Source organism: Pseudomonas sp. CGJS7, from assembly GCF_036961695.1.
This window is the reverse complement of sequence record NZ_JBAMDI010000004.1, coordinates 111311-168981: the sequence shown is the minus strand read 5'-3', so window position 1 is coordinate 168981 and position 57671 is coordinate 111311. Positions and strand designations below refer to the sequence as shown.

Annotated in this window: 49 protein-coding genes (2 of these 49 running past the window's edge); 20 read left to right on the top strand and 29 right to left on the bottom strand. The window is 62.6% G+C overall.

What is annotated here, in order from left to right; translation table 11 throughout:
- Positions 1 to 1172, top strand: the 3' portion of a protein-coding gene (locus tag V7787_RS04830; protein ID WP_104887882.1) for an autotransporter assembly complex protein TamA. 571 nt of this gene lie to the left of the window's left edge; the window shows 1172 of its 1743 coding nt (coding positions 572-1743); its start codon lies off the left edge, out of view; the stop codon is at positions 1170 to 1172.
- The gene (locus tag V7787_RS04825; protein WP_336086075.1) at positions 1169 to 4843 is read left to right on the top strand and encodes a translocation/assembly module TamB domain-containing protein; all 3675 of its coding nucleotides are present in this window, start codon (positions 1169 to 1171) and stop codon (positions 4841 to 4843) included. Before V7787_RS04830 ends, V7787_RS04825 begins: the two co-directional genes overlap by 4 nt.
- Before the next feature lie 19 nt (positions 4844 to 4862).
- Here the strand turns inward: V7787_RS04825 and V7787_RS04820 are convergent, their stop codons facing one another.
- The 4 genes from V7787_RS04820 to V7787_RS04805 all read right to left on the bottom strand — a co-directional run bounded on the left by V7787_RS04820 (position 4863) and on the right by V7787_RS04805 (position 7293).
- Positions 4863 to 5417, bottom strand: a complete 555-nt coding sequence (locus V7787_RS04820; RefSeq protein WP_010953797.1) for a DUF2589 domain-containing protein — start codon at positions 5415 to 5417, stop codon at positions 4863 to 4865.
- Positions 5418 to 5492: 75 nt separating this feature from the next.
- Entirely contained in the window at positions 5493 to 6137 is a 645-nt protein-coding gene (locus V7787_RS04815) for a DUF2589 domain-containing protein (protein WP_064490732.1), read from the bottom strand.
- A 65-nt stretch (positions 6138 to 6202) separates the two neighbouring features.
- Positions 6203 to 6583 (bottom strand): Mor transcription activator family protein, encoded by a 381-nt coding sequence (locus tag V7787_RS04810; RefSeq protein WP_010953799.1) that lies wholly within the window; start codon positions 6581 to 6583, stop codon positions 6203 to 6205.
- Between the two features lie 251 nt (positions 6584 to 6834).
- Positions 6835 to 7293 carry a hypothetical protein gene (locus V7787_RS04805; RefSeq protein ID WP_336086070.1) on the bottom strand — a complete coding sequence of 153 codons (459 nt, stop codon included), beginning with the start codon at positions 7291 to 7293 and terminating at the stop codon, positions 6835 to 6837.
- A 151-nt stretch (positions 7294 to 7444) separates the two neighbouring features.
- Here V7787_RS04805 and V7787_RS04800 point away from each other — a divergent pair, with 151 nt between their 5' ends.
- Entirely contained in the window at positions 7445 to 7633 is a 189-nt protein-coding gene (locus V7787_RS04800; protein ID WP_003248064.1) for a hypothetical protein, read from the top strand.
- Between the two features lie 36 nt (positions 7634 to 7669).
- On the opposite strand, the gene V7787_RS04795 is transcribed toward V7787_RS04800, so the two are convergent.
- Positions 7670 to 8044, bottom strand: a complete 375-nt coding sequence (locus tag V7787_RS04795) for a hypothetical protein (protein ID WP_010953802.1) — start codon at positions 8042 to 8044, stop codon at positions 7670 to 7672.
- Between the two features lie 196 nt (positions 8045 to 8240).
- Between V7787_RS04795 and pvdQ the strand changes: the two genes are divergently transcribed.
- On the top strand, positions 8241 to 10553 hold the full coding sequence (gene pvdQ, locus V7787_RS04790) for a bifunctional acylase PvdQ (protein WP_104887520.1): 2313 nt from the start codon (positions 8241 to 8243) through the stop codon (positions 10551 to 10553).
- A gap of 81 nt (positions 10554 to 10634) precedes the next feature.
- Here pvdQ and V7787_RS04785 read toward each other — a convergent pair whose 3' ends face one another.
- Together V7787_RS04785 and V7787_RS04780 are read right to left on the bottom strand one after the other, a co-directional pair.
- Complete coding sequence (locus tag V7787_RS04785; protein WP_104887521.1) at positions 10635 to 11357, bottom strand: UDP-2,3-diacylglucosamine diphosphatase; 723 nt, start codon at positions 11355 to 11357, stop codon at positions 10635 to 10637.
- Positions 11354 to 11854, bottom strand: coding sequence for a peptidylprolyl isomerase (locus V7787_RS04780; protein WP_010953805.1), 501 nt, complete (start codon positions 11852 to 11854; stop codon positions 11354 to 11356). The genes V7787_RS04785 and V7787_RS04780 overlap by 4 nt, the downstream gene beginning before the upstream one ends.
- A gap of 248 nt (positions 11855 to 12102) precedes the next feature.
- Between V7787_RS04780 and V7787_RS04775 the strand changes: the two genes are divergently transcribed.
- Together V7787_RS04775 and cysS are read left to right on the top strand one after the other, a co-directional pair.
- On the top strand, positions 12103 to 13806 hold the full coding sequence (locus V7787_RS04775) for a glutamine--tRNA ligase/YqeY domain fusion protein (protein ID WP_010953806.1): 1704 nt from the start codon (positions 12103 to 12105) through the stop codon (positions 13804 to 13806).
- A gap of 9 nt (positions 13807 to 13815) precedes the next feature.
- Positions 13816 to 15198, top strand: a complete 1383-nt coding sequence (gene cysS / locus V7787_RS04770) for a cysteine--tRNA ligase (protein WP_104887522.1) — start codon at positions 13816 to 13818, stop codon at positions 15196 to 15198.
- Between the two features lie 314 nt (positions 15199 to 15512).
- Here the strand turns inward: cysS and V7787_RS04765 are convergent, their stop codons facing one another.
- The 3 genes from V7787_RS04765 to csiR all read right to left on the bottom strand — a co-directional run bounded on the left by V7787_RS04765 (position 15513) and on the right by csiR (position 18332).
- The gene (locus tag V7787_RS04765) at positions 15513 to 16904 is read right to left on the bottom strand and encodes a sensor histidine kinase (RefSeq protein WP_104887523.1); all 1392 of its coding nucleotides are present in this window, start codon (positions 16902 to 16904) and stop codon (positions 15513 to 15515) included.
- Positions 16882 to 17562: a response regulator transcription factor gene (locus tag V7787_RS04760; RefSeq protein ID WP_064490702.1), complete on the bottom strand. Its 681-nt coding sequence runs from the start codon at positions 17560 to 17562 to the stop codon at positions 16882 to 16884. Before V7787_RS04760 ends, V7787_RS04765 begins: the two co-directional genes overlap by 23 nt.
- Positions 17563 to 17636: 74 nt before the next feature.
- A complete protein-coding gene (gene csiR, locus V7787_RS04755) occupies positions 17637 to 18332 on the bottom strand; it encodes a DNA-binding transcriptional regulator CsiR (protein WP_010953810.1) in 696 nt (231 codons plus the stop codon).
- A 195-nt stretch (positions 18333 to 18527) separates the two neighbouring features.
- On the opposite strand from csiR, the gene glaH reads away from it, so the two are divergent.
- The 6 genes from glaH to proP all read left to right on the top strand — a co-directional run bounded on the left by glaH (position 18528) and on the right by proP (position 26190).
- Positions 18528 to 19505, top strand: coding sequence for a glutarate dioxygenase GlaH (glaH, locus tag V7787_RS04750; protein WP_010953811.1), 978 nt, complete (start codon positions 18528 to 18530; stop codon positions 19503 to 19505).
- 114 nt (positions 19506 to 19619) lie between these two features.
- Entirely contained in the window at positions 19620 to 20870 is a 1251-nt protein-coding gene (gene lhgO / locus V7787_RS04745; RefSeq protein WP_064490701.1) for an L-2-hydroxyglutarate oxidase, read from the top strand.
- 150 nt (positions 20871 to 21020) lie between these two features.
- Entirely contained in the window at positions 21021 to 22412 is a 1392-nt protein-coding gene (gene gabP / locus V7787_RS04740; RefSeq protein WP_064490700.1) for a GABA permease, read from the top strand.
- 87 nt (positions 22413 to 22499) lie between these two features.
- Positions 22500 to 23393 carry a PA4780 family RIO1-like protein kinase gene (locus V7787_RS04735; RefSeq protein ID WP_064490699.1) on the top strand — a complete coding sequence of 298 codons (894 nt, stop codon included), beginning with the start codon at positions 22500 to 22502 and terminating at the stop codon, positions 23391 to 23393.
- 161 nt (positions 23394 to 23554) lie between these two features.
- Entirely contained in the window at positions 23555 to 24529 is a 975-nt protein-coding gene (hemB, locus tag V7787_RS04730; protein ID WP_336086040.1) for a porphobilinogen synthase, read from the top strand.
- 158 nt (positions 24530 to 24687) lie between these two features.
- Positions 24688 to 26190 (top strand): glycine betaine/L-proline transporter ProP, encoded by a 1503-nt coding sequence (gene proP, locus V7787_RS04725; RefSeq protein WP_064490698.1) that lies wholly within the window; start codon positions 24688 to 24690, stop codon positions 26188 to 26190.
- Here the strand turns inward: proP and V7787_RS04720 are convergent, their stop codons facing one another.
- The 4 genes from V7787_RS04720 to V7787_RS04705 all read right to left on the bottom strand — a co-directional run bounded on the left by V7787_RS04720 (position 26191) and on the right by V7787_RS04705 (position 30879).
- Complete coding sequence (locus tag V7787_RS04720; protein WP_064490697.1) at positions 26191 to 26892, bottom strand: YoaK family protein; 702 nt, start codon at positions 26890 to 26892, stop codon at positions 26191 to 26193.
- A gap of 9 nt (positions 26893 to 26901) precedes the next feature.
- The gene (locus tag V7787_RS04715; protein ID WP_064490696.1) at positions 26902 to 27531 is read right to left on the bottom strand and encodes a riboflavin synthase; all 630 of its coding nucleotides are present in this window, start codon (positions 27529 to 27531) and stop codon (positions 26902 to 26904) included.
- 172 nt (positions 27532 to 27703) lie between these two features.
- A complete protein-coding gene (gene treS, locus V7787_RS04710; protein ID WP_012052528.1) occupies positions 27704 to 29770 on the bottom strand; it encodes a maltose alpha-D-glucosyltransferase in 2067 nt (688 codons plus the stop codon).
- A 191-nt stretch (positions 29771 to 29961) separates the two neighbouring features.
- Positions 29962 to 30879, bottom strand: coding sequence for a LysR family transcriptional regulator (locus V7787_RS04705; protein WP_010953821.1), 918 nt, complete (start codon positions 30877 to 30879; stop codon positions 29962 to 29964).
- Positions 30880 to 30999: 120 nt separating this feature from the next.
- Here V7787_RS04705 and V7787_RS04700 point away from each other — a divergent pair, with 120 nt between their 5' ends.
- The 3 genes from V7787_RS04700 (at position 31000) to V7787_RS04690 (ending at position 33706) form a co-directional block, all read left to right on the top strand.
- Positions 31000 to 31758, top strand: coding sequence for a 5-oxoprolinase subunit PxpA (locus tag V7787_RS04700; protein WP_064490695.1), 759 nt, complete (start codon positions 31000 to 31002; stop codon positions 31756 to 31758).
- A gap of 92 nt (positions 31759 to 31850) precedes the next feature.
- A complete protein-coding gene (locus tag V7787_RS04695; RefSeq protein WP_049586156.1) occupies positions 31851 to 32738 on the top strand; it encodes a 5-oxoprolinase subunit B family protein in 888 nt (295 codons plus the stop codon).
- On the top strand, positions 32735 to 33706 hold the full coding sequence (locus V7787_RS04690; RefSeq protein ID WP_014861077.1) for a biotin-dependent carboxyltransferase family protein: 972 nt from the start codon (positions 32735 to 32737) through the stop codon (positions 33704 to 33706). The genes V7787_RS04695 and V7787_RS04690 overlap by 4 nt, the downstream gene beginning before the upstream one ends.
- A gap of 62 nt (positions 33707 to 33768) precedes the next feature.
- Here V7787_RS04690 and V7787_RS04685 read toward each other — a convergent pair whose 3' ends face one another.
- Both V7787_RS04685 and V7787_RS04680 read right to left on the bottom strand, forming a co-directional pair.
- Positions 33769 to 34617 (bottom strand): TIGR03915 family putative DNA repair protein, encoded by an 849-nt coding sequence (locus tag V7787_RS04685; protein WP_064490694.1) that lies wholly within the window; start codon positions 34615 to 34617, stop codon positions 33769 to 33771.
- Positions 34608 to 35828, bottom strand: coding sequence for a putative DNA modification/repair radical SAM protein (locus V7787_RS04680; RefSeq protein WP_064490693.1), 1221 nt, complete (start codon positions 35826 to 35828; stop codon positions 34608 to 34610). The genes V7787_RS04685 and V7787_RS04680 overlap by 10 nt, the downstream gene beginning before the upstream one ends.
- A gap of 142 nt (positions 35829 to 35970) precedes the next feature.
- Here V7787_RS04680 and mqo point away from each other — a divergent pair, with 142 nt between their 5' ends.
- The gene (gene mqo, locus V7787_RS04675) at positions 35971 to 37590 is read left to right on the top strand and encodes a malate dehydrogenase (quinone) (protein ID WP_198747066.1); all 1620 of its coding nucleotides are present in this window, start codon (positions 35971 to 35973) and stop codon (positions 37588 to 37590) included.
- 9 nt (positions 37591 to 37599) lie between these two features.
- Here the strand turns inward: mqo and V7787_RS04670 are convergent, their stop codons facing one another.
- Positions 37600 to 38928 (bottom strand): UDP-glucose dehydrogenase family protein, encoded by a 1329-nt coding sequence (locus V7787_RS04670; RefSeq protein WP_020191326.1) that lies wholly within the window; start codon positions 38926 to 38928, stop codon positions 37600 to 37602.
- 244 nt (positions 38929 to 39172) lie between these two features.
- Here V7787_RS04670 and V7787_RS04665 point away from each other — a divergent pair, with 244 nt between their 5' ends.
- Positions 39173 to 40219 carry a class I SAM-dependent methyltransferase gene (locus V7787_RS04665; protein ID WP_198747065.1) on the top strand — a complete coding sequence of 349 codons (1047 nt, stop codon included), beginning with the start codon at positions 39173 to 39175 and terminating at the stop codon, positions 40217 to 40219.
- Positions 40220 to 40349: 130 nt separating this feature from the next.
- On the opposite strand, the gene V7787_RS04660 is transcribed toward V7787_RS04665, so the two are convergent.
- The 6 genes from V7787_RS04660 to yghU form a co-directional block, all read right to left on the bottom strand.
- Complete coding sequence (locus V7787_RS04660; RefSeq protein WP_003248123.1) at positions 40350 to 41594, bottom strand: saccharopine dehydrogenase family protein; 1245 nt, start codon at positions 41592 to 41594, stop codon at positions 40350 to 40352.
- A gap of 32 nt (positions 41595 to 41626) precedes the next feature.
- Positions 41627 to 42724, bottom strand: coding sequence for a carboxynorspermidine decarboxylase (gene nspC / locus V7787_RS04655; RefSeq protein WP_003248125.1), 1098 nt, complete (start codon positions 42722 to 42724; stop codon positions 41627 to 41629).
- A 184-nt stretch (positions 42725 to 42908) separates the two neighbouring features.
- Entirely contained in the window at positions 42909 to 43826 is a 918-nt protein-coding gene (locus V7787_RS04650) for a pyridoxal-phosphate dependent enzyme (RefSeq protein ID WP_198747064.1), read from the bottom strand.
- Positions 43823 to 44497: a helix-turn-helix transcriptional regulator gene (locus V7787_RS04645; protein ID WP_104887529.1), complete on the bottom strand. Its 675-nt coding sequence runs from the start codon at positions 44495 to 44497 to the stop codon at positions 43823 to 43825. The genes V7787_RS04650 and V7787_RS04645 overlap by 4 nt, the downstream gene beginning before the upstream one ends.
- 82 nt (positions 44498 to 44579) lie before the next feature.
- Entirely contained in the window at positions 44580 to 46283 is a 1704-nt protein-coding gene (locus tag V7787_RS04640; protein ID WP_198747063.1) for an amidase, read from the bottom strand.
- A gap of 192 nt (positions 46284 to 46475) precedes the next feature.
- The gene (gene yghU, locus V7787_RS04635) at positions 46476 to 47318 is read right to left on the bottom strand and encodes a glutathione-dependent disulfide-bond oxidoreductase (protein ID WP_121783602.1); all 843 of its coding nucleotides are present in this window, start codon (positions 47316 to 47318) and stop codon (positions 46476 to 46478) included.
- 201 nt (positions 47319 to 47519) lie between these two features.
- Between yghU and V7787_RS04630 the strand changes: the two genes are divergently transcribed.
- Complete coding sequence (locus V7787_RS04630) at positions 47520 to 48566, top strand: alpha/beta hydrolase family protein (protein ID WP_064490685.1); 1047 nt, start codon at positions 47520 to 47522, stop codon at positions 48564 to 48566.
- Here the strand turns inward: V7787_RS04630 and V7787_RS04625 are convergent.
- The 4 genes from V7787_RS04625 to V7787_RS04610 all read right to left on the bottom strand — a co-directional run bounded on the left by V7787_RS04625 (position 48528) and on the right by V7787_RS04610 (position 52652).
- A complete protein-coding gene (locus V7787_RS04625) occupies positions 48528 to 49721 on the bottom strand; it encodes an MFS transporter (protein WP_076402995.1) in 1194 nt (397 codons plus the stop codon). The two genes, V7787_RS04630 and V7787_RS04625, sit on opposite strands and share 39 nt — an antisense overlap.
- A 243-nt stretch (positions 49722 to 49964) precedes the next feature.
- Positions 49965 to 51551: an ABC-F family ATPase gene (locus V7787_RS04620; protein WP_010953836.1), complete on the bottom strand. Its 1587-nt coding sequence runs from the start codon at positions 51549 to 51551 to the stop codon at positions 49965 to 49967.
- Positions 51552 to 51583: 32 nt separating this feature from the next.
- Positions 51584 to 52003: a hypothetical protein gene (locus V7787_RS04615; protein ID WP_064490633.1), complete on the bottom strand. Its 420-nt coding sequence runs from the start codon at positions 52001 to 52003 to the stop codon at positions 51584 to 51586.
- Between the two features lie 175 nt (positions 52004 to 52178).
- On the bottom strand, positions 52179 to 52652 hold the full coding sequence (locus tag V7787_RS04610; protein ID WP_017147656.1) for an OsmC family protein: 474 nt from the start codon (positions 52650 to 52652) through the stop codon (positions 52179 to 52181).
- Positions 52653 to 53905: 1253 nt separating this feature from the next.
- Between V7787_RS04610 and V7787_RS04600 the strand changes: the two genes are divergently transcribed.
- Positions 53906 to 54163, top strand: a complete 258-nt coding sequence (locus V7787_RS04600; protein WP_020189883.1) for a hypothetical protein — start codon at positions 53906 to 53908, stop codon at positions 54161 to 54163.
- A gap of 271 nt (positions 54164 to 54434) precedes the next feature.
- Here V7787_RS04600 and V7787_RS04595 read toward each other — a convergent pair whose 3' ends face one another.
- Together V7787_RS04595 and V7787_RS04590 are read right to left on the bottom strand one after the other, a co-directional pair.
- Positions 54435 to 55100, bottom strand: coding sequence for an SOS response-associated peptidase (locus V7787_RS04595; RefSeq protein WP_064490631.1), 666 nt, complete (start codon positions 55098 to 55100; stop codon positions 54435 to 54437).
- Between the two features lie 119 nt (positions 55101 to 55219).
- Positions 55220 to 56590: an HD domain-containing phosphohydrolase gene (locus V7787_RS04590; protein ID WP_198747055.1), complete on the bottom strand. Its 1371-nt coding sequence runs from the start codon at positions 56588 to 56590 to the stop codon at positions 55220 to 55222.
- Positions 56591 to 56788: 198 nt separating this feature from the next.
- Here V7787_RS04590 and V7787_RS04585 point away from each other — a divergent pair, with 198 nt between their 5' ends.
- On the top strand, positions 56789 to 57671 hold the 5' portion of the coding sequence (locus V7787_RS04585) for a cytochrome-c peroxidase (protein WP_064490630.1). Its footprint extends 116 nt past the window's final position; the window shows 883 of its 999 coding nt (coding positions 1-883); the start codon lies at positions 56789 to 56791; its stop codon lies off the right edge, out of view.

Genomic DNA, 57671 nt, shown 5'->3' with positions numbered 1-57671 from the left:
GTTATCGCCTGGGCGCCGTCACCTTCGGTGGCGACACACCGCTGGACGAGGACCTGCTGCAGCGCATGGTGTCGTTCAAGCCGGGTACCCCTTACGACTCGGAACTGGTCGCAGAGCTGAACAACGACCTGCAATCGAGCGGCTATTTCGAAGGCGTGCGCGTGGATGCGGCGCCCACTGCTGCTGTGGGCGAAGAAGTCCCGGTGGATGTTCATCTGGAAACCCGTAAACCACGCACCATGGGCCTTGGCCTGGGCTTCTCGACCGACGTCGGGCCGCGCGGCAAGGCCAACTGGACCCGCCACTGGGTCAACCCACAAGGCCACAGCTATGGCTGGGAAACCGAACTGTCGGCCCCGCGCCAGAACGTCGGCCTGTGGTATGACATTCCCCTCGACCCGCCGCTGACCGACAAGCTGCGCTTTGCCGGCGGCTACCAGAACGAGGAGCTTGCCGGCACCGACACGCTCAGCAAGCTGTTGACGGTCGGCCCCGAGTGGCACAGCAAGCTGCCCAGTGGCTGGCAGCGGGTGATTTCGCTCAAGTACCAACGCGAAGAATATCGCCTGGGTGACGACTCCGGTTTGAGCAACCTGCTGATGCCGGGCGTCAGCTTTTCCTTCCTGCGCAGTGACAACCGTATCGATCCGCACAACGGCTATCGCCTGCAGTTCGATGTTCAAGGCGCCAAGGAAGGGCTGGTGTCCGACACCAACCTGCTGCACGGCAACGTATTGCTCAAAGGCCTGACCACACTCGGCCACAACCACCGCTTTCTCGGGCGCGTACAGTTTGGTGGCAGTGCGACCAATGGCTTCAAGAACAACATTCCGCCGTCGCTGCGTTTCTTCGCGGGTGGCGACCAGAGTGTGCGCGGTTACGACTACCAGACCCTGTCGCCGAAGAACAGCGACGGTGACCGTATTGGCGGGCGCTACCTGGTGGCAGGCAGTGTCGAGTACCAGTATTCGCTGACCGAAAAATGGCGGGTCGCGACGTTCGTCGACCAAGGCAACTCGTTCAACGACCTGGAGCTGCCCAGCCTCAAGACCGGTGTCGGCTTTGGTGTGCGCTGGGTATCGCCGGTCGGGCCGCTGCGCCTGGACCTGGCCAAGGCGCTGGATGACGAAGGGGGCATTCGCCTGCACTTTTCCATGGGGCCCGAGCTGTGAAACGCGTAATCAAATTTACTTCACTGGGCCTGTTGGGGGGCGTCGCGAGCGTGGGCCTGGTGCTCGGCTTGCTGCTGGGTACCCAGGCCGGCAGCCGCTGGGTACTGGGCAAGGTGCCCGGGCTTGAAGTGGCCGACTTCCAGGGTCGCCTGGCGGGCAGTTGGCAGGCCAGCCGGCTGACTTGGGCCGACGGCGGCAGCACGGTAGAGATGCAGGCGCCGTTGCTGGCCTGGTCACCTGCCTGCTTGCTGCGCGCGACCTTGTGCATTGACCGGTTGCAGGCAGACCGCATTGACATGGCCTTTGCGCCAAGCACCGAACCCACTGAGAGCGCCCCGCTGCAATTGCCGACCCTGCGCTTGCCGCTGGCCATCGAACTGGGCGAGGTCAAGGTCGGGCAGCTGCGCCTGGATGGCAGCGATCTGCTTGGCGATTTGCAACTGGCTGCGCACTGGACCAACAGCGGGATACGCATCGACAGCCTGCGGCTGCTGCGCGACGACCTGCAATTGAGCCTACAGGGCGACCTGCAACCCGAAGGCGACTGGCCGGTAAAACTACAGGCGCAATTGCAGTTGCCTGCGGTAGACGAAAAACCCTGGCAACTGGCACTGACGGCCAATGGCCAATTGCAGAAGACGTTGGAACTCGCCGGCACCAGCAGTGGTTACCTCGATGCCACATTGAGCGGGCAGTTGCAGGCACTGGCCGAGCACCTGCCGGCGACCTTGCACATCCGCTCCGAGGCGTTCAAGCCGGCTGGTGCGTTGCCTGACACCCTGCAATTGAACGCGCTCGAGCTCGATGCCAAGGGCGATCTGCTCGATGGCTATAAACTGTCCGGCAAGGCCAGCCTGCCGGCCGAGCAGTCACCGATCGCCTTGGTCCTGTCCGGTCTGGTCGACAGCAAAGGCGCCAGGCTCGATGCCCTGGACCTTACCGCCAGCGACAGCCAACGGGTCAAGCTGCAAGCCATGGCTGACTGGCAGCAAGGCCTGAGCGCCGATGCGCAGCTGGACTGGCAGGACTTCCCGTGGTTGCGCCTGTACCCGATGGAGACCCCGCCCGAAGTCACCCTCAAGCGCTTCAATACCCAGGTGCATTATCGCGATGGCAATTACCAGGGGACTTTCACCGGGGACCTGGACGGCCCGGCGGGAGCGTTCAGCATCGCCAGCCCGTTCGAAGGTGACCTCACCCAGGTGAAACTGCCGCAGTTGGCGCTGACCGCCGGCCAGGGCAAGGCAGCCGGCAGTGTCGCCGTACGTTTTGCCGACACCCTGGCCTGGGATGTCGACCTGCAGCTCTCCGCGCTCGACCCGGCCTATTGGCTGGCCGAACTGCCGGGTACCCTGGCGGGGCCACTGCGCAGTAAAGGCGAACTGAAAGGCGATGCGCTTACCCTGGATGCCCAGCTTGACCTCAAGGGCCGCCTGCGTGGCCAGCCAGCCATGCTCAAGGCCGAGGCCCAGGGGGCGGGGCAAAACTGGACCCTGGGCACACTGGCCATCCAGCTGGGTGACAACCGCATCAACGGCAGTGGCAGCTTGCAACAGCGCCTGGCTGGGCGAATCGACCTTGACTTGCCGCGCCTGGGCCAGCTGTGGCCGAGGCTACAAGGCCGGGTCAAGGGCCGGCTGGATGTCGCCGGCACCTTGCAGGCCCCGCAAGGTACGCTCACCCTACAGGGCCAGCGCTTGGCCCAGGCCGAAAACCGCCTGCAGCAGCTGGACCTGGATGCCCGCCTGGACAACGCCCAACGCGGTGTAGTGGAGCTCAAGGCAACCGGTATCCAATTGGGTGAAACAGCCTTGGGCACGTTGCAGGCCAACGGCAAAGGCGACATTCGCCAACAGGCCTTGACCCTGGCGCTGGACGGCCCGCAGCTCAAGCTCGACCTTGGCCTGGATGGTCAGTTGAACAAAGGTGACTGGCGCGGCCGATTGGCCACTGGCCGAATCCAGGCCGGTGGCCAGGACTGGCAGTTGCAGGCGCCTGCACGCCTGCAGCGGCTGGCCAGCGGCCAGCTCGACTTCGGGGCCCACTGCTGGCGCTCCGGCCAGGCAAGCCTGTGTGGCGACGACCAGCGACTGGCCCCCGAACCGCGCCTGCGCTACCACCTCAAGCAGTTCCCGCTGGGCAGCCTGGCCCAGTGGCTGCCGAAGGACTTTGCCTGGCAAGGCCTGCTCAATGCCGACATCAACCTGGACATCCCGGCCAGCGGCCCCAAGGGCACTGTCGTAGTCGATGCCAGTGGCGGCACCCTGCGCGTGCGCGACAAAGGCCGCTGGATCGATTTCCCTTATCAGACCCTGCGCCTGGACAGCACGCTGGCACCGCGGCGTATCGATACGCGCCTGGCGTTTCGCGGTGAGCGCCTGGGTGAGCTGAACGTCAACGCCCGGCTCGATCCGCTGGGCAAGAACAAACCGTTGTCGGGTGATTTCCGACTGGCCGGGCTGGACCTGTCGGTGGCCCGCCCATTCGTGCCCATGGTCGAACGCCTGGCCGGGCAGCTCAATGGCAGTGGTCGGCTTTCAGGCACCTTGCTGGCACCTCAGGTCAACGGCAACCTGATGCTCAGCGGTGGCGAAGTCAGTGGCGCCGAGCTGCCGGCCAGCCTTCAGGACCTGTCATTGCAGGCGCTGATTGCCGGCGAGCAAGTGCAGCTCAACGGTAACTGGCGCAGTGGCGAGGCGGGACGTGGCCAGTTGAGCGGCAACCTCACCTGGGGGCAGGCACTGGGCATGGACGTGCGTCTGCAAGGCCAGCAACTGCCGGTCGCGGTCGAGCCCTACGCCACACTGGAAGTTGCCCCGGACCTGACCTTGCGCCTGATCGATGACAAGCTGGCGGTGACCGGCAAGGTGCAGGTGCCCAAGGGCAAGATCACTGTACGTGAGCTGCCGCCGTCCACGGTCAAGGTGTCGGATGACACGGTAATCGTCGGTCACCAGACCGAGGAAGGCAAACCACCCATGGCCATGGCCATGGACATCGATGTCGAAGTCGGCCGCGACAAGCTGTCGTTCAGCGGCTTCGGGCTGACTGCCAACCTGCTGGGTCATGTGCACATCGGCGATAACCTCGATACCCGTGGCGAACTGAGCCTGGCAGATGGCCGCTACCGTGCGTACGGCCAGCGCCTCACCATCCGCCGGGCGCGTCTGCTGTTCGCCGGCCCGATCGACCAGCCGTATCTGGACATCGAAGCGATCCGCAAGGTTGACGATGTGATAGCCGGCATCCGCCTGAGCGGCAGCGCCGAGCAGCCGACGACCAAAGTGTTCTCGGAGCCGGCCATGAGCCAGGAGCAGGCGCTTTCGTACCTGGTCTTGGGCCGACCATTGGGCAATACCGGCGAAGATAACAACATGCTCGCCGAGGCAGCGCTGGGCCTGGGCCTTGCCGGGAGCGCCGGCATTACCGGCAGCCTGGCGTCGAGCCTGGGGATCGACGACTTTCAACTGGATACCGAAGGTTCTGGCAACAGCACCAGCGTGGTCGCCAGCGGTAACATCACCGAGAAGCTCAGCCTTCGTTACGGGGTGGGCGTGTTCGAACCGGCCAACACGATCGCATTGCGTTACAAGCTGAGCAAGAAGGTCTACCTCGAGGCCGCCAGTGGGCTGGCAAGCTCACTGGACATCTTCTACAAGCGCGACTTCTAGGCCCGCAGCGTGGCGGCCATCAACGGACGGTGGCCGCCTCGATGAACTCGTTGGTGTCGGGTGAGGGTGGTGGGGTGGTGGCGCGTACCGGGACGATCAGGTTGGTGTATTCCTCGATCAACCGGTTCAGGGCCTCTGGCGGTTCGCTTGCCTGGAACTGCATGCGGATCTGCACTTCGTCCGGGTCGCGGTTTTCGCCCTGACGGCCTTGGCCGCCAATGGTGACCTTGAAGCTCGCGGCCTTGCTCTCGCTTGCGGTCAGCAGTGCCTGCTGTGCCTCGGTGCCTTTGACCCTTACCGACAGGTCGACCTGCATGCGCTCAAGGGCCAGGCCTTTCGGTGACACCAGCGCAAACAGGGGGACGCGCATGATGTGCTGCCCATCCATGGCCACCTCGACCATCTTGGCTTTCATGGGGGCGCCCAGCGCCTCGGTGTCGCACTCGAAAAACTGGTCGAACAGGTTGATGTACTGCTGGGCAATCAGGCTGTTGGTGGCACTGGCGGCTTCTTGCAGGCCACGGGTAATTTCACGCAGGTCAATGGAGGTCATGGGGGCGGGGGGCTTTTGCAATGATTCGACTCCTCAGGCCAGGGTGTGCCCCTCCCACTACCGGCAGGAGGGGCTGTCGGGTCAAGTGCCAGTGTCTTACGGGGTCGCCAGGTTCGCAGGCGCGGGCCGTTTCAAGGTATCCGCCTGGGATATTTCGTCCGGGCTTTCCAGTTCGGCGGTTCGGACAACGGTTGGCTTGGTCGCGGCATCAGTGAGGAACTCGATTACCCTCATCATCGCTTCGGGCGGTTCCTGACGCTTCAGGGTCGTGTTGAAGGCATAGCGGGCGCGGGTATCTGTTTTGCGGGTTTGCGTGGATTTGTGGCTCACGCTGCCTTTCACGTTCAGCCTGAACGGCCCCCATCCGAGTGAGCCGGTAACTTCTGCATTCATGTCCTTACTGGAAACATCTTCCGACATCTGGTTGATAACCAGCTCGAACTCTACAGTGCCCTCTTCGATGGAAATGTTCGGGTGGGTAATGGCCGCCATCAGCGGCACTTTCATGGTCTTGCTGACCACGCCTTTGTATTCGCCCTGTTCGTCGACGATGGTTTCGTCGTAGTCGAACTGGATGGCCACTGCCTTGCCATCCTGGACGCATACCTGCATCAGGAAGTCGGCGTACGATTTGCTGGCGGTGACCTGCGCCTGGACCATGGCCTGCAAGGGACCGGCGATCATGCGGTCCATCGGCAGGGCATTGATCACGGAGCCTATAAGGCTGTTATCTATCGACATATCGGGAAGCTCGCTCTGTGTAGTGGGTTAAGGCAGCCGCGAATAGCTGCCAAGGTGTTCGGGCGTCAGCGCTCGCAAAGCTCCTGGCGCCGGATGTTGCCGATCTGCCGCAGGCTCAGGCCGTACTTGTTGGCCAGCAGGCTGCGGGACAAACCGTTGGCGCTTTCCTTCTGGATCTGCTGGTTGCGCAGCTGACGCAGAAAGTGGTCAGCCTTGGGGATCTCCAGGGCGACCCCGGCAAAGCGCTTGATCAGTGCGTCAAGCGCTTCGGCCGGCAGCACGTCAGCGAGCTTGGTGCGCTCGCGGTGCTTGGGGATGTACTTGGGCCTGCCGCCGTAGGCGCAGGTCAGTTGGTAGGCGTTTTCGATGCCGATACAGTCGATCAGGGCCTGCAGCGAGTGGGGCAGTTGGCTGATATCGATCTGGCTCAAATCTGGCATTTGCATATGGCGCTCCTTCGGGGTGGATGGGATGTGCGACCCGATCACCCGCGGCGTTGTGTCGAAGGTGTGAGCAAATTCTGTGCGACAGCCGAGGCGCGTCGCTAGGCGGCATATGGGTTGGGGGTTGTAGCTTCGGTGAACAGGATTTGCAGGCAGCGATATCTGGCGCTGTAGGAAATGGCGTGGACATCTGGCTGCGCCTCTTGGTTTCCTGTCGGGGCGCTCGCGATGATGCGCAGTGGGTACAGCACCCCTCAATCGCACGGGTAGCTGCTCAGCAAACTGGCGCTACCCAGATAGGCTTGAGGGGTGGCGCGCATGCCCGGCGGCAACGTGCGCCAATCGACCAGCAGGCACAGCGCGTGCAACGGCTGGCCGTTGCGCTGGCCGATGACCTGGTCGGCAAAATGGCCGCGGTACAGTACCTGGGTCTGATTCAGTGGCTGTGCCTGGTCGGCCTGCGCCAGCGTTTGTCGGGCCAGGTCGGGCAAGCGGGCTGTGGGCACGCTGAAATGTACCGGTGCGGCGTTGGTCTGCAGGTAGCCGGCCTGGCGTACGCGTTGCCACAGTTGTTGCCATTGGCTGGCACCGGCATGGGTGGCCAACTCGCGGCCCAGTTCGAGCAGGTGTTCGGTCGGCGTCTGCTGGGTGTCCAGTGCATGAAGGGAGAGCGGGGTCAGTAACAGCGATGCGAACAGCAGGGGTTTGTACATGGTGCCTCCGGCGTGGGTGCTAGGAAGCCCCATGCTTTCAGGCTGACGTCACCCCACCCAGCAGGAAATCCAGCGCCGGGGGCGGTGACCGTTGTATCATTGCCGCGGCTCGTTGCGAGCCATTTGCCCCTGATGTTGCAAGGAACATTCGATGACACACGTGCAGCGCCTCAAATATTCACTTCTGATCATCCTGGTGGTACTGGGCCTGATGCTGGGCCTGTCCCACCTGCAGAAGCAGGGCACGATCAGTGAGCAGACCTTCCAGATGCTGGCCATCGCCATTGCCGTGGTGGTCGTGGTGATCAACGGCATTCTGCGGCGCAAGGTCAAGCCCTGATCTGCGCGGGCCGGCCAGGTATGGCCGGCCATGCGCTCAACGCGAGGGTGTTTGCTCCAGTACGGCGCGCGCCTGGGGGTTAAGCCTGTAGCACTTGTCGCTACCCAGTTGTATGACGCCTTCGGTGCACAGGCGCTTGAGCACTTCACGCACACTGAGGAACGACAGCGGGATATCCAGTTGTTCCAGTTGTGCGTGCACCCCGCGCACGCCAATACTGCGGCCATTGCGGTCGGCGGCGTGCAAGGCGTCGATAACCTTGAGGCGGATCAGGCTGGTGCGCAGGCCGAAGGTGCGCAACAGCTCGCGGATCTGTTCATTGCCGATTCGTTCTTCGGCAAACACGTCCTGTCCCTTGGACGTTTTGCCTGGGACGCGCCCGGCCTGGACCGAGGTTTGCGGGTTGTACATGCGAATGCTCCTTTTCGTGGACGAACCCGAAATGTGGGTGGCTCACTTACTAGGACGAATGAGCACGCAAAAACTGCAACCCATTCGTGAAAAAAATGCCTGTTTCTCATCAAGACGTTCCATCGCCTTGTAATACGTAAAATATTCATCTGGCCATTCGTCTGATCGGGATGACCCCCGAACCCGAGGAGTGCCCGTGTTTCCACTTTGCCGTCCCATGACCTGCGCCGGCCTGGCCGCTGCCCTGGTGGCCTTCAGCGTCGGTGTGCAGGCGCAGCCCGCGCCAGCCGATGCCAGTGCCCAGATCCGTTACACCCGTTACGGCGTACCGCATATCGTGGCCAAGGATGAGCGTGGCCTGGGCTATGGCGTCGGCTATGCCTACGCCCAGGACAACCTATGCCTGCTCGCCAATGAAGTGCTGACCGTGAGCGGTGAGCGCTCACGTTATTTCGGCGCCAAGGGCCAGACCCTGGAGCAGCGTGACAACCTGGCCAGCGACCTGTTCTTCACCTGGCTCAATAGCCCAGCGGCGGTCGATGCCTTCCTGCAGGCGCAACCCGCGCCGGTGCAGGCATTGCTGGCGGGTTACGCCAGCGGCTACAACCGGGCGTTGGTCGAACGCCGTCGTCAAGGGCTGCCCGCCGAGTGTGGCGATGGTGAGTGGGTGCGCCCCATCAGCAGCCAGGATCTGGTCAAACTGACCCGCCGGTTACTGGCCGAAGGCGGTGTCGGGCAGTTCGTCGAGGCGTTGGCAGGGGCGCAACCGCCAACGCTGGCCGGTCAGCAATCGTCAGCGGGCTTTGCCACCGCGCTGGTCCGGCAGGAGCGGTTCGCCGCGGAGCGTGGCAGCAATGCAGTGGCAGTAGGCGCGCAGCGCTCAGCCAATGGCCGCGGCCTGTTGCTGGCCAACCCGCACTTCCCGTGGATGGGCGGCATGCGCTTCTACCAGATGCAACTGACCATTCCCGGTCAGCTCGATGTGATGGGCGCGGCGTTACCAGGCCTGCCGGTGGTCAACATTGGTTTCAACCAGCACCTGGCGTGGACGCACACCGTCGACACCTCCAAGCACTTCACGCTCTACCGCCTGCAACTCGACCCCAAAGACCCGACCCGCTATGTGCTCGATGGCAAGTCGCTGCCGATGGCCCGGCAAACCATCCGTGTCGCGGTCAAAGGCACGGATGGCAGCCTGAGCCAGATTGAGCGGCAGGTCTACAGTTCGCAGTTCGGCCCGGTGGTGCAATGGCCAGGCCGCCTGGACTGGGACGCGCAGGCAGCCTACAGCGTGCGAGACGCCAACCTTGAGAACTCGCGGGTGTTGCAGCAGTGGTTCCAGATCAACCGAGCCGACAGCCTGGCGGCATTGAAGGGATCGGTCGAGCAGTTGCAAGGTATCCCTTGGGTCAACACGCTGGCCGTGGATCAGGGAGGTCGGGCCTTGTACCTGAACCAGTCGGTAGTGCCCTATGTTGACCAGCAACTATTGGATACCTGCAGCAACCCGCAGGCGCAAGGGCGCCTGGTGGTGCTGGACGGCTCGCGTAGCGCATGCCAGTGGAAGGTTGACGCGCAGGCGGCGCAACCGGGCATCTTCCCGGCGCGGCTGCTGCCAAGCCTGGAGCGTGAAGACTTCGTACAGAACTCCAACGACCCGGCCTGGATGGCCAACCCGGCGCAGCCGCTGACCGGCTACTCGCCACTGGTCAGCCGCAATGACCAACCACTGGGCATGCGTGGCCGCTTTGCCTTGCAACGCCTGCAGGGCAAAGCCCGGTTAGGTGTAGATGAATTGCAGCGCATGGTCACCGATGACGAGGTGTACCTGGCCAGCCTGGTATTGCCAGACCTGCTGCAATGGTGCAAGGGCGCCGGCGCAGATGTGCAGGCCGTGTGCAGCAGCCTGGCCGCCTGGAACGGCAAGGCCGACCTCGACAGTGGTATGGGCCTGGTGCACTTCCAGAACCTGTTCAATGCGCTGGCCGAGCACCCGGAAAGCTGGCGAGTGGCATTCAACCCGGCCGACCCGCAGCACACCCCGCGCGGCCTGGCTGTCGAGCAGGCGGCGGTAAGCAGGCTGGTTCATCAGGCAGCACTGGCGTCGCTCAAGCAGGTCAGTGAAAGTGGCGTGGCCGGGGAAGCGCGCTGGGGGCAGGTGCAACAGGCCCTTGATGGTACGCCGGTACCGGGCGGCCCGCAGGCGCTAGGGGTGTACAACGCGATCTACAGCGTGCCGCACGGGCAGGGCAAGCGGCTGGTGGTGAGTGGCACCAGCTACCTGCAACTGGTCAGCTTTACCGACAAGGGGCCAGAAGCCCGTGGCCTGCTTGCGTTTTCCCAGTCGAGTGAGAAGGCTTCGGCGCATGCCAGTGACCAGACCAAGGCATTTGCGGCCAAGCAACTGGCGCTGATCCCGTTTACCGAGGCGCAGATCAAGGCAGACCCTGAGTACCGGGAAGTGGTGATCAGTGAGCGGGACAAGGGGGCGGTAGTCAGCCAGCCCTGAGGCGTCAGCCTGCGCCGGCCCATTCGCGGGTAAACCCGCTCCTACAGGGGCCTGCGGGCTTGCCCGCGAGACCCTGTAATGTCAGGAAAACTCGAACGGCGCCAACTGAAAGCCCTGTTCGTCAACCTGCAAGGCCCAACCGCGGCGGTCCCAGTCGCCCAGCACGATACGCCGTGCCGGCTGGCCATCGACCATCAGCTTATGAATCGCTGGCCGATGGGTATGGCCATGCACCAAGGTGCGTACGCCATGCGCCGCCATCACCTTGGGGACTTCTTCCGGCGTGACGTCGACGATTTCGGTGGACTTCATCCGCACTTGCGTGCGGCTTTCGCTGCGCAGCTTGCGGGCCAGCTTGTAGCGGGCCGACAGCGGCAGGTGGCGCAGGATCCACAAGCTCAGCGGATTGCGCAGCAGGCGGCGCATCTTCATGTAGCCCAGGTCGCGGGTGCACAGGGTGTCGCCGTGCATCAGCAGCACCTGTTCACCGCCCAGCTCGATCACGCTGGGGTCGCTCAACAAGGTGCAGCCAGCGGCATCGCAGAAGGCCTGGCCAATCAGGAAGTCACGGTTGCCATGCATCAGGTAGATGGCCGTGCCACTGTCGCTCAGCCGGCGCATGGCCTGGCAGATCGACTGCTGGAAGGGCGTCATGGCATCGTCGCCAATCCACGCTTCGAAGAAGTCACCAAGGATGTACAGGGCCTTGGCGTGGCGGGCGCGGCCATCGAGCAGATCAAGAAACGCCCGGGAAATATCCGGGCGTTCTTCTTGCAGGTGCAGATCAGAGATCAGCAGAATCACTCAATGATCTCGGCTTTCTCGATGATCACGTCGTCCTTCGGTACGTCCTGGTGGCCAGCTTTGGAACCGGTGGCCACTTTTTCGATGGCGTCGACCACTTCACGGCCTTCGATCACTTCACCGAATACGGCATAACCCCAGCCTTGCACGTTCTTGCCGCTGTGGTTGAGGAAGTCGTTGTCGGAGGCGTTGATGAAGAACTGCGCCGAGGCGGAGTGCGGCTCCATGGTACGGGCCATGGCAATGCTGTACTTCTTGTTCTTCAGGCCGTTGTCGGCTTCGTTCTGGATGCTGGCGCGGGTTTTCTTCTGGCTCATGCCAGCCTCGAAGCCGCCGCCCTGGATCATGAAGCCTTTGATCACACGGTGGAATACGGTGCCATTGTAGTGGCCGTCCTTGACGTACTGAACGAAGTTTTCGGTAGTCAGCGGCGCTTTCTCGGCGTCCAGTTGCAGGACGATGTCGCCGTGGTTGGTGCTCAGTTTGACTTTGGACATGCTGAAACTCGCTCTTTCAAGGCAATCAGAAATTAGGGTGCGCAGGGCGCGGGTTATCACCAGACGCAGGATCAGGCGATCGCGACACATGGCGCGCACTGGCCATTTTGCCAGGCTGCGGCAAAAAGCCGTGATAAATCACATCAGTTTGTCCGGGCGCGGCTGTCAGCAGCTTGACTGCTTCGGCTATGATAGGCCCTTTGATTCAATCGGCCTACCCAGGCTGGACACACGCATTCAAGGATCCTATGAGCAAGCCCACTGCCGACAACGCGCCCAACGCCGCTGCCAAAGGCGCCCCCGCTGTCCCTGCGAACTTCCTGCGGCCGATCATCCAGGCCGACCTGGACTCGGGCAAGCACAGCAGCATCGTCACCCGTTTCCCGCCGGAGCCCAATGGTTACCTGCACATCGGCCACGCCAAGTCGATCTGCGTCAACTTCGGCCTGGCCAAGGAATTCGGCGGCGTCTGCCACCTGCGTTTCGACGATACCAACCCGGCCAAGGAAGACCAGGAGTACATCGACGCCATCCAGAGCGATGTCAAATGGCTGGGCTTCGAGTGGGGCGGCGACGTGCGTTACGCCTCCGACTACTTCGACCAGCTGCACGACTGGGCGGTCGAGCTGATCAAGCGCGGCAAGGCCTACGTCTGCGACCTTACTCCCGAGCAAGCCAAGGAATACCGCGGCAACCTCAAGGAGCCGGGCAAGAACAGCCCGTTCCGCGAGCGCAGCGTGGAAGAAAACCTCGACCTGTTCGCCCGCATGAAGGCCGGCGAGTTCAAGGACGGCGAGCGTGTGCTGCGGGCCAAGATCGACATGGCCTCGCCAAACATGAACCTGCGCGACCCTATCCTGTACCGCATTCGTCATGCCCACCACCACCAGACCGGCGACAAGTGGTGCATCTACCCCAACTACGACTTCACCCACGGCCAGTCGGATGCCATCGAGGGCATTACCCACTCGATCTGCACCCTGGAGTTCGAAGGGCATCGTCCGCTGTACGACTGGTTCCTCGACAACCTGCCGGTGCCGGCACACCCGCGTCAGTACGAGTTCAGCCGCCTGAACCTGAACTACACCATTACCTCCAAGCGCAAGCTCAAGCAGCTTGTGGACGAGAAGCACGTCGATGCCTGGGACGACCCACGCATGTCGACCCTGTCCGGCTTCCGTCGCCGTGGCTATACGCCAGCTTCGATCCGCAACTTCTGCGAAATGATCGGCACCAACCGTTCCGACGGTGTGGTCGACATGTCGATGCTCGAGTTCAGCATCCGTGACGACCTGGACCGCACCGCGCCACGCGCGATGTGCGTGCTGCGCCCGCTGAAGGTGGTCATCACCAACTACCCGGAAGGCCAGGTCGAGCAGCTTGAGCTGCCACGTCACCCGAAGGAAGACATGGGCGTGCGTGTGCTGCCGTTCTCCCGCGAGCTGTACATCGACCGCGACGACTTCATGGAAGAACCGCCGAAGGGCTACAAACGCCTGGAACCGGCCGGTGAAGTGCGCCTGCGCGGCAGCTACGTGATTCGTGCTGACGAAGCGATCAAGGACGCCGACGGCAACATCGTCGAACTGCGTTGCTCGTACGACCCCGACACCCTGGGCAAGAACCCTGAAGGCCGCAAGGTCAAGGGCGTGATCCACTGGGTGCCGGCCGAAGGCAGCGTCGAGTGCGAAGTGCGCCTGTACGACCGCCTGTTCCGCTCGCCGAACCCGGAAAAGACCGAGGAGGGCGGCAGCTTCCTGGACAACATCAACCCTGCTTCGCTGCAAGTGCTCAGCGGTTGCCGTGCCGAGCCGTCGCTGGCCCAGGCGCAGCCCGAGGACCGCTTCCAGTTCGAGCGCGAAGGCTACTTCTGCGCCGACCTGAAAGACAGCCAGCCGGGCCGCCCGGTGTTCAACCGCACTGTCACCCTGCGTGACTCCTGGGGCAGCTGAGGAACCGCCGTGCTTACCATCTACAACACCCTGAGCAAAGCGAAGGAAACCTTCAAGCCGCTGGATGGCAACAAGGTGCGCATGTACGTGTGCGGCATGACCGTGTACGACTACTGCCACCTGGGCCATGGCCGCAGCATGGTGGCCTTCGACCTGGTCACCCGCTGGCTGCGCAAGAGTGGCTATGAGCTGACCTACGTGCGCAACATTACCGACATCGATGACAAGATCATCAACCGGGCCAACGAGAACGGCGAAAGTTTCGACGCCCTGACTGCCCGCATGATCGACGCGATGCACGAAGACGAGCGCCGCCTGAACATTCTGCCGCCAGACCAGGAGCCGCGTGCCACCGACCATATCGCCGGCATGCACGCGATGATCCAGACGTTGATCGACAAGGGGTACGCCTACGCGCCAGGCAATGGCGACGTGTACTACCGGGTCGGCAAGTTCGTTGGCTACGGCAAGCTGTCGCGCAAGAAGATCGAAGACCTGCGTATCGGTGCACGCATCGAGGTCGACGAAGCCAAGCAGGACCCGCTCGACTTCGTCCTGTGGAAGGGCGTCAAGCCGGGCGAGCCGAGCTGGGAATCGCCATGGGGCCCGGGTCGCCCGGGCTGGCACATCGAGTGCTCGGTCATGTCCACCTGCTGCCTGGGCGAGAGCTTCGACATTCACGGTGGCGGCAGCGACCTGGAGTTCCCGCACCACGAGAACGAGATTGCCCAGAGCGAGGCGGCCACCGGCAAGCAGTACGCCAACGCCTGGATGCATTGCGGCATGATCCGTATCAACGGCGAGAAGATGTCCAAGTCGTTGAACAACTTCTTCACCATCCGCGACGTGCTCGAGAAGTACCACCCGGAGGTGGTGCGCTACCTGCTGGTGGCCAGCCACTACCGCAGCGCGATCAACTACTCGGAAGACAGCCTGCGTGACGCCAAGGGCGCGCTGGAGCGCTTCTACCACGCCCTGCGCGGCCTGCCACGGGTGGCGGCCAAGGGTGGCGAAGCGTTTGTCGAGCGCTTCAGCGTGGCGATGAACGACGACTTCGGCACCCCCGAAGCCTGTGCCGTCCTGTTCGACCTGGTGCGCGAGATCAACCGCCTGCGCGACAGCGACGTGGAGGCTGCTGCTGGCCTGGCCGGTCGACTGCGCGAGCTGGGTGATGTGCTGGGTGTGCTGCAACTGGAGGCCGATGACTTCCTGCGTGCTGGTGCCGAAGGCAAGGTCGATGCGGCTGAAGTCGAGGGCTTGATCCAGGCGCGCCTGAAGGCGCGTGCGGACAAGAACTGGGCCGAGTCCGACCGCATTCGCGATCAGCTGACCGCCATGGGTGTAGTGCTGGAAGACAGCAAGGGCACGACTACCTGGCGCCTGGCTGACTAAAGCAACTGGGGCTGCGTTGCAGCCCTTCGCGGGCACGCCCGCTCCCACAGGTTGGCGCGACATTTCAAGTGTGCGCTATCTCTGTGGGAGCGGGCATGCCCGCGAAGGGCCGCAAAGCGGCCCCAGCTTTTATTTGCCTAGGCCCGCAAGCGGGCAGTGCAATACCAGCCTGGCCCCACCCAATTCGCTTTCGCCGATCTCCAGCCCGAAGCCGCATGGCGGTGGCCTCCCACAGGGATAGCGCACACTTGAAATGTCGCGCCAACCTGTGGGAGCGGGCATGCCCGCGAAGGGCCGCAAAGCAGCCCCAGCTTTTATTTGCCTAGACCCGCAAGCGGGCAGTGCAATACCAGCCTGGCCCCACCCAGTTCGCTTTCGCCGATCTCCAGCCCGAACCCATGCAGGTCGACGATCGCTGCCACGATCGACAACCCCAGCCCGAAGCCGGCATGGCGGTGGCCCTCATCGCTGCGATAGAACCGTTTCAGTACAGCCGTGCGCTCGGCTTCGGGAATACCAGGCCCGCTATCCTCGATCGCCATGTGCACGCCGCTGTCATCCTGCGTGGCGGTGATGCGCACCCGACCACCCTCGGGCGTGAACTTGATCGCGTTGCCCACCAGATTCGCCAAGGCCTCGAACAGCAGTTCGCGGTCGCCGTGCAACGCCGGTAGCTGCGCAGGTTGGTGCAATTGCAGTTGAATGCCGCCATCCTCGGCCAATGGCAGGTAAAAATCATGCAGTTCTACCAGCAGCTCATGCGGGTCAAGCTGGATGAAGCCGGCGCGGCGCTGGCGGTCTTCCAGCTCGCTGATGCGCAACAACCCGCGAAAGCGCGCCATCAAGGTGTCGGTTTCGCCAATGGCCTGGTCCAGCGCTTCGGCTTGCGCAGAATCCACGTCGCTTTGCTGGCGAATACGGTACAGCTGGGCGCGCAGGCGGGTCAGCGGTGTGCGCAGGTCATGGGCAATGTTGTCGCACACACCCTTGACCTCATGCATCAGCCGTTCGATACGGTCGAGCATGGCATTGACGATCGCCGCAAGCATGTCCAGCTCGTCGCGGCGGGCCGACAGTGGCAGGCGGTGGGTCAGGTCGCCGGCGACGATCAGTTCGGCCTGGGCCTGGATCGCCCGTATACGCTTGAGCGGCCTGCGCCGTAGCAGGTACCAACCGGCAAAACCCGGGATCAGGGTCAGCGAGATGCCCCAGAGCAGGGCGTGCAGGATGATTCGGGTAACCACGAACAGCGAGCCATTGTCACGCACCAGCACCAGCCACCGGCCATCCTGTACCTTGATTGCCACCGCGTCGCAGCTGTCGCGGGGCATGCGTGGGTCGTCGGCATCCAGGCAGCGTTCCAGCTCATGGATCTTGCCATCCAGTCTGAGCTCTGGGGGCAGGGCTCGCACGGTGCCGCCAATCGGGTTGAGCTGGCTATCGAACAGGCCGTAGGCGTCAAAGCTGCGCTCCTCGAAGGCCTGGCTGGCAATCAGGGCGTCGTCCAGTTGCTTGCCGCTCATGTGGGCGAACAGGTGCTGGCGCTGCAGCATGGAATGACGGGTGAGTTTGTTCAGGTAGCTGGAGACCTCGAAGTACAGCACCCCCATGAGGATGCTGCTCCAGGCCACGAACAGAAAGCTGTACAGCGCCAGCAGGCGGCTGGTAGAAGAACTCCAGCCTTTAGACGGGTTCAGCAATGGCATAGCCGGAGCCCCGTACCGTACGGATCAGCGGCGACTGGCCGGGTGAGTCGATCTTCTTGCGCAGGCGGCCGATGTGCACGTCGATCAGGTTGGTGCCCGGGTCGAAGTGATAGCCCCAGACTTCCTCGAAAATCATCATCCGCGTGATCACCTGGCCGCTGTGGCGCATCAGGTACTCCAGCAGCTTGTACTCGGTGGGCAACAGGTTGAGGGTGTTGTCACCGCGGCGCGCTTCGTGGCTGATCAGGTCCAGCTGCAGATCGGCAACCTGCAAGCGGGTCTGGGTCGTGGGTACGCTGTTACGGCGCAGCAATACCTCGACTCGCGCGGCCATTTCGTCGGAGGCGAACGGCTTGGTCAGGTAGTCGTCTCCGCCGGCACGCAGGCCGCGCACCCGCTCATCGACGTCGGAGAGGGCGCTGATCATCAGGATCGGCGTAGCGATCTTGAGGTTGCGCAGGGTGGTGACGATGGTCAGGCCGTCGACCTCGGGCAGCATGCGGTCCAGGGTGATCAGGTCGTAGCCGCCCGCAATGGCTTTGGCCAGGCCTTCACGGCCATTGTCGGCCCAATCCACTTCCAGACCGTGGCTGGTCAGTTCGGCGACGATTTCCTGGCCGGTGACGACGTCGTCTTCGATGGTCAGTACGCGAGGCATGCTGGTTCCTGGGCATCTAATGGAGATCTGATTGTGCCAAAGAATAGACAACCGGCGATTTAAGAAAAATTCATCTAGCGGGCACCGATGCCTTCGGCGTGCATGATCTGCGCAATGATCGGTACCGGTGTCATCAGGTGCGAGCGCATCATGGCGCTGGCGGTTTTGGCATCCCGGGCGAGGATCACCTCGACCAGTGCCGCATGCTCCTGGCGCTTGAGCGCCAGCGCCTCTTCGGAAAACACCGTCTGCGTCAGCCACAGGTGGCGGTAGCGCTCGGCCTGGTCGAACAGGTAGGTGCGTGCCTGCAGCAGGTGCTTGGAGCCGCAGCCCGAGGCAATGGCAGTATGGAACGCCTTGTGCCGCTCGTCCCACACATCCAGCCGCTGCTCGCGGGTTTTTACTTCCACCACCTTGGCCAAGGTATGCGAGTGGGCCAGCACCGATGCCTCCCAGGCGTCATCGCCGCGCTCGATGGCCAAGGCAATGATCATCGCTTCCAGGTTGGCGCGGGCGTCGTAGATGTCGTTCATCTCATCCAGCGACATGGGCGCTACCCGGTAGCCTTTCTGGCTGATCGCGTTGACCAGGTGCTCGGCCACCAGTTGCGACAGTGCTTCGCGCAGCGGGCCCACACCCAGGTCGTAGCGTTCCTTGAGGGTGCTCATCAACAGCTTTTCACCGGGCTTGAACACCCCGCGGATGATGTCCTTCTTGAGCCTCTCATACCCGCTGAATGCTGAGTTTTGTCGGGGGGCGAGCGCTTCCAAGATCCTGTTCCTCAAAACGTTTTGCCGATCATACCGAAACCCTCTGCCGACGAAAAACAATGGACAAACGTGGTTATTGTCGTTGAAATATAAAAATGTAGACATTTTTAGTTAGTAGCGATATTTTTACCTCGCCCGCACTGATCCAGGTCATGACCGGACGGCGCCACCTACTTTTTTAGCCAGGACACTGCCATGAACGCCTTTACGCAGATCGACGAACTTGTCATGCCACTGCCTCTCGAACCGCAGGGCTACACCATCGCCCCCTCGAAACAGTCGCCGCGCCTGCTGGAACTGACCTTTGCCCGGGAAACCGTCGAAGCGTTCGTGCAGGCCGTTGCCCAATGGCCGGTGCAGGCATTGGAGTACAAGTCGTTCCTGCGTTTTCGTGTAGGCGAAATCCTTGACGAGCTGTGCCAGGGCACGCTGCGTCCGGTGCTGCTCAACACCATCCTCGACCGTGCCACAGGCGGTATGCTGATCACCCCGATCGGCCTGGATGACGTGAGCCAGGCCGAGGACATGGTCAAGTTCACCACCGCCTGCGCTCACCTGATCGGCCGTTCCAACTATGACGCCATGAGTGGCCAGTTCTATGCGCGCTTCGTGGTGGTCAACAGCGACAACTCCGACAGCTACCTGCGCCAGCCGCACCGGGTCATGGAGCTGCACAACGACGGCACGTTCGTGAACCAGATCACCGACTACGTGCTGATGCTGAAGATCGACGAAAAGAACATGGAAGGCGGCAACTCGCTGCTGCTGCACCTGGACGACTGGGAGCAGTGCGAGGCGTTCTTCCGTCACCCTCTGGCCCGCCGCGAAATGCGCTGGACCGCACCGCCGAGCAAAAAGGTTGCCGAAGATGTGTTCCATTCGGTATTCGACACTGATGCCGAAGGCCGGCCGACCATGCGCTACATTGACCAGTTCGTGCAGCCGGAAAACTACGAGGAAGGTATCTGGCTGAACGCCTTGTCCGAGTCGCTGGAAGGCAGCGGCAAGAAGGTCTCGGTACCGGTAGGCGTAGGCAGTTTCCTGCTGATCAACAACCTGTTCTGGCTGCATGGCCGCGATCGCTTCACCCCGCACGAGGGCCTGCGCCGCGAACTGATGCGCCAGCGTGGTTACGTCGCCTTCCCCAAGCCGCTGTACCAGCGCGGGCAATAATGACAGGGCGCGGGGCGGGCGCCCGCCCACGCGTTTTTGCACAAAACTATGCCACCAGGCCCCGTGCGGGCTTTGGTGAGCCTGCCAGGCAATGCCTGCGTGTGAGGTAAGGCTGTGTACGATTTCATCATTATTGGCGGCGGGATTGTGGGCATGTCCACGGCCATGCACCTGATCAAGGTCTACCCGGACGCGAAGATGCTCCTGCTGGAGAAAGAGTCTGGCCCGGCCCGCCATCAGACCGGCCATAACAGCGGCGTGATCCACGCCGGCGTGTATTACACCCCCGGCAGCCTGAAGGCGCGCTTCTGCCTGGAAGGCAACAAGGCGACCAAAGCCTTCTGCACCCAGCACGGCATTCGCTTCGATGAGTGCGGCAAGCTGCTGGTAGCCACCAACGATCTGGAAATGCAGCGCATGAAGGCGCTGTGGGAGCGTACGGCGGCCAATGGCCTGGAACGCTACTGGCTGTCGGCTGACGAGTTGCGCGAGCGTGAGCCCAACATCGTCGGTATGGGGGGCATCTTCGTGCCGTCCAGCGGCATCGTCAATTACGCCCAGGTGACTGCTGCGATGGCCGCAGAGTTCCAGCGTGCCGGTGGCGAAATCCGCTATGGCGCCGAAGTGGTCGGCCTGCAGGAACAGGCAAATGAAGTGATCGTGCGCACCCAGCGTGATGAATTGCGCAGCCGTTTCCTGGTGACCTGCTCGGGGCTGATGGCTGACCGCGTGGTGGGCATGCTCGGGCTGCGTACCGAGTTCGTGATCTGCCCGTTCCGTGGCGAATACTACTTGCTGCCCAAGCAGCACAATCAGATCGTCAACCACCTGATCTACCCGATTCCCGACCCGTCGATGCCCTTCCTGGGGGTGCACCTGACCCGCATGATCGATGGCACCGTCACCGTAGGCCCCAACGCTGTGCTGGCGATGAAGCGCGAGGGCTACCGCAAGACCGATGTCAGCCCCAGCGACCTGTTCCAGACCCTGACCACGCCCGGCATCCTCAAGGTGCTGGCGAAGAACTTCCGCCCGGGCCTGATCGAGATGAAGAACTCGCTGTTCAAGGGTGGGTACCTCAAGCAGGTGCAGAAGTACTGCCCGAGCATAACCAAAGCCGACCTCACGCCTTACCCGGCCGGCGTGCGTGCCCAGGCGGTGTCGCGCGACGGCAAGCTGATCGACGATTTCCTGTTCGTCAACACCGCGCGCAGTGTCAACGTGTGCAACGCACCGTCGCCAGCCGCGACCTCGGCCATACCGATCGGCGCCTACATCGTCGAGAAAGTGTGCGAGCAGGTTGGCCTGCAGGGCGGCAGCTTCCCCAAGGCCGACCGGTCGGCCAACCATAGGGCCGCCAGCTGACCCCCCGGTAACACCTTCTGCGGTTTCGTTTTACTCAACCCGTACTGCCCTGCTCACCATTCAGGGCAGGGCGGGCTTTTTCGCGCCTGCGTCGGTGACGTGCAGCCGGCGGCCCCTGCGTGGGCATGACAAAAACAACAAGGTAGCGCCATGCAAACCCACAAGAACAATTTGAGTCATGGATTGAAATCCCGGCATGTCACCATGCTGTCCATTGCCGGCGTGATCGGCGCCGGGCTGTTTGTCGGCTCTGGCCGCGCCATCGCCGAAGCGGGGCCTGCCACCATCCTGGCCTATATCCTGGCGGGCGGCCTGGTGGTGCTGGTCATGCGAATGCTGGCTGAAATGGCTGTTGCCTCCCCGGACACCGGCTCGTTTTCAACCTACGCTGACCTCGCCATCGGCAAATGGGCCGGTTACACCATCGGTTGGCTGTACTGGTGGTTCTGGGTGCTGATCATTCCGATCGAGGCCAATATCGCCGCTACCATCATCAACTCCTGGGTCCCGCAGCTGGAGATCTGGGTGTTGTCGTTGGTGATCACGTTGCTGCTGACGGCCACCAACCTGTTCAGCGTGAAGAATTACGGTGAGTTCGAGTTCTGGTTGGCACTGGTCAAGGTGGTGGCCATCGTCAGCTTCATCGCCCTGGGTGTTTGCGCCATTTTCGGCCTGTTGCCGGGGTCCGGCGTCAGCGGCGTCTCGCGTTTGTGGGATACGGGGGGCTTCATGCCCAACGGCTTTGGTGCGGTGCTGAGCGCGATGCTGATCACCATGTTCTCGTTCCTCGGGGCCGAGGTGGTGACCATTGCTGCGGCTGAATCCGACGAGGCGGGCAAGCATATTTCCAAGGCTACCAATTCGGTGATCTGGCGGATAACGCTGTTCTACATCCTGTCGATCTTCATCGTCATCGCACTGGTACCGTGGACCGACCCACGCCTGGCGACCGAAGGCTCTTATGTCACGGTGCTGGACACCCTCGGCGTGCCAAATGCCAAGGCCATCATCGACTTCGTGGTGCTGACGTCGGTGACCAGCTGCCTCAACTCGTCGCTGTACACCGCCTCGCGCATGGTCTATTCGCTTAGCCGCCGTGGTGATGCCCCGGCCTGTGCCCAGATAACCAGCCGCAGTGGTACACCCGTGGTGGCAGTCTTGTTGTCGACGGGGGCTGCATTCCTGGCGGTGATCGCCAACTACCTGGTGCCGGCCCAGGTATTTGGCTTCCTCATGGCAAGCTCCGGTGCCATTGCCTTGCTGGTGTATCTGGTCATCGCCATTTCCCAGCTGCGCCTGCGCCAGCGCCTGACGGCACAGGGCAAGACACTGGGTTATCGCATGTGGCTGTTCCCGTGGCTGACCTGGGGGGTGATCCTGTTCATCAGCGGTGTACTGGTATTGATGCTGTTCCGCCCGGATCATCGCCTGGAAGTGGTCTCGACGATGGTGCTGGCGGTGTTGGTGGTGTGCTCGGGGGTGCTGGTGACCCGGCGCCGGGCGCGTGGCGGGGCCGTGGCTGGCGTGGGGCAGGGCGCCTGATTCGTCCGGCCTGAAGACAGACGAGCAAGACGCATCAGGCTGTGAGAGGATGTCCGCCAACAAAGCCAGGACCCTGAACGCAGCCTGATGAAGACACCTAAAAGAATCGAACCGTTGATCGAAGACGGCCTTGTCGACGAAGTACTACGGCCGTTGATGAGTGGCAAGGAAGCCGCTGTGTACGTGGTGCGCTGTGGCAGCGAGGTACGCTGCGCCAAGGTCTATAAAGAAGCCAACAAGCGCAGTTTCCGCCAGGCCGCCGAATACCAGGAGGGCCGCAAGGTACGCAACAGCCGTCAGGCCCGGGCCATGGCCAAGGGCAGCAAGTACGGCCGCAAAGAAGCCGAAGATGCATGGCAGAACGCCGAAGTGGCAGCGCTGTTCCGTTTGGCCGCCGCCGGGGTGAGGGTGCCCAAGCCTTACGACTTCCAGGACGGCGTGCTCCTGATGGAGCTGGTCACCGATGCCGATGGCGATGCGGCCCCACGGCTGAACGACGTACACCTCGAAGCGGAGGATGCCCGCGCGTTCCACGCCTTCGTCATTCGCCAGGTCGTGCTGATGCTGTGTGCCGGAATGGTGCATGGCGACCTGTCCGAGTTCAACGTGCTGCTCGGCCCGGACGGGCCGGTGATCATCGACCTGCCGCAGGCAGTGGATGCAGCCGCCAACAACCACGCCTTCAGCATGCTGCAGCGCGATGTGGACAACATGGCCCATTATTTCGGGCGCTTTGCCCCGGAGCTGAAAAGCACCCGCTATGCGCAGGAGATGTGGGCGTTGTACGAGGCCGGCGAGTTGCTGCCCGACAGCCCGTTGACCGGGGTGTTCGAGGATGACGAACATGAAGCTGACGTAACCGGGGTGATGCGCGAGATCGACGCCGCCCGGATGGACGACGCTCGCCGCCGTGCAGCACGCGCCGAGGCCGAGCATGGGGCGGCCAAGGCAGAGGAGGTAACGCCGCCCTGGCTGCAGTAGTTTATTCCTGTACCGCCTCTTCGCGGGTTTACCCGCGAAGAGGCCAACACAGGCAAACCCCGGCCGTTGCCATTGACGCAAGACACAATCTCGTCATTTAGCCTTTTCACTGGCGCGCGACAGGCATAAGGTATACGCCGTTCAAATTCCCTGGAGCTGTCATGTCCAACCAATTCCCGTCCGTTCGTCCCCGCCGCCTGCGGCAGAACGACTCCCTGCGCACGATCTTCCAGGAAACCGAGTTCCGCCTTGAAGACCTGATCCTGCCGATCTTCGTCGAAGAGGGCATCGATGATTTCGTGCCGATCACCAGCATGCCTGGTGTCAACCGTATCCCCGAGAAGCTGTTGGCCCAGGAAATCGAGCGCTATGCCCGCGCCGGTATCAAGTCGGTGATGACCTTTGGCGTATCGCACCACCTGGATGCCGATGGCAGCGACACCTGGAACGAAAACGGCCTGGTTGCGCGCATGTCGCGTATCTGCAAGGACACCGTGCCGGAAATGGTGGTGATGTCCGACACCTGCTTCTGCGAATACACCAGCCACGGCCACTGCGGCGTGCTGCATGACCATGGCGTGGACAACGACGCCACCCTGGCCAACCTGGGCAGGCAGGCAGTCATCGCCGCTGCTGCCGGTGCCGACTTCATTGCCCCCTCGGCGGCGATGGACGGCCAGGTGCAGGCTATCCGCAGTGCCCTGGACGGTGCTGGCTTCCACGACACCGCGATCATGGCCTACTCGACCAAGTTCGCCTCGTCGTTGTATGGCCCCTTCCGTGAGGCCGGCGGCACCGCACTGAAGGGCGACCGCAAAAGCTACCAGATGAACCCGATGAACCGCCGCGAAGCGGTGCGCGAGTCGCTGCTCGACGAGCAGGAAGGGGCGGACGTGCTGATGGTCAAGCCGGCCGGTGCCTATCTTGATGTGATCGCCGACATCCGCGCCGCTTCGCGCCTGCCACTGGCGGCGTACCAGGTGAGTGGCGAGTATGCGATGATCAAGTTCGGTGGGCTGGCCGGTGCCATCGACGAAGGCCGGGTGGTGCGCGAAAGCATTGGCGCAATCAAGCGTGCCGGTGCCGACCTGATCCTGACCTACTTCGCCATGGACCTGGCGCGCGAAGGTATCTGAAGCCAGGCCTTGGTCATGAAAGCCGCTGCCATTGCAGCGGCTTTTCTTTGGGCGCCGTTGAATAGTGCCGCAAACGCACAAAAAAACAGTAAGCGCTGAATTATTTAGTGTCCTGTTGTATCTGATCCCTTAGAGCATTCATCGACAGGGATACGGGTATGAAACCTCGCAAGAAAAGCGTCCAGCCAATCGGCCTGAAGGACATTACCATCGTCGACGACGCCAAGATGAAGAAGGCGATCACAGCCGCCGCGCTGGGCAACGCCATGGAGTGGTTCGACTTTGGGGTATATGGCTTCGTCGCTTATGCCTTGGGCAAGGTGTTTTTCCCCAACGCCGACCCCAGCGTGCAAATGATCGCGGCCTTGGCCACCTTCTCGGTGCCGTTCCTGATCCGGCCTCTTGGCGGGTTGTTCTTCGGCGCCTTGGGCGACAGGTTCGGGCGGCAGAAAATCCTCGCCGCGACCATCGTGATCATGTCCCTGAGCACCTTCGCCATCGGCCTGATACCGTCCTATGCAAGCATTGGTATCTGGGCGCCGATCCTGTTGCTGCTGGCCAAGATGGCCCAGGGCTTTTCGGTGGGTGGCGAATACACCGGTGCCTCGATCTTCGTTGCCGAGTACGCGCCTGACCGCAAGCGCGGCTTTCTCGGCAGCTGGCTGGATTTCGGTTCGATTGCCGGCTTTGTCCTGGGCGCAGGGGTGGTGGTGCTCATTTCCACGGTGCTGGGTGAAGAAAAGTTCCTCGAATGGGGCTGGCGCCTGCCGTTCTTCCTGGCCCTGCCGCTGGGCATCATCGGCCTTTACCTGCGCAATGCGCTGGAAGAAACACCTGCGTTCCAGCAGCACGTCGACAAGCTGGAGCAGGGCGATCGTGAAGGCCTGGCGTCCGGGCCCAAGGTGTCGTTCAAGGAGGTGGCCACCCAGCACTGGCGCAGCCTGGTGACCTGCATCGGCGTGGTGATTGCCACCAACGTCACCTACTACATGCTGCTTACCTACATGCCCAGCTACCTGTCGCACAACCTGCACTATAGCGAAGACCATGGCGTGCTGATCATCATCGCGATCATGGTCGGCATGCTGTTCGTGCAGCCGATCATCGGCCTGCTCAGCGACAAGTTTGGCCGACGGCCGTTCATCATCGTCGGCAGTGTCGGCCTGCTGGCCTTGGCCATTCCGGCATTCATGCTGATCAACAGTGGGGTGCTTGGGCTTATTTTCGCCGGCCTGCTGATCATTGCCGTGCTGCTGAACTTCTTCATCGGCGTGATGGCCTCGACGCTGCCGGCCATGTTCCCCACGCACATCCGTTACAGCGCCCTGGCCAGCGCCTTCAACATCTCGGTGCTGATCGCCGGCCTTACCCCAACCCTCGCTGCGTGGCTGGTGGAGACCACAAACGACCTGTACATGCCTGCCTATTACTTGATGGTGATCGCTGCTGTCGGCCTGGTCACCGGCCTGACCATGAAGGAAACCGCCAACAAGCCCCTGCGCGGCGCCGCACCCGCGGCGTCAGACATCGAAGAGGCGCGTGAACTGCTGCAGGAGCACCACGACAACATCGAGCAGAAGATCGAGGACATCGATGCGCAGATCGCCGAGTTGGAAGCCAAGCGCGAAAAACTGGCACAGCAGCACCCGCGTATCGAATGATCAGCGCGGCATGTAGCCACGCTGCCAGGAACGCGGTATGAACCGCGATACCAATGCCAGCACGCAGGCCAGCGCACAACTGCCGGCCAGCGCCTGCAGGCCCAGGTGTTGTTGCAACCAGGCGCCGAGCGCGGCGCCCAGCAACATCCCGGCCCAAGGTATCAACTGGACCCGCCAGCCATTGCGCCGCTCGCCCAGCAGCCAACGCCCCAGGCCGCGGCCGAAACGCGACAGGGCGCCCGTCACGTAAGTCAGGCCAATGGGCAGGCCATTCACCTGTTCCACGACCGCATTGATCATGCCCATGGCCAGCGTGGCCGCCAACAGCGCAGGGAAGGTGGCCGGCAACGGCCACGCTGCCGCGAAAGCCAGCAGTGCGGCAACCACCAACAGCACCGGCCAGGCTCGACGGCGCAATCCGCGAGCCAGGAGCACACCCAGCGCATTGCCCGCAACGAAGCCCAGTACGGCGCCACTGAGGCGTAGCACAAGGGCCAGGTCAGCTTCACTGATGGCCACCGCCAGGCGTGTGGTGTTGCCACTCATGAACGACACGAAATCGCCCAGTGCCAGCAAGCCGATGGCATCGGTCATGCCGGCCAGCACCGACAGGGCGGCGACCAGGCCGAGGCCGACGCGACCACGCATTACCTGCAGGCGCAAACGCCTGGCTGAGCGCGCGGGGAGGGCGTTAGGGAGCATGTGCAGGCCTCAGGGCAGCAGTTTTTCGCGGGCCAGGGTACCTTTGATGGTGCGCTCTACCACATCGACCAGCACCATGGTCTGATGGTCGACCTCGATGTTGAGCAGTTCACCTGTGTGGTAGCTGGCGAAGGTAGTCTGACGCAGGGTTTCCGGGATCAGGTTGATGGTGATCACGTTATCCTCCACGTCAGCGACCGTCAGGCTGCAGCCATTGACCCCGATGAAACCGCGCGGGAACACGTACTTGCCCCATCGCGGCGGCATGCGGAACTTGATGAAGGCGCCGGTTTCCTTGATCGACAGCTCGACGATCTCGGCGGTGGTGGCGATGTGGCCGGCCATCAGGTGGCCGCCGACTTCGGCGTTCATCTTCGCTGAGCGTTCGATGTTCACGCTCCGGCCAGGCTTGAAGCTGCTCAGATTGGTGCGTTCGAGGGTAGCGGTCATGGCGTCGAACCTGACCTGGCTGCCGTCGATTTCGGTCACGGACAGGCAGGTACCTTCGACACTGACGCTGGCACCGATTTTCAGTTCGTCGAGCAGTTCCGGGGTGAGGTCGATGGTGAATTGGTTGTGGCCCGGGTAGGTGGTCACATCAAGCAGAGGGCGGACGGCCTGGACGATGCCGGTGTACATGGAGTTGCTCCTGGGCACGGAAAAGAAAACTTCCGAACGCTATGCCCGTAGCGCCGTAAATGCAAGACCGGCTTCTTGGCTGGCAAGCCGGCTTGCGAGTCTGGCGCCTGCGCGGGGCAGGCGGCGTGCTTGCGGGCGAAACCGGTTTGCCGACGGCAGGGCCACGCCAGATTCAAACATGCCCGCTGCTGTTGACGATCCGCAGGCACAGCGCCTCGTAGGGGTCCAGGTTCACCATCAGGCGCCCGTCCTCGGTCAAATCGCCTTCGACCGTCTCGTTGATCATGTCGACCACCGGCCCAGGTGTGAAGCCGGTCAACAGCAGTTCCTCGGCAATTGCCTCCTGGCCGAAGTTCAGCGCAGTGATCTGGATACCACGCCCGGCTGGCAACTCATGCACCATCACCAGCAGCCCTGGGCTGCGTACCTCAGGTACCAGCACCTGACGGCTGGTGGCGATGCCGTAGGCCTGGCGCACAGCCAGCAGTTTCTTCACCTGGCAGGCAAATGAATCACCCTCGTCCAGCTGGCTGTCGAGGCTGCCGTAAAGCGACCGGGCACGCGGCATGCCACGCACCGAAGCCACCGCCTGTGGGTCAAGCCCGGCCAGGTCATAGCCGCCTCGGTGAATCCAGCGGGTATCGCCGTCGAGCATGCGTTCGGCCACCGCTTCGGCGGGCAAGGGCAGGGCACCGACCAGGTCCCAGCCGGACAAGGCGACTACCCCCGGCTGCATGGCGTTGTACATGACCAGCAGCAGGTGCACCTTCTTGATCAATTCGATATCCGTTGCGCCAATCTGTTCGAGGTCGCGAATACCCAGTGCAGCGGCGATCAGGCTGGCGGTGGTGCAGGCAATGCCGTTGGTCACGAAGCGCAGGTTGTACGGCGCATGTTCTCCCGACAGCCGTTCGTAGATCTCTTCACGGATATGTTCGCGCAGGATGCTGCCAGGCAGGGTCTGGCCCTTGTACAGGTACATGTCGTGCGCGTGCAGTGTCCAGAAGTGCACCAGCTCCACGGTCAGCTCGTCATGGTTTTGCAGGGCATGGATCAGCGAGGCCGGGTCGATGCCGAAGGCGTGCATCTCCTTGAGCATCAGGCGCAGGAACTCGGTGTCGCCCGTCAGCAGCGCATGCTGGTAGGCCGGCCGGGTAATGAAATCGTAGGACAGGTCGGCACCGCCTCTGGACATCTGCGCAATGTCATCGAGGGTCAGGTTCAGCTCCTGGAAGCTGAAACCGCCGGCCTTGCGGATCATGCCACCGATCAGCTGGTTGCCGACGAGCGACAGCGGGTGGCTTTCCGACCAGGCGGTGCCGCTGGCGCGGGTTTCCACGCCGAGAAAGCCGTTGGCGTCCAGGCGCAGGCCGCGTGCACCCAGGCAGTCCAGCGCGTGCAACGCGTCACCAATGATCATTTGTTGGGCGGCGAAGGTAGGGTCCAGCCAGTTCAGCGAGGGCTGGCCTTCCTTGAAGTAATGCAGGTACACCCAGCGGCGGGTCTTGCCGTCGACGCCTGTGATCGGCGGCGTGGCGCTCCAGTCGGTTTCCTTCACGCCCGGCTCGAAGAAGATTACCCGCTGCAGTTGGCCAACGATGTAATGGCGCGCCTTCAGCTCGTCACACTGAGCTGGCAGTAAATTGACCGCATCGCGCCCGGCGGGCACCTCGGGCAGCAGCGTCCAGTCTTCTTCGCGGATCTCGACCATGTGGTACAGCCCCGGGTAGGGGCCATGGGCGATCTCGGCCAGGCGGAAGTCGGCGCCCTTGCCGGTGTGCGAGGGGATCAGGTCGTCGATGGTCACGGCATTGTGCGCAGCGGCCATGCGGCTCATCTGGATCAGTTCCTGCTCGCTGCCGTACAGCGGGTCGATGTCGAAGCTGATGCGGTCGAAGTTGCCGTCCACACTGGGGGTGAGTTCGCGGCCGCGGATGCCACCGGACAGTTTGATCGGGCCCGTGTGCAGGCCCTGTACGCCGATCTCCGACAGGCGCTTCCACAACGCTTCGTGGGCCAGGGCACCGAGTACCGAGCAGCCCTCGGGCGCGATGATGGCGTCGGGGTAGACGGTCAGCCACACCGAGGCGATTTCGGTGGCGCGGCGGGGCTGGGCCTCGGCGTACGGTTGTTGCCACAGGCGCGACTGGCCTGAGTACAGGCTGGCGCGCGCCTGGGAGGCCTTGAGCATGGCGCGGTCTTCGAGCCATTTGACGTACGACGGGTCGGGCTGGGTCATTTCGCGTCCTCTTTGCGTGTCGGCACCGGCTCAGGTTATGACGGCGCTGCGGCCTGAACGTTCGGCCCGAGATGGGTGTTGGTTTCTTCGCGGGCTTGCCCGCTCCCACAGGCTGTCATACCGCTGAAGATTTGCGCTGCACCTTTGGGAGCGGGCGCGCCCGCGAAGAGGCCGGGCCTGCAAAGGCAGGATCAGCGCCGGGCCGACAACTGCTGCGGTGCCAGAAACGCATCATGGAAGTAATTGCGCACCGCCTGCATCGCCGGGCTGAATGCCCGTTCCCGGTGCCAGGCCAACCCCACGCTCATCGGTGTGACCGGGTCGCTGATGGTCACCGTCTCGATGCGCTTGCCCTCCAGCGACCACGGCCGGTGCACCAGGTCCGACAGGATCGCCACACCGCTGCCATTGGCGACCATGCTGCGCACGGCCTCCACCGAACTGGTCCGCACCCTTACGCTTGGTCGTTGCCCGGCCTGCTCCCAGTAGCGCATGGCACTTTGCTCGGCCTCATCCACGGTCAACAGGATGAACGGCTCACAGGCCACCTCGGCCAGGCTCACGGCCGAGCGCTCGCACAGCGGGTGATGCCCGGGCAGCCACAGCCGGCGCTCGGAGTTGAACAGGGTTTCCGAGACGATGTCGGGGTGGGTGAGGTTGGCGGTGAGCACCACCGCCATGTCAAAACGCCCCTCCAGCAGGCCTTGCTCGATGGCGCTGCGCTCCTGCTCGTACAGCTCCAGGGTCACGCCTGGATGCCAGTGCTCCAGGCGCTGCAAGTGGTGTGGCAGGAAGTAGCCGATCACCGTGTAACTCGCCGCCAGGCGCAACAGGCCACTGGCACGCACGTCCGGTAGCGGGCTGTTCAACGCATCGTCGACACTGCGCAGGATGACGTAGGCACGGTTCAAGAAGTGGCGGCCGGCTTCGGTCAGGCTCATGCCTTGGGCCGAGCGCTGGAACAACAGCACGCCGAGCATCGCTTCCAGCTCCTTGATGGCTGTGGTCACTGCCGACTGGGAGATGTTCAGGTGGATCGCCGCTTGGGAGATCTGGCCGATTTCAGCGGTGGCAACGAAGTAGCGGACCTGGCGCAGGGTGAGTGACACGGTAGGCTCCCGGGGTATCTGTTTTTCAGAAGGTACCCCATCTGTTTATAGATCTTCCCAAGGGGGTGCAGAGAATCTAACGTGGCTTGCATGCAGTCACAAGTGCCAGGAGACGCGGTCATGCAAGCAGTGGATTTCAACTCGGACATGGGGGAGGGCTTTGGCCCGTGGACCATTGGCGATGGCGTCGATCACGAACTGATGGGCTACATCAGCAGCGCCAACATCGCCACCGGTTTCCACGCCGGCGACCCCGGCACCATGCGCCGCACCGTCGAGCGCGCCAAGGCACTGGGCGTTGCTGTGGGGGCACACCCGGGGTTCCGTGACCTGGTCGGCTTTGGCCGCCGGCATATCAATGCCTCGGCGCAGGAACTGGTGGACGACATGCTCTATCAATTGGGCGCGTTGCGTGAAATCGCCCGTGCCCAGGGCGTGCGTCTGCAGCACATCAAACCGCACGGGGCGTTGTACATGCACCTGGCGCGTGACGAAGAAGCCGCGCGCTTGCTGGTGGAAAACCTGCGGGTGATCGAGCCGGAACTGCTGCTGTTCTGCATGCCAGGTTCGGTGATCTGTCGCATTGCCCAGGAACTGGGGCAGCCGGTGATTCGCGAGTTCTATGCCGACCGCGAGTACGACCTGAGCGGGTCGATCGTGTTTACCCGCAATGTGCGTGGCTACGAGCCCCAGGCCGTTGCCGAGCGGGTGCTGCGTGCTTGCCGGCAAGGCGTGGTGCGCACGGTCGAAGGCCAGGACCTGGCGATCGAATTCGATTCCATTTGCCTGCACAGTGACACCCCGGGCGCGCTGGACCTGGTCGAGGCCACGCGCAGGGCACTGGATGCGGCCGGCATCGTGGTGCGGGCACCGCGCTGAACCCGTCAGGCATCCGGCAAACCGACACGCCGGAGCCCGTGCATCTTGTTTTCGCCTGCCTTTCTATAAAGATTTCAAGAAAAGGAACTGTCATGGCCGAACCGCTTGCTACAACCCCGATCCGTTACAGCTTCGGCGCCGACGAGCACCTGTTTGCCGAAGTCAGCGAAAGCATGTCGCTGGAGGCCTTTTTCAAGGGTATGGCCGTCACCCGTGCGGTGGAGCGCATGGCCCTGGATGGCGTACTTGATGTGTGCCTGGCCAATGCGTCGTTCCAGGTCCGCTTCGACCCGGACCGTATCGCCCCCGAGGCACTGCTCGAAGCCGTGCGCGGCGCCGAGGCGCAGGCGGTGGCCGAGCGTTCGTTGCAGACGCGGATCATCGAGATCCCGGTGCTGTACAACGACCCCTGGACCCATGAAACCCTGATGCGCTTTCGGGATCGCCACCAGGACCCGACCAGCACTGACCTGGAGTACGCCGCGCGCATCAACGGCCTGGCCGATGTCGAGGCCTTCATCGCCGCCCACAGTGGCGCGCCATGGTTCGTGTCGATGGTGGGCTTTGTCGCCGGCCTGCCGTTCATGTTCCAGATGGTCGAGCGCGAGCGGCAGCTGCAGGTGCCCAAGTACCTGCGACCCCGTACCGACACGCCCAAGCTCACCCTGGGCCATGGCGGCTGCTTTGGTTGCATCTACTCGGTGCGCGGGGCGGGGGGCTACCAGATGTTCGGCGTCACCCCGGCACCGATCTACGACCCGCAGCAGACCTTGAATTACCTGAAAGAGCACATGGTGTTCTTCCGCCCGGGTGACATCGTGCAGTTCAAGCCTATCGACCGCCGCACCTACGACCAGGCGGTGGCGGAAGTGGAGGATGGCTGCTTCGACCTGCGCATTCGCCCGGTGGCGTTTTCCCTGGACGCCTTCCTCGCCGACCCGGTCGGCTACCCCAAATCGTTGCAGGAGGTGCTGGCATGATCAAGGTACTCAAACCGGGGCTGGCCACTTCTGTACAGGACCTGGGCCGCGAAGGTTACTACCACCTGGGTATCCCACCGTCCGGCGCACTCGACCAGTACGCCTTGAGCGCAGCCAATCACCTGGTGGGCAACCCGGCCGGCGCTGCGGGCCTGGAGTGTGCGCTGGTGGGGCCGGAGCTGGAGTTCCAGCAGGACGCACTGGTCGCTGTGTGCGGTGCGCAGATGCCAGCGTTGCTCGATGGCCGCGAGCAGCGCCCGGACACTGCGTTTGCCGTGCGGGCCGGGCAAGTGTTGCGTTTCGGCTTTCCAACAGCGGGCGCCCGGGCCTACCTGGCAGTGGCCGGAGGCATCGATGTGCCCGAGGTACTGGGTAGCCGGTCCACCTACGCGCTGGGCGCGTTGGGTGGCTTTCATGGGCGCAAACTGATGGCGGGCGACCTGCTGCCGGTCGGCGTGCCCAGCGGCAAGACCCGTGCCGGTGCAAGTTTGCCCATGGCCCTGCGTCAGGCCCTGGGGGGCGAGGTGGTGTTGCGGGTGGTGCCTGGGCTGTACTTCCACCGCCTGACCGAAGCTGCAGCGCAACGTTTCTTCACCGACGCCTGGACCGTTGGCTCCGAAGCGGACCGTATCGGTTATCGCTACAAAGGCGGCAGCGCCTTGAGTTTCCAACCGCGCGAGCAGCCGTTCGGTGCGGGGTCGGACCCGTCCAATATCGTCGACAGCTGCTACCCGATCGGATCGATCCAGGTGCCGGCAGGGTTGGAACCGATCATCCTGCATCGCGATGCAGTGTCGGGGGGCGGCTACGCCATGATCGGCACGGTGATCAGTGCCGACCTCGACCTGATCGGGCAGATGCAGCCCAACCAGCAGGCGCGGTTCCTGCCGGTGAGCCTGGAGCAGGCACTGGAGGCGCGGCGTTCGTACAAGAAGAAGCTGGCCTGCCTGGCCAGGCTCTTCAGTTGAGCATGATGTTTTCGCTGTAGCTGCGGCCTTGTGTCTCGACGGGGCCGCAACAGGCTCCGCGGCTACACCGAGCGCGCAGGCTTACTGATGGTCTTGCCGGTTTGCGAGGCCACCTCAAGGGCTTGGCCGTCCCGCTGTTTGCCTTGGCGCGCCAGGCCTTCAAGCTGCGGTATCAGCATGCCTTCCGGCAAATGCCGCCAGAACCGCCCTGGCATGTGCAGGCGCAAGGCATCCGGGTTGAGGCGGGCCGGGTTGAAGGTATGGCGGTAGTAGGTGCGCCAGAGTTCGGCGCCGGGGTCTTCGGCGTTGCGGGCCCACTGGCGCCAGGGCTCGGGGCACTGTCGCTGGTAGTCGAACGACTGGCCGTCGAAGCGAATGCCATCCTGTGGCGTGGCAATCAACCAGCGCAAACGCCCCAGGCGATCGGCAAAATGCGCGCTGGCACTGTGCAGAATGTCGTGTGCCGGCTCGTGATAGGCCACCAGATCCAGCTGCAAGTGCTCAGCCAGTTCCTCAGGCAACGGCACGAAGCGTACAAACGCGTGCAAGTGATGCGCCTCGCGGGTTACCTGCTTGATGCGCCGTTGCAGCTCACTGCCCAGCCGGTCACCGGCCAGCATTGCCGTGCGGTCGCCATGGGCGACGCGCCACAGCACTTCATACAGCAGGTTCCAGCGCTGCTCGCCACGGTAGCGAGAGGCCTGCTCCAACTGGCTCAGCAGTGCGGCCGGGACTTTGGCCCGGAAAGGGCCAGGCCCTTCAGGCGGCGCAGCCGGCACGGCCAGCAGGTCAGCCATCGGGCCTTGCGACCAGGTGACTTCCGACGGGTCGATGCCATGGCTCAACAACCCCCGGGCCTGCTCGCGCCAGGTGCTGAACAGGTCGTCGCAGTCGAGTGCGATCACCCCCATAACCCCATCTGCACGGGCGCTGGCGGCTCACTCAAGCGCGCTCGCAGCAAGCCGCTGCGCAGCTCGGCCTGGGCGGGGCGGTAGTCGCTGGTGACGATGAACGGCCGTGCCTTGTCCAGCACGCAGCGCAGCTGGATCAGGTCGTCATAACGGATGCGCCGCTCCCGCCGCAGGGCGACCAGGCGCTGTACGCTGCGCAGGCCGATGCCGGGGATACGCGCCAGTAGCGCAGGTTCCGCGCGGTTCACGTCCAGCGGGAAGACTTCGCGGTTGGCCAGCGCCCAGGCTAGCTTGGGGTCGATGTCCAGTGCCAGGTTACCGCTGTGGCCCAGCAGCTCGCCAGCCTTGTAGCCATAGCCACGCAGCAGGAAGTCGGCTTGATACAGGCGGTGTTCGCGCAGCAGCGGTGGTGCGGCGAGGGGCACGCTGCCGGGGCTGTCGGGGATCGGGCTGAAGGCAGAGTAGTACACGCGCTTGAGGCCGTAGCCCTGGTACAGCGACTCGGCATTGCGCAGCAAGGTACTGTCGTCGGTGCTGTCGGCGCCGACGATGACTTGGGTGCTCTGCCCGGCCGGGGTAAAGCGCGGCGCCCTGGGCTCGTTGGCCACGGCCTGCTGGCCCTGATGAATCACGCCCATGGCCTGGCGAATGGTGTGCCCTTGCTTTTCCGGCGCCAGGCGCTTGAGGCTGGCGTCGGTGGGCAGTTCGATGTTGACACTGAGGCGGTCGGCCAGGCGCCCGGCCTCTTCGATCAGCAGCGGGTCGGCATCGGGGATGGCCTTGAGGTGGATGTAGCCGCGGAAGCTGTTTTCTTCGCGCAACAGCCGGGCCACACGGATCAGCTGCTCCATGGTGTAGTCCGCCGAGCGGATGATGCCAGAGCTGAGGAACAGGCCGCTGATGCAATTGCGCCGGTAGAAGTCCAGGGTCAGGCGCACCACTTCCTCGGGGCTGAAGCGTGCGCGCGGCACGTTGCTGGAGCGGCGGTTGACGCAGTACTGGCAGTCGTACAGGCAGAAGTTGGTCAGCAGTACCTTGAGCAGTGATACGCAGCGGCCGTCGGGGGTGTAGCTGTGACAGATACCCATGCCGTTGGTGGCACCCAGGCCGTCAGCGCCCCGCGAGTTACGCTTGGGCGCGCCGCTGCTGGCGCAGGACGCGTCGTACTTGGCGGCGTCGGCCAGGATGCCGAGTTTGGCGATGAGTTGCATGGCGCTGTCTCGCAATACTGAGTATTCATACAGTATTTTGAGATTTGATGGATTGCAAGCAGTTTGCGCCAGCCATGCCCGACCCTAACCGTCAGCTAAGCTTTGGCTGAGTCTTGCAGGGCAACGAGGCATGGGAGAGGTTATGAAGATCACCATCAAGCCAACATTGGCGCTGGCCGGTCTGGCGTGGGCAATCGCTATGCTCAATGCCCAGGCTGCAGAAATCCGAAAGGTCGATGTGCTGCTGGTAGGCGGCGGCATCATGAGTTCCACCTTGGCTGTGTGGCTCAACGAACTGGAACCCGGCTGGTCGATGGAAATGGTCGAGCGCCTGGACAAGGTGGCCGAAGAAAGCTCCAACGGCTGGAACAATGCAGGTACCGGCCACTCAGCCCTGGCTGAGCTGAACTACACGCCGGAAAAAGACGGCAAGATCGACATCAGCAAAGCGGTGGAAATCAACGAATCCTTCCAGGTGACCCGGCAGTTTCTTGCCTGGCAAGTGAAACAGGGCGTGCTGAAAAACCCGCATTCGTTCATCAACACCACCCCGCACATGAGCTTTGTCTGGGGCGATGACAACATTCGTTTCCTTAAAAAACGCTACGAGGCCCTGCAAGCCAGCCCGTTGTTCAAGCCCATGCAGTACTCCGAAGACCACGAGCAGATCCGCAAATGGGTCCCGCTGATGATGGAAGGCCGCGATCCCAACCAGAAGCTGGCCGTGACCTGGACGCCGATCGGCACCGACGTCAACTTTGGCGAGATCACCCGGCAATATGTGGGTTACCTGCAGACGCGGCCGAACTTCGATCTCAAGCTGTCGAGCGAAGTGCAGGACATTACCCGTAACGACGACGGTTCTTGGCACGTCGAGTACAAGAATCTGAAGAATGGCAGCAAGGCAGCCACCGATGCCCGGTTCCTGTTCATCGGCGCTGGCGGGGCGGCACTGCCGCTGCTGCAGAAGTCGGGTATCGACGAGGCCAAGGACTATGGCGGCTTCCCGGTCGGTGGCTCGTTCCTGGTCACTGACAACCCGGCTATCGCCCAGCGCCACATGGCCAAGGCCTATGGCATTGCCGCAACCGGTGCGCCGCCCATGTCGGTGCCGCACCTGGACACCCGGGTACTTGATGGCAAGCGCCTGATCCTGTTTGGGCCGTTCGCCACCTTCTCGACCAAATTCCTCAAGCAGGGCTCATTGCTTGACCTGCTCGCCAGTACAAGCGTGCACAATGCCTGGCCGATGGTGCGGGTAGGGGTACGCGAGTTCGACCTGGTGCAGTACCTGATCGGGCAGGTGCTGCAATCGGACGATGACCGCTTCGAAGCGCTGCGCACCTACTTCCCCGAGGCGAAGAAAGAAGACTGGCGGCTGTGGCAGGCGGGCCAGCGGGTGCAAATCATCAAGAAAGACGAAGCGTTGGGCGGCGTGCTCAAGCTCGGTACCGAGGTGGTGACGTCCAGGGACGGCAGTATCGCCGGCTTGCTGGGGGCTTCTCCCGGTGCGTCGACCGCTGCGCCTATCATGCTCGATGTGTTGAACAAGGTGTTCAAGAACAAGGTGGCGTCGCCCGAGTGGCAGGTCAAGATCAAACAGATCATCCCGTCCTATGGCATCCGCCTGAACGACCACCCGGATCAGCTAGAGAAGGAGTGGGCATACACCAACGAGGTGCTGCAGCTTGAGCCGCCTGTCAGTCCGCAGCGCCCTGAGTCGATAAGGCCGGCTGACAGCCAGGGAGTGGCCAGCCGGTAATCATTGCAGTCAAGCTGGCGCAATCTTGCCACGTCCGATGCCGTAGTAAGTCAGCCCTGCCGAGGCCATGTGCTCGGGTTCGTACAGGTTGCGGCCATCGAACACCACCCGGTCGGCCAGCTGCTGCGGCACCTCGTCCAGGTTGAGCACACGGTAGTCCTGCCATTCGGTGACGATCACCAGGGCATCGGCGCCCCGCAACGCATCGTCCTTGCAGGGCACCAGTTGCAGGTCGGCACGCGGGCCGTAGTGGCGCCGGATTTCTTCCATGGCCTGAGGGTCGTGAGCCTGCACCCGCGCGCCCGCGGCCCACAATGCTTCCAGCAGGACCCGGCTGGAGGCTTCGCGGATATCATTGGTATTGGGCTTGAACGACAAGCCCCACAGGGCAAACACCTTGCCCCGCAGGCCGCCGGGGTAATGGCGCTGGATCTTGCTGAACAGCCGGCCCTTCTGCTGCTCGTTGACCGACTCTACTGCGCGCAGCAACTGTGTCTCGAAGCCTTCCGCCTCGGCACTGTGGCGCAGGGCTTGCAGGTCTTTGGGGAAGCACGAGCCGCCAAAACCGCAGCCGGCGTAGATGAAGTCGTAACCGATGCGCGGGTCCGAGCCGATGCCACGGCGCACCATTTCGATGTCGGCCCCCAGGTGCTCGGCCAGGTTGGCGATCTCGTTGATGAAGGAAATCTTGGTGGCCAGCATGCAATTGGCTGCGTACTTGGTCAGCTCGGCACTGCGCGCGTCCATGACCATGAACTTTTCGCGGTTGCGGTTGAACGGCAGGTAAAGCTCGCGTAGCAACTCCACTTCGGCCGCTTCTGCGCCGCCGATGATGATGCGCTGGGGGCGCATGCAGTCATCCACCGCAGACCCCTCCTTGAGAAACTCCGGGTTGCTGATCACCTGGAAGCGGCTGGTATCGGCCACGGCCTGGGCGATGCGTGCCTTGATGCGGTGTACCGTACCCACCGGCACGGTGGACTTGTTGACGATTACTTTGGGCCCGTCAGCGTGTTCGAGGATGCTGTCGACCACGGCGAAAACGTGCTTCAGGTCGGCGCTGCCGTCGGCTTGCGGTGGGGTACCGACGGCAATGAACTGCAACCGGGCATAGTTGGCAGCGGCTGCGGCATCCGTGGTGAAGCGTAGCCGACCGCAGGCGAGGTTCTTCTCCAGCAGCGGCGCAAGGCCGGGCTCGAAGATCGGGCAATGGCCTTCACTCAGGCTGGCCACCCGATCGGCATCGACATCCATGCACAACACCGAATGGCCTACCTGGGCCAGGCACACCGCCTGGGTCAGGCCGACATAGCCGGTTCCGAAAACCGTGACCTTCATTTGACAGCTCCTTGATAGGAAAGCTGAAAAAAAATGTCACATCGTTGTTTAGGAATTGTGACCTGAGGGAAATGCTCGTGGACCATATGGCCGTTATTCCACGTCGCCCAGGCAGAGCATCTAAACTTACTGACAGCTCGCAGTTGCGTGTTGTACCGCGAACGAAAACCCTTGAACCGACCACCGCCTTCCCGGAGCGGACGTCCCTCGTTGGCGATGGCCTTCTTGCAGAGGAGGGCAGGTCATGGACGAGGCAAGGCTTCACGATTTCATGGGCAAGCTGGTGGGCGACATGGGCGCGGCGGCGACACTGGCCAATGTCATTCTCGGCGATGAACTGGGGCTGTACCGGGCCATGGCCGACAGCCAGGCGGCCACCCCTGAGCAACTGGCGGAAAAGACCGGCTGCCACCCGCGGCTGGTGCGCGAATGGTTGAATGCCCAGGCGGCATCGGGCTACATGGTCCATGACAAGGGTCGTTTTGTGCTGCCTGAAGAACAGGCCATGGCCCTGGCGCTGGAGGACTCCCCGGCCTACATGGCCGGCGGCGCGGCAGTGGTGGCGGCGCTGTTCCATGACAAGGACAAGCTGGTAGCTGCCATGCGCGGCGATGGCGGGTTGGCCTGGGGCGATCACCACCCGTGCATGTTCAGCGGTACCGAGCGGTTTTTCCGGCCGGGGTATCGCACCTTCCTGGTTGCGGATTGGCTGCCGGCACTGGAGGGTGTGGTGGCCAAGCTGCAGGCGGGCGCCAAGGTGGCGGACGTGGGCTGCGGTCATGGTGCCTCGACGCTGGTGATGGCGCAGGCGTTTCCGGCGTCGACCTTCGTGGGGTACGACTATCATCAGCCTTCGATCGTCACCGCCAACGCGCGTGCGCGGGAAGCGGGGTTGGAGGGGCGGGTGAGCTTCCAGCAGGCCAGCGCCAAGGAGTACCCGGGGCATGACCATGACCTGGTGTGCTTCTTCGATTGCCTGCACGACATGGGTGACCCGGTCGGGGCAGCCCGGCATGCCTACCGTGCTTTGAAGGCTGACGGCACGGTCATGCTGGTTGAGCCGTATGCCGAGGACTCGCTGGAGGGTAACCTGACACCGGTCGGGCGCTTGTTCTATGCGGCGTCGACGTTTATCTGCACGCCCAATTCGTTGTCGCAGGAAGTGGGGCTGGGGTTGGGCGCGCAGGCCGGGGAGGCGCGATTGCGGGCCGTCTTCGAGGAGGCGGGGTTCAGCCGCTTCCGGCGGGCGACGCAGACGCCGTTCAACCTGATTCTGGAGGCCCGCAAGTAGAGCGTGATCTTGCGCCGGCCTCTTCGCGGGCTTGCCCGCTCCCACAGGTTACGTGCTTGTTTCAGGGCTGTGGCGATCCTGGACCTGGAAAGCAGAAGGGGTGCTGCATGGCACCCCTTCTGTTTGTCGCTTAGGCTTCAGCGTCCCAAGGACGATCGCCTTTTTCATCTTTGACGCGGGTCGGCAGGCCCATCACGTCCAGCGCCTTGAGGAACGGCTCGGCTGGCAGCTCCTCGACGTTGACCATGCGCTTGGCATCCCACTCGCCACGAGCGACCAGCAGGGCAGCGGCCACTGGCGGTACACCGGCGGTGTAGGAAATGCCCTGGCTGTCGGTCTCGGCATAGGCTTCTTCGTGGTCGGCCACGTTGTAGATGAACACTTCGCGCGGCTGGCCATCCTTGGTGCCTTTGACCAGGTCGCCGATGCAGGTCTTGCCGGTGTAGCCAGGGGCCAGCGAGGCCGGGTCTGGCAGTACGGCCTTGACCACTTTCAGCGGTACCACTTCCAGGCCTTCGGCGGTTTTCACCGGTTGCTCGCTGAGCAGGCCCAGGTTTTTCAGAACAGTGAACACGTTGATGTAGTGCTCGCCGAAGCTCATCCAGAAGCGCACGTTCGGGACGTTGAGGTTCTTCGAAATCGAGTGAACTTCATCGTGGCCGGTCAGGTACAGGTTTTGCGAGCCTACCACTGGCAGGTCGTCGGTACGCTTGACCTCGAACATGGTGTTGCTGGTCCACTGGCTGTTCTGCCAGCTCCACACTTGTCCGGTGAACTCGCGGAAGTTGATTTCCGGGTCGAAGTTGGTGGCAAAGTACTTGCCATGCGAACCGGCATTGACGTCGAGAATATCGATCGAATCAATGCTGTCGAAATACTGCTGCTGCGCCAGCTTGGCGTAGCTGTTCACCACACCCGGGTCGAAACCGACGCCGAGAATGGCGGTAATGTTCTTTGCCTGGCACTCTTCGAGGTGTTTCCACTCGTAGTTGCCGTACCACGGTGGGGTCTCGCAGATCTTGCCCGGCTCTTCGTGGATGGCGGTGTCCAGATAGGCGACACCCGTATCGATGCAAGCACGCAGCACCGACATGTTGAGGAAGGCGGAACCCACATTGATCACGATCTGCGATTCGGTTTCGCGGATCAGCGCCTTGGTTGCCTCGACATCGAGGGCATTGAGCGAGAAGGCCTGGATGTCGGCGGGTACCTTGAGGCTACCCTTGGCCTTGACGCTGTCGATGATGGCCTGGCATTTGGAGATGTTCCGTGACGCGATGGCGATACGACCCAGTTCGTCGTTATGCTGCGCGCACTTGTGGGCCACCACCTTGGCGACACCTCCTGCACCAATGATAAGAACGTTCTTCTTCAATTTACCCTTTGCTCCTTACTTGAAAGCCGGTCTTACGACAGGCTGGAAACGTAGTCTTCGAAACCGAACTCGCGGACGACTTCGACGCTGCCGTCGAGCTGCTTGACCACGATGGAAGGCATCTTCAGCCCGTTGAACCAGTTTTTCTTGACCATGGTGTAGCCCGCCGTGTCGATGAACGACAGGCGATCGCCAATGGCCAGCGGACGGTCGAATTGGTACTCGCCGAAGATGTCACCGGCCAGGCATGACTTGCCGCAGACCATGTAGGTATGCTCGCCGTCATTGGGGGCCATCTTGGCGTTGAGGCGGTAGATCAGCAGGTCGAGCAGGTGCGCTTCGATCGAGCTGTCGACCACGGCCAGGTGCTTGCCGTTGTACAGGGTATCGAGCACGGTCACTTCCAGCGAGGCGCTGTTGGTGATGGCGGCTTCGCCCGGCTCCAGGTAAACCTGCACGCCGTATTTTTCCGAGAACGCCTTCAGGCGCGCGCAGAAGGCGTCTACTGCATAGTCTTCACCGGTGAAGTGAATGCCACCACCCAGGCTGACCCACTCGACCTTGTGCAGCAGGTGGCCGAATCGCTCTTCGATGTGCGTGAGCATCTTGTCGAACAGGCCGAAGTCACCGTTCTCGCAGTTGTTGTGGAACATGAAGCCGGAGATCTGTTCGATCACCTGTTCGATCTTCGCCGGGTCCCATTCGCCCAGGCGGCTGAACGGGCGGGCCGGGTCGGCCAGCAGGTAGTCGGAGCTGCTGACCTGCGGGTTGACGCGCAGACCACGCACCTTGCCTTCGGACTGTTCGGCAAAGCGTTGCAGCTGGCCGATCGAGTTGAAGATGATCTTGTCGCAGTTCTCAAGCATCTCCTCGACCTCGTCGTCGGCCCAGGCCACGCTATAGGCATGGGTTTCGCCGGCGAACTTCTGGCGGCCGAGCTTGAGCTCGAACAGGGAGGACGAGGTGGTTCCGTCCATGTACTGCTGCATCAGGTCGAACACCGACCAAGTGGCGAAGCACTTGAGGGCGAGCAGCGCCTTGGCACCGGAGTGTTCGCGCACGTAGGCGATCTTCTCCATGTTGCTGAGCAGCTTGGTTTTATCGATGAGGTAATACGGCGTCTTGATCATTTAAAGGCCCCCGGCCAGGCCGGCCAAAAAAAGGACACGCATTGTGCCTTCACTTGCCGCAGACCGAAAGGGCGGGATACGCATTTCGTCAGGGTTGACGCCATTGCGTGGGCTTTTCGGTTGCGGCGAGCCTAGTAGATCAGGTGGATGTGACTGTCGTAATCACCCCCGACAGATGGCAGCTTCAGTCTGCCTGCTGCAGCCAGGCCTTGATCTGCTCCAGTGTTGCGGTAGCGCCGCCACAGACCACCACCAGGACATTGCGCAAGGCGCCCAGTGCCTTGGCATCATAGGCCACTGCCAACGCCGCCCCGCACGCGGGCTCGACCAGCACACGGTGGTCCAGCAAGAACCGCTCACAGGCCTCCAGCGCTGCGCGATCGCTGACCAGATGGCTGTGCACCGGATGCTGCTGCACGCATATCAGCGCCTGATCAGCCACACGCTTGGCCCCCAGCGACGTCGCCACCGAGGCGATGCGCTCCAGCTCCACCGAATGCCCGGCCTGCATGGCCGCATGCAGCGACGCCGCGCCCTCGGTTTCTACTGCCAGCACCGGCACATCGCCCCAGCCATTGCGCTTGAGCCCCTCCACCACGCCACTGAGCAAGCCGCCACCGCCGACTGACAACACCACCGCGTCCGGCTTAAGGCCGGCTTCGGCCACTTCATCCACCAGGCTGGCATGCCCGGCCCACAGCAGTGGGTCGTCGAACGGGTGGATGAAGGCATCGTTCGGGCCTACCAGTGTCTGTGCCAGGGCGTTGGCCTCTTGCCAGGAACTGCCGTGCACCACCACCTTGGCGTCTTCCAGGTGCAGCAGCTGCTTGGCCCGTTCGGTGGTGGTTTCGGGTACCACCACGGTCACCGGCACCCCCAGCTTGCGTCCGGCGTAGGCGACTGCCAAACCGGCATTGCCACCTGACGAGGACACAAAGTGCCGGGCGCCACGCGCGTGGTGTACCTCGCAGGCGTGGCCTACACCGCGCAGTTTGAACGAACCGCAGGGTTGCAGGGCGTCGAGCTTGAGCCAGATATTACGACCGGCCGCCAACGACAGCGGGCGCGACTCGATCAGGGGGGTATGAATGTGCAAGGTCATTGGCTGGCTCCGCGTAGTTGCTCGAGGTAGTTGTAAATGGTGTAGCGCGTCACGCCGAGGGCGCTGGCAGCCTTCTCGACGCCGCCCTTGACGATGAACAGGCCGCGCTCCTGCATGACGCGCACGGCCTCGACCTTGGCCTGTTTGTTCATCCGCCCCTGGCCGCTGCGCTGCAGGGCGGCCTGGATGATCTCGCTCATCAGCAGCTCCATGTCGGCAGGTTCGTTGACCGCAGGTATGGCCCCCAGTGGCTGCAACTGCTGGAGAAAGTTCATGGCAGCATCCAGGCCGGTGACGTCGGTGTTGACGCACAGGCTGGCGAACGGGTGGCCGCTGCTGTCACGGAAGATAGCCGTGGCACTTCGTAGCGTGCGGCCTTTGAGCGTAGTGGGGTAATCGGGCAGCACCACCGGCTCACGGCCGTGCTGGTCGGCCGAGGCCTGCATCAGTGCCTTGAAGCCCTGGTCCTGCTCCGGTGCGGCGAGGATCGGGCTGCCTACGCTGCGGCCGGACAGATGACCGTTGACGATCGCCACCACCGAGTGTTCGGGGTGGTCAAGGTCGTGCAGGAGTATTTCCATGTTGCGCGCGGCAACGCTGCCCAGGGCCTGGATGGCGGCCTTGAGCACGGTGAGGGTGAGTTGGCGTTCTTCGCTGGGGGTGATAGGCATGGCAGATCGCAAAATCAACTGTTTGTGTATTTTTACACATATGGTTGAAATTCGCGATCTGCTTTTAGGGGCCCTGTAAGACTCAGCCGAGCGCCGGCGTGCGCGGCGGAATCATCCGGCGCGAGCCAGTCGACTCAAAGGCGGCAGCAAAACTCAGCAGCGCGTTGTCGCTATAGGCCTTCCCGGCAAAGGTCAGCCCCACCGGCATACCGATATCGGCCATCACGCCCATCGGCACGGTCACGGTCGGCACGCCCAGGTGACGGATTGCCAGGTTGCCGTTGGCTACCCAGATACCGTTGCTCCAGGCGATGTCCGCCGATACCGGGTTGATATCGGCATCGGCCGGGCCAACGTCGGCTACGGTGGGGAACAGCACCGCGTCCAGGCCCAGCTTGTCCATCCAGTCTTCCAGGTCCAGCTTGCGGGTCTGCTCCAGGCCGCGCAGGCCGTCGGGCAGGGTCTCGATCTGGTCCCAGGTCTTCAGGCCACGCTTGGCCATGTTGACGTACTCGTCCATGCCGGCAGCCAGGTCATCTTCACGGTTAGGCAAGGTGCCCGGGTCGTGGGGGAAGATCTTCAGCCCGTCGACATCGGCCAGGCGGTTAAGCTTGGGGTCATCGTTGGCGCGCAGGAAGTCGTCAAAGGCCCAGCCCGACAGTTCCCACAGTTCGTCATGCAGGAATGCCTTGCTGACGATGCCGCGGTTGTACACGGTCGGCGCACCTGGGCGGTCGCCTTCGCAGTTGGACACCAGCGGGAAGTCCACTTCCAGTACTTCGGCACCCGCTGCTTCCAGGGCCTGGCGTGCTTGTTGCCACAGGTCGATCACCGTGGCGCGGGTGTTGATGCGTTGGCCGGTCGGCCCGCCGATGCCTGGCTTCTCGGAGGTGCCTGCTTCGGGATCGGCATTTATATACATGCGGGGTACGCCAAAGCGCTTGCCCTTGAGCGCGCTGGCATCTACCGCCAGTTCAAGGTACGACGCCGGACGTACCGTCGAGGCAGCGGGGATCGGCACCCATGGCTGCAGGCGCCACAGGTCGCCGCGCTTGTCGGCGTCATCGGCTACCACCACGTCGAGGATTTCAAGGAGGTCGGCCATGGTGCGGGCATAGGGCACCACCACGTCCATGGTCGGCGTCAGCGGCCAGTTGCCACGCACCGAAATCACCCCGCGCGACGGGGTGTAGGCGCACAGGCCGTTGTTGGACGCCGGGCCACGGCCGCTGGACCAGGTTTCTTCGGCCAGGCCAAAGGCGCTGAAGCTGGCGGCGGTGGCGGTACCGGCACCGTTGGACGAGCCTGAGGCGAAGGGCGCGGTCAGGTAGTTGGCGTTGTACGGGCTTTCGGCGCGGCCATAGACGCCGCGCTGCATGCCACCGTTAGCCATGGGCGGCATGTTGGTCTTGCCCAGGCACACGGCACCGGCGGCGCGCAGGCGCTCGATGGTGAAGGCGTCGCGCTGGGCGACCAGGTCCTTGAAGGCAGGGCTGCCGGAGGCGGCAGTCAAGCCTTTGACCAGGTAGCTGTCCTTGGCGGTGTAGGGGATGCCGTCCAGCGGGCTAAGCACCTGGCCCTTGGCGCGGCGGGCGTCGGAGGCCTCGGCTTCTTTCAGCGCCTCCGGGTTGCGCACCACTACGGCGTTAAGGGCTGTGGCTGTGTCGGCGCCATCGTAGGCGTCCATGCGCGCCAGGTAGGCCTTGACCAGCTCGACCGCTGTCGTGCGGCCCGACTCGAGCGCGTCGCGCAGCTCGGCAATGGAAACCTCGGTTACCTCGATCATGCGTTCACCAAAAAATGTGCAGGTGGGGGCTAATGCGAGGAGTGTACAAGAAGGGCTTGGCCGACGCAGGTTTGCGCAGGGGCAAATGGTTTTATGCAGGGGGGCATTGTCGGGGGCATTCACAGGTTTTGCCCGGCCCATTGTGGGGGGCGGCCTTTCAGTCACCAAAGGGCCGCTCCCACACGGTTTGCGTCAACCTTCCAGGTCTGCGGCGCTATGGCGCTCCGGCACCTGGCTGTGTTCATCTCCCCAGGTACGGTTCACGCGTGTACCGCGCTGCACAGCAGGGCGCTGGGCGATGTCCTCGGCCCAGCGCTGTACGTTCGGGTACTCGTCAACCGCCAGGAACTGCGCGGCGTCATACAGGTTGCCGCGCACCAGCTGGCCATACCACGGCCACACGGCAATATCAGCGATACTGTATTCATCGCCGCCCAGATAACGGCTTTCGGCCAAGCGGCGATCAAGTACGTCCAGTTGACGCTTGGCCTCCATGGTGAAGCGGTTGATGGCGTACTCGAACTTTTCCGGTGCATACACGTAGAAGTGGCCAAAACCACCGCCCAGGTAAGGCGCCGCACCCATCTGCCAGAACAACCAGTTCAGGCATTCGGTGCGCGCAGCCGGCGATTTTGGCAGCAAAGCACCGAACTTCTCTGCCAGGTACAGCAGGATCGAGCCTGATTCGAACACCCGCACCGGCGGCTCCACGCTGCGGTCGAGCAGGGCAGGGATCTTCGAGTTGGGGTTGACCTGGACGAAGCCGCTGGAAAACTGATCACCCTCGCCGATGCGGATCAGCCAGGCATCGTATTCGGCACCGGCGTGGCCCAGGGCAAGCAGCTCTTCAAGGGCAATGGTGACCTTGACGCCATTGGGCGTGGCCAGGGAATACAGCTGCAGCGGGTGCTTGCCCAGCGGCAGGTCCTTGTCGTGAGTCGGGCCGGCTACCGGGCGGTTGATGCTGGCGAACTGGCCGCCGGAGGCTGCGTCGTTGCGCCAGACTTTGGGTGGCACGTAGGCAGGCTTGCTCATGCATGAATCTCCTTCAAAGGCGCGAAAACGGTCACGTGAAAACGTTGACCTGCATGTATGCCATGGGTTCGACACAATGCGCAAATGCACAGGGTGCAGGCGCAGCTTGCATGACGGCGGTTTCATCCAGTTTTCATCCGGCACAACGCCGGCCGGTTTTATGCTGGGTTATCACTTCGTCTTGCAAGGAACCGCTGGCCGATGACCCTTGCACGCTGCGTGTTGGCGCTGGTCCTGCTCGGCGGCCTGCTGGCCCGCGCCGAGGCCGCGCCGTGGGTTGCCGGCCTGCACCTTATGACCTTGACCGACCCGGTCGATAGCCGCCCGATGCAAGCCCTGGCGTTCTACCCGGCCGTTGGCAAAACCCGTATCAGCCGTATAGACGGGTATCCCGTCGACGTGGCCGAAGAGGCGCCCGTGGCCATGGGCCGATTCCCGTTGCTGGTGTTGTCTCACGGCAATACGGGCAGCCCACTGGCCTTGCATTACCTGGCAACGTCGTTGGCGCGCCAAGGGTTCGTGGTGGTGGCGGTGGTGCACCCGGGGGACAACGTGCGCGACCACAGTCGCCTTGGCACCCTGAGCAATCTTTATGGACGGCCGCTACAAGTCAGCGCGGCGATCACCGCAGCGCGCGGTGATGCAGTGGTCGGGCCTTATCTGAATGACGGCAAGGTGGGTGTGATTGGCTACTCGGCCGGCGGAGAAACCGCGTTGATCCTGTCTGGCGCACGCCCCGACCTGGAGCGTCTGCGTCAGTACTGCCTGGAGCGCCCGCATGACGCAGACGCCTGCAAGACCCACGGCATCCTGATTGCCGACCGCAGCGAACTGGCGCCCGAGACCGACCCGCGAGTGGGGGCGGTCATGTTGATGGCGCCGCTGAGCCTGTTGTTCGGGCGCCATGCGCTGGCCGGGGTGCAGGTACCCGCACTGATCTACAGTGGCGACAGCGATCAGCTTGTGGCAGTGGACCGTAATGCCGAGGCCCTGGCCCGCAAACTGCCGGTCACACCGGACTACCGCCTGTTGGCCGGTGCCGGGCATTTCGTGTTCATGGCCCACTGCGATGCCGAGCAGTACGCGCGAATGCCGGCGCTGTGCAAGGACGCCGACGGCGTCGACCGCCGGCATATCCATCATTCGCTGCAGCGAGAAACGGCAGCGTTCTTCAGCCAGGCGCTGGGGGCGCCAGCGCCGGCTCAGCGTTCAGCTGCGACGGGCGCGCCGCGCCAGCCACAACGTTAGGCCGACCCCGGCTAGGGCGAGCAGGGCAGCCACGCAGAAGATCGAGGCATACCCCAGGTGTACCGCCACGGCGCCCATCACCGGGCCGGCAATGGCCAAGGCCATGTCGAAGAACACAGCATAGGCGCCCAGCCCTGCGCCGCGGCTGCTGCTGGGGACTTGCTTGATCGCTTCCACGCCCAATGCCGGGTAAACCAGCGACAGCCCGAAACCGGTCAGCCCGGCGCCAACCAGCGCCCAGGGCGGCGAGGGCGCCAGCCACAGAAGGCTCAGGCCAAGCACTTCGGTGGCCATGCAGGCGACCGCCACGTTGTAGCCACCAAAGCGGTTGACCGCGTTGACGAACAGCAGGCGCGAAATGATGAAGCACACGCCAAACGCACTCAGGCACCAGGCCGCGCCGGCCCAACCGCGCTCGAGGTAATACAAGGTGACGAAGGTGGTCAAGGTGCCGTAGCCGATCGAGGCCAGGGTCAAACCCAGGCCACACGGGGCAACCCGGCCGAACGCCGACCAGAAGGGCAGGCGCTCGCCGCGCACCACGACCATGTCGGGGCGCTTGCGAAGCACCAGCAGGGCAAGGGTTGCCAGCACCAGCAAAGCCGGCCCCAGCACGCTGAAGTCCAGCCCGTCCACGGCCAGCACGCCAACTGGCGCACCGATGGCGATCGCGCCATAGGAGGCGATGCCGTTCCACGAGATGACCCTGGCAGTGTGTTCGGGGCCGACCTGGCTGATACCCCAGCTCAAGGTGGCCACGCCGATCAGCCCTTGGGCGATGCCCAGCAGCAAACGGCCACCGAGTAGCAGTGTCAGGCTCAGCAGCGGTAAGGTGAGGGTCCAGGCTGACAGCAACGTCAACACCCCGCAACCGGCAATCCCCAGCAGGCCAAAGCGGATGGCCTGTTTCCCTCCCAAGGTGTCCGCCACCCTGCCTGCAAAAGGGCGGCTCAGCAGCGTGGCCAGGTACTGCAGGCCAATGGTTACACCGGCGATCACAGCGCCAAAGCCGAGCTGGTCGTGCACATAGCTGGGCAGCACCGCGATCGGCAGGCCGATGCAGAGGAACGCAATGAAGGTATAGAAAACGATCGACAGGATCTGCAGGGTGATGTGCAGCGTGTTACTGGCGGGGGCAGGTTGTTGCGCGGTCATGGGCTCTTTCGCGGGCGGGCGGTTGGGCGTGGTCCCATCATGGCCGTTGCGCGAAGGAAAAGACAGCAGGCTAACGAATTATTCGTCGGGCCGTGCCGGTCGGTGGGATGGATGGTGGCCTCTTCGCGGGCTTGCCCGCTCCCACAGGGACCGCACAGGTATTGGACGCTTGTGGGGCCTTGGGAGAGCGGGCAAGCCCGCGAGGAGGCCCGGCCATCCGAGATGGCCAGGCCGTCCCATCAATCAGACCAGCACACCCTGGCTACGCAGGTAGTCGTCGTAGGTACCGCTGAAGTCCACCACACCATCGGCCGACAGCTCGATGATGCGCGTGGCCAGCGACGACACGAACTCGCGGTCGTGGCTGACGAACAGCAGGGTGCCCGGGTAGTTTTCCAGCGCCAGGTTCAGCGCTTCGATCGATTCCATGTCCAGGTGGTTGGTCGGCTCGTCCATCACCAGCACGTTCGGTTTCTGCAGGATCAGCTTGCCGAACAGCATGCGACCTTGTTCACCACCGGAAATCACCTTCACCGACTTGAGGATCTCGTCGTTGGAGAACAGCATGCGCCCCAGGGTGCCGCGGATCACCTGCTCACCAGAGGTCCACTGGCCCATCCAGTCGAACAGGGTCATGTCGTCTTCGAAGTCGTGGGCGTGGTCCTGGGCGTAGTAGCCCACTTCGGCGCTGTCGGTCCACTTCACCGAGCCCGCATCCGGGGTCATCTCGCCGACCAGGGTGCGCAGCAGGGTGGTCTTGCCAATACCGTTGGGGCCGATGATCGCAACGCGCTCGCCCGCTTCGACGGTGATGTCGAAGTTCTTGAACAGCACCTTGTCGTCGAAGGCTTTGGCCATTTTCTCGACGACCACGGCCTGGCGGTGCAGTTTCTTCGCCTGTTCGAAACGAATGAACGGGCTGACGCGGCTGGACGGCTTGACCTCGGCCAGCTGGATCTTGTCGATCTGCTTGGCACGTGAAGTGGCCTGCTTGGCTTTGGAGGCGTTGGCCGAGAAGCGGCTGACGAAGGTCTGCAGCTCGGCGATCTGGGCTTTCTTCTTGGCGTTGTCCGACAGCAGCTGCTCACGCGACTGGGTGGCTGCGGTCATGTACTCGTCATAGTTGCCCGGGAACAGGCGCAGCTCGCCGTAATCCAGGTCAGCCATGTGGGTGCAGACGCTGTTGAGGAAGTGCCGGTCGTGGGAAATGATGATCATGGTGCTGTTACGCGCCGTGAGGATCGTTTCCAGCCAGCGGATGGTGTTGATGTCCAGGTGGTTGGTCGGTTCGTCGAGCAGCAGCACGTCCGGGTCCGAGAACAGCGCCTGGGCCAGCAGGACACGCAGCTTCCAGCCCGGTGCCACTTCGCTCATCGGGCCGAAGTGCTGCTCCAGCGGAATACCCAGGCCCAGCAGCAGTTCACCGGCGCGGGACTCGGCGGTGTAGCCGTCCATTTCGGCGAATTCGGTTTCCAGCTCGGCGACGGCCATGCCGTCTTCTTCGGTCATTTCCGGCAGCGAGTAGATACGGTCACGCTCGGCCTTGACTTTCCACAGCTGGCCGTGGCCCATGATCACCGTGTCGATCACGGTGAATTCCTCGTAGGCGAACTGGTCCTGGCGCAGCTTGCCCAGGCGGGTATTCGGCTCGAGCATGACCTGGCCTGCGGACGGCTCCAGGTCACCGCCGAGGATTTTCATGAAGGTCGACTTGCCGCAACCGTTGGCGCCGATCAGGCCGTAGCGGTTGCCGTTGTTGAATTTGACGGAAACGTTTTCGAACAGCGGCTTGGAGCCGAACTGCATGGTGATGTTAGCGGTAGAAATCAAGTGCTTGTCCTGCGGGGGTTCCAGAGGTGTATTTAGGCCCTGTCGTCAGTCTTGGGCCAATTTTGGGCCAATTCGACTCGGGGCGGCAGCTTCTCCAGCTCCCTCCAGTCCGAGGAGGAGCTGATCCATTTCGCGTAGGTAGAGAGCAACATCTCGACGCTGTGGCCAAGCTGGCTCGCGATGAACGCGGGGTTCATCCCAGGCATCAGGCATAGGGTGGCGTAGGTGTGGCGGGTGTCGTACTGACGGCGTTCACGGATGTTCAGCGCCTTCAGCGCCGATTTGAAGGGGCGGATTGTAACACTTGGCTCGTTGATCCACAGCCCACCTTTGCTAGGTTGGAACACGAAGGGGCTAGTCAGGTGGGCCGACTTGGACGCCATGCGACGAAGGGTAGCCATTCGCTGGGCCTGGTTGATGGCGCTCAATGCGCGCTCGTTTAACAGGACCACCCGATGATGCTTGGTTTTCGTCTGGTCAGGTTTTCGCTTTGGATTGATCGCGGTCGGTTGTGATTATCAGCTTTCGACCTTTATCGGCCTCTCGTGAAAGAGTGTCTCCCCCCTCTATTGATAGCGTCGATTGGAAGCCATTGCTAAACAACGGAAGCAGTCGTATTCAAAACATCTAGTCTTGATGCTTGATAACAGCACTGCATCTGATAGGGAAGTTGACTGAGTTGGCAATAAAACATTCGTGGTGAGCATCGTCATGCAGGCGTCTTGCAAGATCCAGATTTGACTGGCTGCTGATAATGACCTGAGGCCTTAACTCAGCGTCTTTGAAATGGCCCTTGCGCTGGCCATCCCCTTCAAGCATCCGGCCCACCGGGTAGTCGACATATTCCAAGACGTTCACGTTGTTGACTGCGCACAGATGAAGATACCAAAGCTTGTGGCAGGCCGAGATCGAGGCCAGCAACATGTCTTCAGGGTTCCAGCGTTCAGGGTTCCCGCGAAAGGCGGGGTCGGCAGAGCCAAGGATCGGTGCCTTGCCTGGAGCCTCCACGTTGAAGTCTCTCTGGTATGCCGTGTAACTGGCAGTGCCTTCACCCGTGTTACCTATCCAATTTACCGTGACAGCGTAATGGTGTTCTTTCATGGTCACTCCTGTGTCGAAAGATGGCCGGAAAATCTTGCCCATCGCTTGGGTGCTGTTATCTTGCTCTCGATTGAGGGCTCTCCACCAGCATCCAGTGTTTGCAGCGACGCATGAGCAATCCGAGCACATGCAATGATCCGAACTGCGAATAGTCCTGATTGCTGATTTTCTCGTGCTCTCTGTCGTGTCCTGGGCTTGAGGGTATCGAAACCCTATCTCAAGCTTGGGGCCTCAACACGCAAAATGGTGCTTCAGCTCAACGGAGCCTTCGCCGCCGCCTCGATCGCGTCGAGGTCCAACTCAATTGTTTCGGGCATGACGATTCCTTGGCCGCTCTTGCGACCGGCCTGTGCTTTAATGGGCGATTGTTGAAATGGATTTTTCTAGCGAGGGATAACGCTTATGTTTGCTGTCGGAATTGCGCTTCTTGCCGTTGGATTAGGCACTTCAAATCCTGGGCTCTGGATACCGGGCGCCGCGCTCATGGCTGCCTGCGTCGTGAAACGAGCACGCAGCTGACCCCTTGGCCCCCATATCGCGGCAGTGAATAGAGGGGGAAGGGGACAGGGGTTACACAGAAAGAGTACGGATTTGCCCTCAGATCAGAAGGACCTGCGCTGCGGTGCGGTCGTCCCTCAGCTTTTGCCCGGACGTGCGCCCACCTGGATCTGTGTGTAAGAAAGTGAAGCCTGTCGACCCGCACGGCGGCTCCGTATTGACTCACCGTGTTCTCTCATCTGGATAAAAAAATGTAATACACACCTTAAGCAGTGGATTCATTGGAACAGCTGTGTATTCTGTCTCTCCAGTCAAGAATATGAGTTCTAGGTCCGTTCCATGCGTAATCGCGGCAAAATCTATTGGGAATGGGCCAATTCTGCGTTGCATTCCCGCAACTACGATGAGCGCCTTCCCTGCGGCACTTTAATCAACATCCAAGCCCGACTCTCACTTGAAAACGCCACTCAACTTTTCTTGGGTATCTACGGGAAAAAAGGCGTGCTCTTGCTCGAAGAGGTACACCCTGACTGCCGTGGACAGAAACTGTCCGCGGCGATGGCCTGGGCGCTCGAGCGTGCTCACGACTGGGTCGCCAAGGCGTTTCCTGCGCCCAAGGCACCAGGGCCTGAACCACTCCCGCGCAGAGGCTCGCGTCTTCACGGATAACGATGCAGGGAAAACGGAACGCTCGTCAGATCGCTTGAGTCGTATCTCCATCAAAAGCGCATTGAGGCGCCCAGTTGGAGAAAGTGATGAGCCTTCAGTCCACCAGTCATGACCTTTACGTGCATTCCTACCTTGGTTACCAGGCATCGATTTACGTGCTGTGGGAGTCGAGCGTCGAATTTCCCACGGGGATGTTGGTCGAGGTAGGGAAGCCGGGCGCAACGGCGCGAACCCTGCGTGTGAGTCGACCATTCTCCTCTTCGACAGAAGCCATTCTCGAAGGGAAGGTTATGGCTGAACAGTACGTGGAAAGTCAGAAAAGCGGAGCTTGTGCTGCCAGGTGAGTTCGCCGAGGTCTGATCGGACCCACCGCAACCACGGGCAGGTCGACCGCCTGCGAATCTGTGCAGCTGTTGATAACGGTATTCCCTGTTCATCGAGTCGAGCCATTTCAACAGTAACCGCTTGCGTAAGTGCCGTTGTGGACGGTGGTGTTACCAGTCGTCGTGCTGCGCGGGTTCCAAAGTCGACCCGGTCCCCGAGTCGAAACCCTGCACATCAGTGGTCGATGATGTTGCGCTGCCGGTACTTGGGCCGGCATGGTCTACTACCGCTTCACTGAAGCGGCTCTATCAGCGCGGCGCCTTGGTTGCGCACATTGCCAATGGCTGTGCTCACTCGATACCACTCGAAGGCCTCGGCTGGCTCGCCCAGGTTGAGCGCCATTTGCTCGGCTTGTTCGCCCGGCGTCGCGGGTTGCATCCACTCACGCGCAAGGTCTGGGGCCAAAACCACTGGCCTGCGGTCGTGCACATCTACCATTCCGCCCCGGGCATCGGCCGTAATGATGACGAACCCGTCATGCTCGCTGCCAGCGAACTGGCCGATGCTGGCGCAAAGGGAAGGGCGCCCGTCCCGGCGTCGGATGTAGTACGGCTGTTTCTTCGGTCCGCCTTCATCGACCCATTCATACCAGCCGTCGATCGGCGTTATGCCTCGGTGGGGCCAGATCGCCCGGAAGAAGGGGCCGTGTGCCACCTTTTCGACCCTGGCGTTAATCGGCGCAGCACGATCGGTCGCCCAATGCGGCCGCCAGCCCCATCTCACCAGGTCCGCCCGCGGGCCTGCTTCATCCATTCGCAGCACTGCCACCAGCGTGGTCGGCGCGACGTTGTACCGGCCAAGTGGCTGGTCGCCGACGTTGTTCCGCCAGGCCTCTGGCAGGCTCAGGGTTTCGACAAAGTCGTGTATGCCTCGGTACTGACTCAACCTTCCACACATGCGCGGCCCTCCTGCCAGAGCAAGCATAGCGCTTGGGTGTATTGCCGGTGTGGAGGGGCGACGGCGTGCCGTACGCGCAGTCCTGGCAGTGCAGGGCTGAATGAACGCCCCACCGCCATTCAGCACGGCGCCAAGTCTGATCTTCCAGGCGTTATAGGCTCGTTCGAGGGGACCCGAACGAAAATGCAGTACTTACCACCCTCCATCGATTCAAAGGCCACCAGCTTTTCCACCAGCGCGGCGCTCAAAACCTTGCCGGCGTTAAGCAGCAACATGCCGTTGTCGGCGTTCAGGTTGCGCGCAAGCACCATTCCCGGCGCCAGGTCACGGGTGGTACACACCTGGACTTCAGGGTCCACCAGGGTGAGATCGCTGTGGAACGAGGCGCAAACCTGGACGAAATCCTCAAGGAGTGCTGGGTCATACAACCGGCCGGCGTACTTGCGCAGGTAGAGCAAGGCCTCGTCACTGTTCATCTGCCGTTCAAGAATCAAACCCCGTTGCAGCTCAACGAAGTCCACGGCCAGCTTGAGCAAGCGAGCGCCGAACGGGATAGCTTCACCCTTGAGCCGGTCGGGGAAACCGCTGCCGTCCCAGTGCTCCTGGTGATGCAGGATCAGGCGCGCGGCATCTTTCATGGGCTCGAGGGTCATCAGCAGCGCTTCACTTTGGCGTGGGTAGTCGCGATAGCGGTCGCGGTCGCTGTGCATCAACTGGTCCGAAGGGGCAACGATCATGCTATCCGGCCAACTCAATTTGCCTATGTTGTACAGCGCCGCAGCCATGGCCAGATCGCGGCTGATCGCCTCGTCCAAGGCGTGGACCCTACAGTAGCAACGCACCAGTTCGATGATCTGTCGATTGGTCTGCTTGGCTGGAGGCAGCCGCAGATTAGCCAGCATCGAGAACACCTCGGTCCCGGTCACATAGCTGTGTTTCAGTTCTTCGTAGGCCAGATCGAGCATGTCAGCGGTCTGCTGCAGCTCCGCGGTACGGGCTGCAACGCGTTTCTCCAGGTCGTTATTGAGCAGTCTCAACTGGGCGTTCTGCCGACGTGCCAGCAGCTCCAGGCGTTGGCGCTCGCGTTCGGAATGCTGGTGCTCCAGGGCCTGGCGCAAGGTCAGTAGCAATTCGTCGTCGTTCCAGGGCTTACTGATGTAACGGTGGATCTGACCGTCATTGACGGCCTTGATGATTGCGCTCGGGTCGGCGTAGCCGGTCAGCAAGATCCTGACGGTCGATGGGTGATGCTGATTGATCTGTGCCAACAAGGTGGCGCCGTCCATACCAGGCATGCGCGCATCGCTCATCACCAGGTCTACCGGGCCCTCGGCCATCTGCGCCAGTGCCTGTTCGCCGCTGGTCGCCAGCTTCACGTCATAGGGTTGGCCACGCAATAGCCGACGCAGACTGCTAAGGATCGACTCCTCGTCGTCCACTAGCAACACGGTCGGCCGATAGGGTGGGTTCGGGTTCGGTTGCACTTCCATGGCAGGCCTCACGCGGTCGATCTATGGAGGCACTCGAGCTCAACGAGTGCTTAGGTCAAAGGCTAGATCATTTTTCCGCGACAGGTGTCGGAGCAAGGCGTGGCGGGTGGCAGGCAAATTGTCTGGAAGGCATCTAACCTGACGGCATGGCACCACCCTTCTGTATATCCGTAAGCCCAGGGAAAAGGATTCTCCCGGATGTTCGCGCAGACAACCTGTCGTTTTCGTTCCGTTCTTCACCCGCAGCGCTTGCGACGTTGCCTGAGCCTGTGGGTGCTACTCGTTCTGAGTGTGGACAGCGGGGCCGAGCTGCTGGACGAGCCGCTCAAGCCACTGCCTCCGATTCCCGCTCTGGCACCTGGGCGTGTCGAGCTGGGCCGCCAGTTGTTCAACGATCCGCGGTTGTCGCGCAACGGCACACTGTCCTGCGCCAGTTGTCACCGTCTGGACACGTACGGGGTCGATGGCCGGGCGTTCTCCATGGGTGCAGATGGCCTGCCGCTTACGCTCAATACGCCAACGGTACTCAATGCCAGCCTTAATTTCCGGCAGTTCTGGGATGGCCGGGTCGAGTCACTCGAGGAGCAGGGGGATGCCGTGATCACCAGCGCTCACGAGATGGGCGGAGACTGGCGCGTGATCGAGCAGCGCATCGCCGCAGACGTGCGTTACCGCCAGGCGTTCAAGGATGCCTACCTGGACGCGGTGACAAAGGACAACATCCTCAGCGCGTTGGCCGATTACCAAAGGACGCTACTTACCCCCGGCGCACGCTTCGATCGTTACCTGCAGGGCGATACCGAGGCGCTCACCCTGGACGAAAAATACGGCTACCAGCGCTTCAAGGACTATGGCTGCATCGCCTGCCACCAAGGGGTGAATATTGGGGGCAACATGTTCCAGAAATTTGGCGTGTTCGGCGACTACATCGCTGACCGCGGCAACCCCACCGAGGCGGATCAGGGCCGCTTCAACGTGACCGCAGAGGAGGCCGACCGGGGGGTGTTCAAAGTGCCGAGCCTGCGCAATGTGGCGATGACCGCGCCCTATTTTCACGATGGCTCGGCGCCTACGCTGGAGC

Excerpts from the sequence above, each read along its gene's own strand:
- V7787_RS04815 (WP_064490732.1), bottom strand. The coding sequence starts at position 6,137 with ATGTCGATAGATAACAGCCTTATAGGCTCCGTGATCAATGCCCTGCCG.
- V7787_RS04810 (WP_010953799.1), bottom strand. The coding sequence starts at position 6,583 with ATGCAAATGCCAGATTTGAGCCAGATCGATATCAGCCAACTGCCCCAC.
- V7787_RS04805 (WP_336086070.1), bottom strand. The coding sequence starts at position 7,293 with ATGTACAAACCCCTGCTGTTCGCATCGCTGTTACTGACCCCGCTCTCC.
- V7787_RS04800 (WP_003248064.1), top strand. The coding sequence starts at position 7,445 with ATGACACACGTGCAGCGCCTCAAATATTCACTTCTGATCATCCTGGTG.
- V7787_RS04795 (WP_010953802.1), bottom strand. The coding sequence starts at position 8,044 with ATGTACAACCCGCAAACCTCGGTCCAGGCCGGGCGCGTCCCAGGCAAA.
- V7787_RS04780 (WP_010953805.1), bottom strand. The coding sequence starts at position 11,854 with ATGTCCAAAGTCAAACTGAGCACCAACCACGGCGACATCGTCCTGCAA.
- V7787_RS04775 (WP_010953806.1), top strand. The coding sequence starts at position 12,103 with ATGAGCAAGCCCACTGCCGACAACGCGCCCAACGCCGCTGCCAAAGGC.
- V7787_RS04765 (WP_104887523.1), bottom strand. The coding sequence starts at position 16,904 with ATGCCATTGCTGAACCCGTCTAAAGGCTGGAGTTCTTCTACCAGCCGC.
- V7787_RS04760 (WP_064490702.1), bottom strand. The coding sequence starts at position 17,562 with ATGCCTCGCGTACTGACCATCGAAGACGACGTCGTCACCGGCCAGGAA.
- glaH (WP_010953811.1), top strand. The coding sequence starts at position 18,528 with ATGAACGCCTTTACGCAGATCGACGAACTTGTCATGCCACTGCCTCTC.
- gabP (WP_064490700.1), top strand. The coding sequence starts at position 21,021 with ATGCAAACCCACAAGAACAATTTGAGTCATGGATTGAAATCCCGGCAT.
- V7787_RS04735 (WP_064490699.1), top strand. The coding sequence starts at position 22,500 with ATGAAGACACCTAAAAGAATCGAACCGTTGATCGAAGACGGCCTTGTC.
- hemB (WP_336086040.1), top strand. The coding sequence starts at position 23,555 with ATGTCCAACCAATTCCCGTCCGTTCGTCCCCGCCGCCTGCGGCAGAAC.
- proP (WP_064490698.1), top strand. The coding sequence starts at position 24,688 with ATGAAACCTCGCAAGAAAAGCGTCCAGCCAATCGGCCTGAAGGACATT.
- V7787_RS04720 (WP_064490697.1), bottom strand. The coding sequence starts at position 26,892 with ATGCTCCCTAACGCCCTCCCCGCGCGCTCAGCCAGGCGTTTGCGCCTG.
- V7787_RS04715 (WP_064490696.1), bottom strand. The coding sequence starts at position 27,531 with ATGTACACCGGCATCGTCCAGGCCGTCCGCCCTCTGCTTGATGTGACC.
- treS (WP_012052528.1), bottom strand. The coding sequence starts at position 29,770 with ATGACCCAGCCCGACCCGTCGTACGTCAAATGGCTCGAAGACCGCGCC.
- V7787_RS04700 (WP_064490695.1), top strand. The coding sequence starts at position 31,000 with ATGCAAGCAGTGGATTTCAACTCGGACATGGGGGAGGGCTTTGGCCCG.
- V7787_RS04695 (WP_049586156.1), top strand. The coding sequence starts at position 31,851 with ATGGCCGAACCGCTTGCTACAACCCCGATCCGTTACAGCTTCGGCGCC.
- V7787_RS04690 (WP_014861077.1), top strand. The coding sequence starts at position 32,735 with ATGATCAAGGTACTCAAACCGGGGCTGGCCACTTCTGTACAGGACCTG.
- V7787_RS04685 (WP_064490694.1), bottom strand. The coding sequence starts at position 34,617 with ATGGGGGTGATCGCACTCGACTGCGACGACCTGTTCAGCACCTGGCGC.
- V7787_RS04680 (WP_064490693.1), bottom strand. The coding sequence starts at position 35,828 with ATGCAACTCATCGCCAAACTCGGCATCCTGGCCGACGCCGCCAAGTAC.
- mqo (WP_198747066.1), top strand. The coding sequence starts at position 35,971 with ATGAAGATCACCATCAAGCCAACATTGGCGCTGGCCGGTCTGGCGTGG.
- V7787_RS04670 (WP_020191326.1), bottom strand. The coding sequence starts at position 38,928 with ATGAAGGTCACGGTTTTCGGAACCGGCTATGTCGGCCTGACCCAGGCG.
- V7787_RS04665 (WP_198747065.1), top strand. The coding sequence starts at position 39,173 with ATGGACGAGGCAAGGCTTCACGATTTCATGGGCAAGCTGGTGGGCGAC.
- nspC (WP_003248125.1), bottom strand. The coding sequence starts at position 42,724 with ATGATCAAGACGCCGTATTACCTCATCGATAAAACCAAGCTGCTCAGC.
- V7787_RS04650 (WP_198747064.1), bottom strand. The coding sequence starts at position 43,826 with ATGACCTTGCACATTCATACCCCCCTGATCGAGTCGCGCCCGCTGTCG.
- V7787_RS04645 (WP_104887529.1), bottom strand. The coding sequence starts at position 44,497 with ATGCCTATCACCCCCAGCGAAGAACGCCAACTCACCCTCACCGTGCTC.
- V7787_RS04640 (WP_198747063.1), bottom strand. The coding sequence starts at position 46,283 with ATGATCGAGGTAACCGAGGTTTCCATTGCCGAGCTGCGCGACGCGCTC.
- yghU (WP_121783602.1), bottom strand. The coding sequence starts at position 47,318 with ATGAGCAAGCCTGCCTACGTGCCACCCAAAGTCTGGCGCAACGACGCA.
- V7787_RS04630 (WP_064490685.1), top strand. The coding sequence starts at position 47,520 with ATGACCCTTGCACGCTGCGTGTTGGCGCTGGTCCTGCTCGGCGGCCTG.
- V7787_RS04625 (WP_076402995.1), bottom strand. The coding sequence starts at position 49,721 with ATGACCGCGCAACAACCTGCCCCCGCCAGTAACACGCTGCACATCACC.
- V7787_RS04610 (WP_017147656.1), bottom strand. The coding sequence starts at position 52,652 with ATGAAAGAACACCATTACGCTGTCACGGTAAATTGGATAGGTAACACG.
- V7787_RS04600 (WP_020189883.1), top strand. The coding sequence starts at position 53,906 with ATGAGCCTTCAGTCCACCAGTCATGACCTTTACGTGCATTCCTACCTT.
- V7787_RS04595 (WP_064490631.1), bottom strand. The coding sequence starts at position 55,100 with ATGTGTGGAAGGTTGAGTCAGTACCGAGGCATACACGACTTTGTCGAA.
- V7787_RS04590 (WP_198747055.1), bottom strand. The coding sequence starts at position 56,590 with ATGGAAGTGCAACCGAACCCGAACCCACCCTATCGGCCGACCGTGTTG.